At 40.8% G+C, this 57,671-nt stretch carries 39 protein-coding genes and 1 pseudogene (2 of these 40 cut by a window edge); 24 read left to right on the top strand and 16 right to left on the bottom strand.

What is annotated here, in order from left to right; genetic code table 11:
* On the top strand, nt 1-467 hold the 3' portion of the coding sequence (locus tag ACYRY3_RS37135; RefSeq protein ID WP_460206738.1) for a YdcF family protein. The gene continues 244 nt to the left of window position 1, outside the view; the window shows 467 of its 711 coding nt (coding positions 245-711); its start codon lies beyond the left edge, outside the window; it ends in the stop codon at nt 465-467.
* 85 nt (nt 468-552) lie between these two features.
* On the opposite strand, the gene ACYRY3_RS37130 is transcribed toward ACYRY3_RS37135, so the two are convergent.
* From ACYRY3_RS37130 to ACYRY3_RS37105, 6 genes are all read right to left on the bottom strand, one after another.
* Nucleotides 553-2,967, bottom strand: coding sequence for a single-stranded-DNA-specific exonuclease RecJ (locus ACYRY3_RS37130; RefSeq protein WP_460206737.1), 2,415 nt, complete (start codon nt 2,965-2,967; stop codon nt 553-555).
* Nucleotides 2,968-3,060: 93 nt separating this feature from the next.
* The gene (locus ACYRY3_RS37125) at nt 3,061-3,699 is read right to left on the bottom strand and encodes a GNAT family N-acetyltransferase (protein WP_460206736.1); all 639 of its coding nucleotides are present in this window, start codon (nt 3,697-3,699) and stop codon (nt 3,061-3,063) included.
* A gap of 34 nt (nt 3,700-3,733) precedes the next feature.
* Complete coding sequence (locus ACYRY3_RS37120) at nt 3,734-4,561, bottom strand: PD-(D/E)XK nuclease family protein (RefSeq protein WP_460206735.1); 828 nt, start codon at nt 4,559-4,561, stop codon at nt 3,734-3,736.
* A gap of 55 nt (nt 4,562-4,616) precedes the next feature.
* The gene (locus ACYRY3_RS37115) at nt 4,617-4,775 is read right to left on the bottom strand and encodes a hypothetical protein (protein WP_460206734.1); all 159 of its coding nucleotides are present in this window, start codon (nt 4,773-4,775) and stop codon (nt 4,617-4,619) included.
* Between the two features lie 339 nt (nt 4,776-5,114).
* Entirely contained in the window at nt 5,115-7,799 is a 2,685-nt protein-coding gene (locus tag ACYRY3_RS37110; protein ID WP_460206733.1) for a hypothetical protein, read from the bottom strand.
* A 429-nt stretch (nt 7,800-8,228) separates the two neighbouring features.
* On the bottom strand, nt 8,229-8,681 hold the full coding sequence (locus tag ACYRY3_RS37105; protein ID WP_460206732.1) for a hypothetical protein: 453 nt from the start codon (nt 8,679-8,681) through the stop codon (nt 8,229-8,231).
* Between the two features lie 541 nt (nt 8,682-9,222).
* Between ACYRY3_RS37105 and ACYRY3_RS37100 the strand changes: the two genes are divergently transcribed.
* Nucleotides 9,223-10,197 (top strand): 2-hydroxyacid dehydrogenase, encoded by a 975-nt coding sequence (locus ACYRY3_RS37100; RefSeq protein ID WP_460206731.1) that lies wholly within the window; start codon nt 9,223-9,225, stop codon nt 10,195-10,197.
* Between the two features lie 76 nt (nt 10,198-10,273).
* On the opposite strand, the gene ACYRY3_RS37095 is transcribed toward ACYRY3_RS37100, so the two are convergent.
* Nucleotides 10,274-10,672: a DUF433 domain-containing protein gene (locus ACYRY3_RS37095; protein WP_460206730.1), complete on the bottom strand. Its 399-nt coding sequence runs from the start codon at nt 10,670-10,672 to the stop codon at nt 10,274-10,276.
* A gap of 154 nt (nt 10,673-10,826) precedes the next feature.
* Nucleotides 10,827-12,305, bottom strand: coding sequence for a glycogen synthase GlgA (glgA, locus tag ACYRY3_RS37090; RefSeq protein WP_460206729.1), 1,479 nt, complete (start codon nt 12,303-12,305; stop codon nt 10,827-10,829).
* 241 nt (nt 12,306-12,546) lie between these two features.
* Here glgA and ACYRY3_RS37085 point away from each other — a divergent pair, with 241 nt between their 5' ends.
* The 3 genes from ACYRY3_RS37085 (at nt 12,547) to dcm (ending at nt 15,672) form a co-directional block, all read left to right on the top strand.
* Nucleotides 12,547-12,834: a DUF6679 family protein gene (locus ACYRY3_RS37085; protein ID WP_460206728.1), complete on the top strand. Its 288-nt coding sequence runs from the start codon at nt 12,547-12,549 to the stop codon at nt 12,832-12,834.
* 461 nt (nt 12,835-13,295) lie between these two features.
* Complete coding sequence (locus ACYRY3_RS37080; RefSeq protein ID WP_460206727.1) at nt 13,296-14,579, top strand: hypothetical protein; 1,284 nt, start codon at nt 13,296-13,298, stop codon at nt 14,577-14,579.
* Complete coding sequence (dcm, locus tag ACYRY3_RS37075; RefSeq protein WP_460206726.1) at nt 14,548-15,672, top strand: DNA (cytosine-5-)-methyltransferase; 1,125 nt, start codon at nt 14,548-14,550, stop codon at nt 15,670-15,672. The genes ACYRY3_RS37080 and dcm overlap by 32 nt, the downstream gene beginning before the upstream one ends.
* Nucleotides 15,673-16,330: 658 nt before the next feature.
* Here the strand turns inward: dcm and ACYRY3_RS37070 are convergent.
* The 7 genes from ACYRY3_RS37070 to ACYRY3_RS37040 form a co-directional block, all read right to left on the bottom strand.
* Nucleotides 16,331-17,041 (bottom strand): dual OB domain-containing protein, encoded by a 711-nt coding sequence (locus tag ACYRY3_RS37070; protein ID WP_460206725.1) that lies wholly within the window; start codon nt 17,039-17,041, stop codon nt 16,331-16,333.
* 24 nt (nt 17,042-17,065) lie between these two features.
* Nucleotides 17,066-17,512: a DUF488 domain-containing protein gene (locus ACYRY3_RS37065; protein WP_460206724.1), complete on the bottom strand. Its 447-nt coding sequence runs from the start codon at nt 17,510-17,512 to the stop codon at nt 17,066-17,068.
* A 4-nt stretch (nt 17,513-17,516) separates the two neighbouring features.
* Entirely contained in the window at nt 17,517-18,170 is a 654-nt protein-coding gene (locus ACYRY3_RS37060) for a DUF488 domain-containing protein (RefSeq protein ID WP_460206723.1), read from the bottom strand.
* Between the two features lie 477 nt (nt 18,171-18,647).
* Nucleotides 18,648-21,791 carry a tetratricopeptide repeat protein gene (locus ACYRY3_RS37055; protein ID WP_460206722.1) on the bottom strand — a complete coding sequence of 1,048 codons (3,144 nt, stop codon included), beginning with the start codon at nt 21,789-21,791 and terminating at the stop codon, nt 18,648-18,650.
* Between the two features lie 3 nt (nt 21,792-21,794).
* Entirely contained in the window at nt 21,795-22,958 is a 1,164-nt protein-coding gene (locus ACYRY3_RS37050; RefSeq protein ID WP_460206720.1) for an AAA family ATPase, read from the bottom strand.
* Between the two features lie 179 nt (nt 22,959-23,137).
* Nucleotides 23,138-23,776, bottom strand: a complete 639-nt coding sequence (locus ACYRY3_RS37045; protein WP_460206719.1) for a Uma2 family endonuclease — start codon at nt 23,774-23,776, stop codon at nt 23,138-23,140.
* Nucleotides 23,777-23,979: 203 nt separating this feature from the next.
* Entirely contained in the window at nt 23,980-25,884 is a 1,905-nt protein-coding gene (locus tag ACYRY3_RS37040; RefSeq protein WP_460206717.1) for a tetratricopeptide repeat protein, read from the bottom strand.
* 22 nt (nt 25,885-25,906) lie between these two features.
* Between ACYRY3_RS37040 and ACYRY3_RS37035 the strand changes: the two genes are divergently transcribed.
* The 19 genes and pseudogenes from ACYRY3_RS37035 to ACYRY3_RS36945 all read left to right on the top strand — a co-directional run bounded on the left by ACYRY3_RS37035 (nt 25,907) and on the right by ACYRY3_RS36945 (nt 57,551).
* Entirely contained in the window at nt 25,907-26,317 is a 411-nt protein-coding gene (locus ACYRY3_RS37035; RefSeq protein ID WP_460206716.1) for a TauD/TfdA dioxygenase family protein, read from the top strand.
* A 116-nt stretch (nt 26,318-26,433) separates the two neighbouring features.
* Nucleotides 26,434-27,027, top strand: coding sequence for an FcoT family thioesterase (locus tag ACYRY3_RS37030; RefSeq protein ID WP_460206715.1), 594 nt, complete (start codon nt 26,434-26,436; stop codon nt 27,025-27,027).
* 150 nt (nt 27,028-27,177) lie between these two features.
* The gene (locus ACYRY3_RS37025; RefSeq protein WP_460206714.1) at nt 27,178-27,636 is read left to right on the top strand and encodes an acyl carrier protein; all 459 of its coding nucleotides are present in this window, start codon (nt 27,178-27,180) and stop codon (nt 27,634-27,636) included.
* On the top strand, nt 27,633-33,722 hold the full coding sequence (locus tag ACYRY3_RS37020) for an aminotransferase class III-fold pyridoxal phosphate-dependent enzyme (protein ID WP_460206713.1): 6,090 nt from the start codon (nt 27,633-27,635) through the stop codon (nt 33,720-33,722). Before ACYRY3_RS37025 ends, ACYRY3_RS37020 begins: the two co-directional genes overlap by 4 nt.
* Nucleotides 33,723-33,813: 91 nt before the next feature.
* Complete coding sequence (locus ACYRY3_RS37015; RefSeq protein ID WP_460206712.1) at nt 33,814-35,394, top strand: fatty acid--CoA ligase; 1,581 nt, start codon at nt 33,814-33,816, stop codon at nt 35,392-35,394.
* Nucleotides 35,395-35,660: 266 nt separating this feature from the next.
* A complete protein-coding gene (locus tag ACYRY3_RS37010) occupies nt 35,661-38,777 on the top strand; it encodes a type I polyketide synthase (RefSeq protein ID WP_460206710.1) in 3,117 nt (1,038 codons plus the stop codon).
* A 24-nt stretch (nt 38,778-38,801) separates the two neighbouring features.
* Nucleotides 38,802-43,913 (top strand): SDR family NAD(P)-dependent oxidoreductase, encoded by a 5,112-nt coding sequence (locus ACYRY3_RS37005; protein ID WP_460206709.1) that lies wholly within the window; start codon nt 38,802-38,804, stop codon nt 43,911-43,913.
* A 176-nt stretch (nt 43,914-44,089) separates the two neighbouring features.
* On the top strand, nt 44,090-45,898 hold the full coding sequence (locus ACYRY3_RS37000) for an NAD(P)/FAD-dependent oxidoreductase (RefSeq protein WP_460206708.1): 1,809 nt from the start codon (nt 44,090-44,092) through the stop codon (nt 45,896-45,898).
* A gap of 91 nt (nt 45,899-45,989) precedes the next feature.
* Nucleotides 45,990-47,927, top strand: a complete 1,938-nt coding sequence (gene asnB, locus ACYRY3_RS36995) for an asparagine synthase (glutamine-hydrolyzing) (protein ID WP_460206707.1) — start codon at nt 45,990-45,992, stop codon at nt 47,925-47,927.
* A 136-nt stretch (nt 47,928-48,063) separates the two neighbouring features.
* Nucleotides 48,064-49,005, top strand: coding sequence for an acetyl-CoA carboxylase, carboxyltransferase subunit beta (accD, locus tag ACYRY3_RS36990; RefSeq protein ID WP_460206706.1), 942 nt, complete (start codon nt 48,064-48,066; stop codon nt 49,003-49,005).
* A gap of 44 nt (nt 49,006-49,049) precedes the next feature.
* Nucleotides 49,050-49,241: an NblA/ycf18 family protein gene (locus tag ACYRY3_RS36985; RefSeq protein WP_460206705.1), complete on the top strand. Its 192-nt coding sequence runs from the start codon at nt 49,050-49,052 to the stop codon at nt 49,239-49,241.
* A gap of 185 nt (nt 49,242-49,426) precedes the next feature.
* Nucleotides 49,427-49,591: pseudogene (locus ACYRY3_RS36980) on the top strand (phosphoketolase family protein); the annotation flags it as partial.
* A 114-nt stretch (nt 49,592-49,705) separates the two neighbouring features.
* On the top strand, nt 49,706-50,152 hold the full coding sequence (locus ACYRY3_RS36975; protein WP_460206885.1) for a cation:proton antiporter: 447 nt from the start codon (nt 49,706-49,708) through the stop codon (nt 50,150-50,152).
* Nucleotides 50,153-50,285: 133 nt separating this feature from the next.
* The gene (accA, locus tag ACYRY3_RS36970; RefSeq protein ID WP_460206703.1) at nt 50,286-51,260 is read left to right on the top strand and encodes an acetyl-CoA carboxylase carboxyl transferase subunit alpha; all 975 of its coding nucleotides are present in this window, start codon (nt 50,286-50,288) and stop codon (nt 51,258-51,260) included.
* Nucleotides 51,261-52,337: 1,077 nt separating this feature from the next.
* Nucleotides 52,338-53,360, top strand: a complete 1,023-nt coding sequence (locus ACYRY3_RS36965; protein WP_460206702.1) for a diiron oxygenase — start codon at nt 52,338-52,340, stop codon at nt 53,358-53,360.
* Between the two features lie 757 nt (nt 53,361-54,117).
* Entirely contained in the window at nt 54,118-55,776 is a 1,659-nt protein-coding gene (locus ACYRY3_RS36960) for a phytoene desaturase family protein (protein ID WP_460206701.1), read from the top strand.
* Nucleotides 55,777-55,782: 6 nt separating this feature from the next.
* Nucleotides 55,783-56,334 (top strand): VWA domain-containing protein, encoded by a 552-nt coding sequence (locus ACYRY3_RS36955; protein ID WP_460206700.1) that lies wholly within the window; start codon nt 55,783-55,785, stop codon nt 56,332-56,334.
* Nucleotides 56,335-56,400: 66 nt separating this feature from the next.
* Entirely contained in the window at nt 56,401-57,006 is a 606-nt protein-coding gene (locus ACYRY3_RS36950; protein WP_460206884.1) for a vWA domain-containing protein, read from the top strand.
* Between the two features lie 155 nt (nt 57,007-57,161).
* Nucleotides 57,162-57,551: a salt stress protein, Slr1339 family gene (locus ACYRY3_RS36945; protein ID WP_460206699.1), complete on the top strand. Its 390-nt coding sequence runs from the start codon at nt 57,162-57,164 to the stop codon at nt 57,549-57,551.
* A 13-nt stretch (nt 57,552-57,564) separates the two neighbouring features.
* Here the strand turns inward: ACYRY3_RS36945 and ACYRY3_RS36940 are convergent, their stop codons facing one another.
* Nucleotides 57,565-57,671: the 3' portion of a winged helix-turn-helix transcriptional regulator gene (locus ACYRY3_RS36940; RefSeq protein ID WP_460206698.1), read on the bottom strand. It continues 283 nt past the right edge of the window; only the last 107 of its 390 coding nucleotides appear in the window; its start codon lies off the right edge, out of view; the stop codon is at nt 57,565-57,567.

The raw sequence follows: 57,671 nt of genomic DNA, 5'->3' as shown, positions 1-57,671 counted from the left end.
TTCTCATCTCTCGTGGCTCCCCAGAACCTTGTCTTTGGCTAATTTTTGAACAACAGGCAGTAGATAGAATGCAAAACGTTTGGTTGGAAGAATGTGCGGGTTCTACGTTTGAGAATCTTTACTATGGTATTCCTATTTTGCGGGGTTGGGGAGTACACAAGGTAAAACTGATTACTTCACCCACCCACTTGCCGCGAGCCAAATGGATGGCACAAATTCTCTTTGGCGCTCAAGGCATTTGGGTCGAAACAGAAATTGTTCAAGAACAAGGTGTTCCCGGCAATCGTGAGTCTCGTCTGAAAACTGCATTGGATGTAACACGCTGCTTGCTATGGGCTGGGTTAAGCCCGATTATTCAGCCACAATGCTCTTCTCTCAAAAAATTGGTAGAGGTCAATATTACTGATTGGCAGCGTCAGGGTTTTAAGTGCGAACATCAGGGGAAGTTGGGGAGAGGGAGGGAGTGAGGGAGTGAGGGAGTGAGGGAGTGAAAAAACTAATGACTAAGGACTAATAACTAATGACTAAGGACTAATGACTAAGGACTAATGACTAAGGACTAATTGCGATTTGATATCCAATCGCTTGAATTGTGGATAAAGGTACGTCAGCAAAATACTGTTGCTGAAATTGTTCTTCTCTGACAGCAGCTAAAAATTGGGTAATGGCTCCTTCTGCAAGGGCGGATTCATTGCTGGAACGTTGAGTGAAAATCAAAGCACGGTCTTGGCGTGTGATTTTGAAACCCAAGTATTTTAAGCATTTTAACCCTAAAAGTAAGGGTTGATCTCCTATATCAAGTTTTTCCAGCAACTGCACTCTAGTGACTGGTTGATGTGTTCGTGCTAGGTATTTGGCAAGCCCCACTAGAGTTAACCAAATTTGTTCTGGTGGTTTGTGATTGGGTATACTCCAAGCAAGTGCTAGTGGTTGTTTGTTGTAAAGGGCACGTTTTAACCAAACGCGTAAATCGTCCCAACTCGTTGGGCACTTCTCTAGGAGAAGGGGATTGCCCAAGGGGGGATGGTGGGTGCTTGCGTCTGGAGTGAGAGGATGGGAGGTATTGCGCCAGTCAAGTATCAGTGCTGATGGCTGATGATTGAAAGTTGATTGCTGCAGGGAACGTACTGCTACGAGGCGGATTTCGTAACGTTTTTTAAAGGTGTTGTAGTCAAGTTCTGCTATGCAATCACACCTTCCTAGGGGTAATTCATCTTTGTAATGTCCCCACCAAACACCGGGAAAAGGGCTTTTTGTCGAATCATCCCGAATATCAAACTCGGCTTTAATGTACTGTATCTTTTTTCCTTGAGAATCCTGCTGATTTCGGTGCCAAGCATTCTCAAACCAACAATTTTGAATCAGCAGTTTTGGCACAGGGTTTCCCATTCCGCAAGGTTCTAGGAGTTTCAGTTCTAGAAATAACTCTTTCCCCAAATCTGCCACTGTTACTGTTAGGTCGGCTTCTATGGTTGGTGTTAGGTTTGCCCCTGCCAAAGATCGCCGTAACTGTTGGTTAATGGCCTCTGTAAATAAAGGAATATTCTCTACTGGAAGACTTAATCCTGCTGCATAGGGATGTCCGCCAAAGCGGTGTAAAAGATGTGCTTGCTCTTTAACTAATTGATACAAATCAATTGAGTTGACCGAACGAGCAGAACCACGAGCAACAAGAGGAGGGAAAGGGGGGACAATGGGTTGGGTGGACATTGCCTCCCTCTCTCCCTCTCTCCCTCTCTCTCCTTCACCTGCTATCTCTGTACTTAGAAGGATAGTCGGACGCCCTGTATCTTGTGCGACTTGTCCGGCAACTAATCCCAAGACACCCGCAGCCCATTGGGAATCTTCGAGCACAATAACGCTGGTGGTTGATAAGTCCATTCGGGCAAGCTTTTGCGCTACCTGCTGGGCAACATCTTTTTGTAAAGATTTGCGACGGGCGTTAGCTAATTCTGTCATTTCTGCTAGTTCGCTGACATATTTTTGGTCTCGGCTTGTCAGCAATTCCACACAAAAACTAGCATCTCCTTGAATGCGGCTGACAGCATTAATTCGCGGTCCTAAACCAAAGGAAATATCTGTGGGGCGATCGCCACTTTTTTGGCACAATTCTAACAACCGCCCTACTCCCGGACGGCGTCTTGTTTCGGGTGTTTTTTTAAAATCTGCTTGCAGTCGCTGAATTCCCATCTGTGCCAAGTAGCGACAATCTCCACTCAACTGCACCAAGTCAGCAATCAGCCCAACCGCTACCAAATCTAATAAATCTTCTAATAGAGAGGTTTTTGGGACATTTGGCAGAGTTAGGTAAAGGGCTTCCACCAGTTTATAAGCCACAGCCACCCCAGAAAGATGAAACAGCGGATGAGTATTGGGTAAATAGCGGGGGTTAATAATCGCCGTGACTGGTGGACGTTCTACGGGTAAAGTGTGATGATCTGTAACAATAATATCTATGCCTAACTGTTGTGCATAGTCAATTTCTTTGATATTTGTACTGCCTGTATCGCAAGTCACAATTAGCTGAACACCTTGCTCGGCAAGTCGATCGATCCCTTGACAGTTAAGCCCGTGGGATTCTGTGAGACGGTTGGGAATGTAGTAACTTAACTGTATATGGTGAGCAAAAAACTGCCCCAAACCATCCCATAGGACAGCAGTAGACGTAATGCCGTCGGCGTCAAAGTCACCCCAAATAGCAACTTTCTCTCCATCTTCCCATGCTTGCTGCAACCGTTTCACAGCCCAATGCATTTCTTGACCGAACTCAAATGGGCTGGTTGATTGATAAGCTTGAGGACTGACAAAAGCAGCTAATGTTTTTTCATCTTGTATTCCCCGTTGCCATAACAACTGGGCTGCAAAAAGTCCTCTCAATGCAGGTAAATATTGCTTCACCGCTTGAATAAACCATTCTGGCGGTTGTTCAGTTTGTGCAAGAATCCACTGCTGCTGTGGTGTTGGCATAACAGATAACAATCTTAAGGAGAGTGGGTAGTGAGTGCTCACCACGAATTGATTGGTGGGCACTGCCCACCAACCAATTAAAACTACACCTCGTTAAACAGGTGCTTCCTCGTCAGTAGTCTGAGATTCAGGGGTTATGGTATTGAGGGCAATTTCACTAATAACTCCATCAGACTTGCGGGGACGCATTGTCGGACGAGAACGTTTATAACCTGCCCTTTCAGCTTTTTGATGTTCGTAATCAATGAGCCTGCCATAGTACTCGTGCTTGCTGAGATTCATGGATAGGAATATGTGTTGGCGAACATTGCCGAAACCTTTGCGAGTAAAAAACTTTACCGCTGAAACATTAGCAGGGTCTGTGTCCACCAGCATGAATCGTGCCCCATCTTCAATCATGCGTGAAACAACTTTATCAACTAACTTGTCTCCCACGCTGCGACGTTGAAACTTGGGGCTGACTCCCAACCACAAAATATATCCGTAAGTCCAAGTTGCTTTGGTAATAATGGTTCCTAAAATAAAGCCCGCAAGCTGCCCATCAACTTCGGCAACCAAGCAATATTCAGGATCGGTGTTGTAAAGACCAATCACCTCCCACTCATCCCAACAACGATAGAGATACGGGTATAAATCGCTGGTAAATAACTCTTCTCCTAAGTGGTAAACAGGAGCAATGTCATCTATGCCTAGTTCGCGGACATAAACCGCATCAGTATCATCAAACTGCATAAAGTAATATAATCAAAAAGTTATCTGCAATCATTTACAGACTCACCTCTTGAATGCTATCTAAATTTAGTAGGTTTGTGGCTGCTACTTCAGAAGATATCATTGCAGATTTCTGCTCCGAAGTAGCTTGGGAGCGATTGCACCGCGTTGTGTACTGACAATAGTCGCAAGCTTTGCTACCGACAGGTTCTTGGGGAAATTGCTCTCCTTGGTTATAACGCTCTAACCAATATCTTAACCGATTTAGGAGTTGATTTAGTCTGTTAGCGGTCTGCTGGTGTTGAAAGGTATTGTAAATAAACTTAATACTTTGTGGTTTGCCTTCTGATTGGACAAACCAGTAAGTCATAGAAATATTTTCTGGAATATAATCGCTGGTTTCAGCCAATACATACATATAAAGGCGTGTTTGCCAATTTTGCTCTAACCTCTGTTTATTTGGTGGTTTTGGATAAGTTTTCCAGTCCAAAATTTGTGCTTGGCGGTCGTCGGCAATCAGTAGATCGTAGATAACCGCAAGCAGATAGTCTTGAAATTGTAGTGTCCTGTAATGTTCGCTTTCACGAAAGATCTGGATATTAGGCGCAGGTGTGAGAATTTCTGGTGCAGCATCAGCAAAGGCTGTCATCCAGCTTTGCAATTGGGCATCCTCTTTCAACAAAGAATCAATAGGCAACCCCATTTCTCGCTGTTGCATAAGCAGGTGAAAGCGGCTACCCAAAGTTTGCCGTTGCTCGTGCTCTGGGTTAGAGGGAGAATGAAGTTGTTCTAAGTAAGTGTGTTGAAATTGTCGGGGACAACGTTCAAGTAGGTTGAGTTGTCCTTGGGAAAGTCGTAATAGTTGAGATGATGTTGACAGCATTCTTTTAGGATAGCTGCTTTAAGGAATCTCTGTAAAAACTGTATTAATAAATAAATCACAAAAGCTCCCAAAGCCGTTGTTCGTATTCTCCTTGTTCGCTTCTTATAAGTGGTTCCCCTTCCCACTTTCCAGCCGTTCTCTCAAAAAAATCAGGGCTCCAACCCAATTCTTCTGGTGTTTTAGGATCTAGGTCTTGGATAATAACTTCAGCCATTGCTTTCATCTTAAAGTTTGCATGGTTTTAACGTATTTTAGCTGTTTTATAAAGTGGATTTTTGGAAGTCAGAAGTTTGGAGCGATAGCCATCTTCAGTAGTAATAATACCAGTTTTTTATGAATATGCGCTAAATATTTAAAATGAACCGCCAAGACGAGGCAGTGCGTTGCGGGGGTTCCCCCCGTTGTAGCAACTGCCGTGCCAATAGCGCCAAGAGGAGAAATTTAATCAGAAGAGTGCAAGTTTATAGAGAGTTGGTATAAGTGCTGAGTGTTGATTTTGAGAAAAGCCTTATGAATAGAGATTGGAGATTGTATTAAACTCCAACTGTGGATATCAGAACCTTAGCCCTCCTTGCAATCGGGCATCTAGTCCCTTTTCTCCCGTACCGATTTGAGCCTCTAAAAAACTATTATTTTTGGTAAAATTTTGTTTTAATATAATACCATAGTTTATATTAGTAATTCGATTGTCAAGACCAAGGTTAATTTGACTAAAATTTTTAATATAAGCTCCAACAGATATATTGGTGTTAATTTTTTGCAATACGTATAAATCAAAAAAAAGCTCTTTAGCAAGTTCTATTATTGCGTGACATTCTAACCCTGTTTTTAGACTCATCTGTGCGGTTAAAAATTTTGTTAATTCATTGCGATCGCGACTTCCAACAAAAGCTATGCCTGGAGTTAGAGAAAATCCAAGTTGTGGATTTTGGTAAGAGTATGAATAACTGAGGTTTGCAGAAAACGGGTTATTTATATTAATCGCGCTATTCCAATTTATACCTAAAAAGGAGGCATGAGTTTCAATGGCTTTCGGGTCATTTTTTATATTTTTTTGCACGTTGATTTTCTGAAAATTCAGCAAAATATTGGTATATATTCCTAGTGCTGCTTCTTGCAAATCTATATTATGACTGATGCCAGGTGCAGAGTTAGAATCGAGATTAAACCAATAACCTGTTGTAGCGCTATAGTTAAAATCACCAGAAGAACCAGCAAACACAAGTTCTATTGCTGGTAAATCCAAATAGCCGTTAAAAGTTTTGAGGTGGATATTTTGACGATCTATTCTAGTTAGTTCAATGCGATCGAAGGCTAAATCAGATGATTTAATACCAACAGGTATTACTGTATTATCTCCCGAACTAAATCGTTGAACAAAACTTTTTCCATTTGGTTGAGTTAAAATAACCTCAGCAGCTGAAGCTTCATTGTTATTTGGGGTAACTGAGGTTTCTAGCAACGGAAGTGATGTACTGATAAAACTGAGGTTCCCAAAATTTTTATTTGATAATTTTAGATTTGAAAAAAATGTATTTCCTTCTATAATTTGACCAACATCTTCTTGTAAAAATTGTAATCGTCTTCGGTATAAGCCTGTTCTCAATTGGATAATATTAGAATTATTGGTTGTAATTTTACTGGGAAAAGTTATAGTTCCGGAGACTGGTTTTAAACCACTAACTCGATTAGCGTAGGATAAGGTTTGATTGAGCCTGTAGTTGATTTGCCTCCTTTGAAGAGACGTTGCTTTAGTCTCGAGTGCAGAAAATACTTCTTGATTTTTAAATTTTTGTTTGGCAGTGTCAAGATGATACTGTATGCGATTGATATCAACACCTTGAAAAATAAATCCCAATACCATTCCCGCAGTCGAGTTTGCACTCTGTATCTCATTAATCCTAGCATCCTCAAAATTAATTATCAGTGATACACCGGGATTAGTAAAAATATTGGCATAAGAAACACTAATATCTGTTGGGCTGTATTCAATAATGGCACGGTTATGAGCGTTGCTAAAATATAACTTGTGCCAATTATCCTCATCTTGATTTTCAATATTAACTTCTAATTTAGGTTGTCTTTGACCAAAGGATACCCAAAATAAGGAATTAAGATAGTGTAAATCTCTTTCGACATCTGTTTGAAAGGGATTGACTAATTTATTTAATAAATTAACATTATCAAACTTTCCTAATTGTCCAATTTTAATTCCAGGTAAAGAAGAGATTGGTGCTGTAAACTGAGATGGTTTTCCCGTGACGTAATCTCCCCAGACAATACCAGCTGCTTCCAAAACCTCTTTGGGAATCATTTCCTTTTCTGCTAATTTTATATTACCGCCATTGAGTAAGGGTTTTAAATCAACTGTAGGGAAACCTTGTAGAATTAAGGGTGAATTAGAGACATCTAAGAACTCAAATAACGAACCGCCACCATTTGAACTGCGAGTAGAACCGCTACCAAGATTGGACAAAGGATTTGTCAAAGTAGTGACATTGGAATTTGTTAATTCAATACCACTGTTAATAATAACTTTATCTGTAGGAATTCCGGAAGGGTTAGTTATTTGTCCTGCAATAGAGATAATGGAAAAATTTTTAGTTTCTATTTTTCCAATTAAGTCATCAAAACTACCTGGAATCACCGAAACTGCTTGAACTCCTCCCAAAGCTTGTTTTAATGTAATGGTTTGAATTATCTTGGTGTCTGTAGATCTACCTTGGTAAAAAACCCCTCCTTGCCATGCTTTAGTCTCGAACACTACTTTATTATTTGGAAGTACCCAATAAAATTGCTCTTTTTTAGGAACAAATGCAAAGATAAATTTATTAATATTTGGATTGTCTTTAGAAAAATTTATATCAAAAGAGGAATAGTTATCGGTATTTGGTTTGAAGACTTCAGGAGAAAAGATTAAATTATCAGTTGGATTAATAAGCCAAGGATATTTAGTAGCGCTAACGGCTAAAGCATCTAGAAGAATTTCTTGTTGATTTCTGTTTTGATTCTTTTCTGCTTGTCCTAGAGGTTCTAATTTTGGTTCTCTAGAATTGAAATCTGACTGAGATACAAGAGAGTCTCCAATTTTGTCTGTGGTATCTAGATGAATTTGGGAAGTATAAATTTGAGCAATTTGGGATTTGTGTATAGTATGCTTGTTAGTAGCTTTTACTGGTTTTATTATGTAATACTTTTGGAATAATATAATTATTAAAAATAAAATTATTGCTTTCATGCAAGGAAAAAAATTATATGTAAAATAGTCGAGCCGTAGGTTGGGTTGAGGAACGAAACCCAACTAATCAAGGATGAAGTCTAAAGGATAAAGGATGAAAAATAGTTTTCGTAGTTAGCTTGAGGAACGAAACCCAACTAATCAAGGATGAAGTCTAAAGGATAAAGGATGGAAAAGAATTCTCGTAGGCTGGATTGAGAAACGAAACCCAATATTATCCGAATTCTGATAAAACACCCTGTAGTCCTCTCAAGATATTGGCTATGGTAGACATACAATGAAATAGATTGCAGACGAAGGTTGTAGTGACAGTTTTACCTCACCCTAACCCTCCCCTTATAAAGGGGAGAGAATTGGATTGCTTGTTTTCCCTCTTTATACGGGAGGATTAAGGGGGGTAAATCCATCTCTTGTTATGAAATCTCTTTTTTATTCCAGACCACCTAAACCATTAACACCCGCGCCTGATTTGATAATTGCTGATTGAGCAGCAACATCATTAGCTGTTGTAGCAGCTTTTAGAGCAGCTGCAGCTTCTTGAAGAAAGGGATTCGCACTTACTGAATTAGTAACTGCAGTTGCTGTCCCAGGATCGATGGCTAAACCATTAATAGTTTCGTCATTTCCCCCTGGAGTTTTTCCTGCAGTTATTCCCGGTTTAATATTTAAAGGACCTTGAAAGTAAAATCCAGCAGGAAGAACAATTTCTCCACTAACACTGATAGAACCACCAGAAGGTCTTACTAGTACAACAGAACCACTAGCAGAAGCAGCCGTTTGAGCAGCAACTGGTGCTGGCAAAAGTGTAGCTGTACCTAGGACTCCAATCAAAGAAAAACCTGCCTTGAATGTAGCTACTTTTGATTTCGTGCCTAAATTCATTTTGCACTCCTAATATTATCTGTTGTGTTTTACTCAAAACTCAAACTGCTTTTCAATAAAATCGTCGATTCTATCTTCAAAAAAGAAGATAGAATCACCTGCTGTTTATTTGCTCTGTTATTTCTTCTAAGTCTTTTTCAGTTTTTTGTAAATTAGTGTTCTTACAGAGTTAATTTTTGAGATTTTCTTTAAATCAGTCAAGTGCAAGTATTTATATCAAAGCCTAAAGATTCAAATAATCCTTCCTTAAGTTGTACCAGAACTAATGTAATATTGAAAAAATATGTAATATAGACAAGTATTATCACTGTCTTTATTAAATGCATTAGCAAAGCTTTTTTTATAGACGGATAAAAACATGATTTTTCAAAAATAAGGAAATTCAGTACCAATCGCGTATATTGATAAAATGCAATAACGGCAATCTGTTCGCTCTTACCAGGAAGAATACAGTGTTAATAATGTATAAATAAATTCAATAACTAACTATGTACTGGCGATCGCTCCTATCCCAAATCTGAAAAAGTTGCAAACCTCAACCATGAGCCAAGCTAAAGTCTTTATCACCCGCCGCCTCCCCACTAACTTATACCAACTGCATCAAGTCGCAACTGTTGAAGTTTGGGAAGACCGCCAACCACCGCCTTATGAAGTTTTATTAAACAAGATAAAGACGATTGATGGCATACTGTGTTTGCTGACCGACCGGATTGATAGGGAATTGATAGAAACCGGAACCTCTCTTAAGGTCATTAGCCAAATGGCAGTTGGGTACGACAACATTGACATTCCAGCAGCTACCGCAAAAAAAATTCCAGTCGGTCACACTCCCGGTGTACTCACTGATGCAACTGCTGATTTTGCCTGGGCATTATTGATGGCGGCTGCACGGCGAGTGGTTGAGGCAAATAGATTTACTCGTGCAGGTCAATGGCAAACGTGGGAACCAGACTTGTTACTAGGGCCAAATATTACAGGTGCTACCTTGGGGATCGTTGGCTTTGGACGTATCGGTCAAGCGGTTGCTCGTCGTGCTAAAGGATTTGAAATGCGAATTTTGTATACCAGTAAGCGCCGATGTCAAACGGAACTCGAACAATCTTTAGGTGTAGAGTTTGTACCCTTTGAACGGTTGCTGCAAGAGTCAGATTTTGTCACTATTCATACTCCTTTGTCTGAGGAGACCAATCATCTTTTCAGCTACCGAGAGTTTGAACTGATGAAGCAGTCTGCCATTCTCATCAACACAGCACGCGGAGGGGTTGTAAACCAAGATGCCCTTTACCGAGCACTTTTACAGGGTTACATTGCAGGTGCTGCTATAGATGTCACCGATCCAGAACCAATTCCTATCGATAGTCCATTACTTACTCTTGAAAATCTGATTATTGCACCTCATATTGGGAGTGCCAGTCGCCAAACACGGGAAAAAATGGCAAATATGGCGATCGCAAATCTTATTGCTGGGCTAACTGGTGAGCGTTTACCCTATTGTGTTAATCCTGAAGTTTATTAGCAGTGTTTTTAAGTGTTTAACATTCTCTTATTGCTCTTCCTGAAGTCTAATTTGAAAGCCCACTTGCAGCAGAGGTTTAGACATGATGTGTTTCCAACGCTTGCTCAGATGCTATCGCGTTATCTATCTCTTGACTGTGTGCAGCGTAGAAAGCTAAAGCTTCATGCACTTGAGTGTCACTCAAATTATGTTCACTTGCAATCTCTGGAACTGACAATCCCCATTGTTGTCTGGCAATCACTAACGTCTGAACTCGCAGCCCGGTTCCTCGCAGTATAGGTACTCTTATACCGCTAGCACCAATACGATATGTAATCCCAGGATATGCGGGGTCGTCAACTGGCTGATTAAGAACACCGACTTTCTCCGCTACAGCCCAAATAATAAATTGCTCCAGTGAAATCCCTTGGCTGTTAGCATATCTTTCTGCTTCTTGTTGTAGTTGAAGTGGTAAATTTAAAGAGTAAGGTGCCATTAGTTTTCTAAAGTCATTAACCTACAGCTTTACTTACATCGTAGCTAAGCTTGAGGATTGTCTGTTAATCGCAAAACACAACAAGAAAAATGAATCCCTCGCCCGTGTAAAAGAGCAAGGGATTGACCAAGAGTATAAATGATTAACTAAACGACTACCACTTGTACCGAATATGGTCGTAAATCTTCACGTATTCTTCTGCTGGGTGCTTCCAGGAGTAGTCATACGCCATACCCTGGAGGGCAAGTTTGCGGAATTCCTCTGGATTGTTGTACCACAACTTCATAGCCCGTTCCAGCGCCGACTCAAGAGCTGGATAATCTGACTGGTAGAACACGTAGCCATTTCGTTCTTCTGGGGGCTTGTTTTGGTCGTGATCCCTGTCAAACACTGTGTTGACAAGCCCACCGACTCCGCGAACGATTGGTACAGTGCCGTACTTTAGACCAATCATCTGGGTTAGCCCACAGGGTTCATAATTGCTGGGGACTATAATCATGTCTGCCCCTGCATAAATTAGGTGGGATAGCTCTTCATTAAAGCCAAGTTCTAGATGAATATCAGGATTCTCGTTTAAGAAACGTTTTTCGTGTTGGAAATGAGCGTTGATCCCTGATTCTGTCGCCGAACCTAACAGGACAAATTGTGCTCCATTGTGAAGGGCGTAGTAAATGGCGTGGTGGACAAGATGCACGCCTTTTTGGTCATCCAAACGACCAATGTAGGCAATTACTGGCTTATCAACATCCTGTAGCAGCAGCCGGTCTCGTAAAGCTTTTTTGTTCTTAGCTTTCTCTTCAAAATTTTCTTGATTGTAGTGATATGGAATGTAACGGTCTGTTTCAGGGCTCCAAAAATCACGATCGATACCGTTGAGCACGCCAGTAAATTTGCCCTGGTGCAAGTGCAAGGTGTGACCCAATCCGTAGCCAATGTTAGTAAAACGAGCTTCCCAAGCATGGTGCGGTGAAACTGTTGTCACAGCATTGGAGTAAACGATCCCCCCTTTCATACAGTTGATGGCAAAGGGATTGAAGTTATCTTGCAGGCGATCGTAATGGTAGTAGTATTCTGGTCGGTTTAAATTTGTTGCCGTAAGAGTATCAACACCAGCAAATCCTTGATGCTTGAAGTTGTGGATGGTGTAGCACACCCGCTGATAAGGCATTCCGTGATACTGATAAATTTCATAGAGCATCACTGGAACTAAGCCTGTTTGCCAGTCATGACAATGGATAACATCAGGTCGTTTATTGCTCTGGAGCAAAAATTCTAAAGCGGCTTTGCTGAAGAAAGCAAATCGCATATTGTCATCGCTGCAACCGTAATAGCAGCCCCGATTAAAGAAATTGTCTTCTGAGTGGGGTTCAATAAAGAAACAGACTCGCCCGTGTACCCAACCACAGTAGACCGAGCAGTGAATTGCCGCACCATACCAGGGTACCCATAAGTTTATGTAGGCGTTATGCAAACCCCATATGTGGTCGTAGCGCATACAGTCGTACTTCGGCAGAATAAGTTCGACGCAATGTCCCTGGATTTCCAATTCTCTGCTGAGTCCATAAACGACATCGCCTAAGCCTCCGGCTTTAATAACAGGAGCGCATTCCGAGGCAATCTGAACGATGTACATGCCTATCCTCGCTTAATAAAAATTTACTTTTATTATGTTTTCTATGATTACAGAAAACATGTATCGTTTGGCAAGTAACTAACCTACTCATTAGGCACAAAATTACCTAGTGACTTGATAACTGCCATCTATCCGTAAATATATCCTTTTCAATATTTAGAGCCCGTGGCAGAATACGTCTTAAGCTATATTGACAGAGTGTGTTAATATCTTTACAATTACAATTCTAAATATTATCGGTATGGAGAGTAAACTCAAAGAACTTATTGGTCAGCCTAATGTTTGGCTTTTTGTCAAGAGTAGTAATGGCTGGTTAAAGAACGTAGAAATTTTAGATGTCAGTGCGGACACTCTAACATTTCGATACGAGCACGAATCCGAGACAGAAAAGAGAATTTGGGAGAAAACCACTCGAATTGACAATATCGCAGAGATAGAAGTTCGTCTCTTAACACTACCAAAGAACGACAAGCAAGTACAAGATATCAAGAATAGGCTTTCTAAGCTGCTAGAGCAGGAAGAAAAATAGTCAGCAAGTAGGGACAATTAAATATAGCTAGTAAGTGGTCGTCATTAGTCCTTTGTCAATAGTCCTTGTGCTTCACAAATGACTGGGGGCGACCCTTATGAGTTAAATTCGTTTCTACCTTAGGCGTTATTTAGAGCATTGGCTTAGTGACCTTATGCAGCTTTTTTTATAGAACCGCAAAGGCGCAAAGAGCGCGAAGAGAAGATAGAGAATTTTTCAGGTAAAAGAAGCACATAAGTAGGGGCGTATGTCCTGCGGACAGGCTGCGCCAACGTGGAGCGTGCCGACGAAGGAGGCATATGGTTGTTCGCCCTCACAACAATCTATACCTCACTTAATTGCAATTTGCTGTATGTGGATAAGTTAGCGCGTGAGAGTATGACAGTAGTGATTGCGGCGAGTCAGGTTCATTCGTAGGTACTATTATGCTATATTGATACATTCTTATTGTGAGAGATTGCTTGAATACAAGTGACAGTAATCAGCCTGAGGCGGCTAAGGACGATTGGATAGAAAACCTTCTGAAAGAAGCTAGAGCTTTTGAAGCAAATACCTATGAAGAAGTATTAGCCAAGGTTCTTGTTGAACAAGCTTTTGAGAATGCCAGAAGAACTGCTACGGCTCCTGGTCTTTCACTTGCAGCTGCTTTTGACCTCATTGTAGCTGCTGAGTATTATACAAAATTGGCGAATACAGGATGGCTTTATTGCCCAGTAAATGATTCTCCTCTTTTAATTTATCCATACACTAACACTTGTCCAAGATGTGTTTTGCAAGGTAATTTTTCTTTTCATCACGCAAACAAACCTCCTTCTGGAACCATTGGTGGAACAACAAGGCGTTTGCTCTGTATATTCCTCAAGCACTTATTCACTATTAATTCACGGGATTTAAAAATTTATTACGGTGCAGAACCCGTTGACGTAATAATTCATGATGAAACACAGCGTGTAGTTTTATTAGCAGAAGTGAAAGCTGCACCACTAACAACACTTCCCTTAGCAGTAAAAGTCGAGGTACAAACTGAAGTTGACGATGACGGAGAGCCTATATCTCGTTCACACTCCGCGACGGATAATTCGTTTCTTGCATCATCTAATATAAATATTGTTCTTCCTAGATTAGAAAACGATCGCTGGCATTATGAACTTGTGCCTTTGGGTGTAAGAGGAAGTGGTAGTTCTACAAAATGGGCATACGAGCAAATTGGAAAAGTTTTTAGCAAGGAAGACGAACTGTTTTATCGATATTTCCAGTTTTGGAATATTGCTTACTCTGCCTATAACAAAGCTGTGCGAGGAAGAGGAACTTTACCAGAGCCTGTCTATTGGTTAACAAATGCCTGTGGACAACCTATTCCCAGACCCGAAAATTGGCCTATAAGAAGAAAGGGTGAGGGATACGAATCTATTTCTGATAGTAAATCAAGTGTGGGAATGGATAGAACCGATGATATAAAAAAAGGAATTTATCAAGTCCTAAAAATTGCTGCATCTGGTAAGCCAAAAGCCAGTCACTTCGACGTTAAAACTGCTTTGCTGTCTAATATTCATGCTGTACGTCATTACAAGGATTACTTGCTTGAGCTTCAGGATATTGTGTGGACTTTAGATGAAACAGGAAAAGCTAAAAAAGTTGGTGATTTGCCATTAAGCAAAGAAATATACAATTTATTTGATGGTATTATTACTTTCACACAAAGTCATGTAAGAGATGAGTGGATTCAACAAAATTTCCAATTCTAGCAGTTCATATAAAATTATTGAAAATCATATTGCTAGAAAAGTAGGTTCTGATGTTCAAAAACGCATTAATGCTCTAAAAATAGGGCAAAAGATGCAGGATTTACCGGAAGAACTTTGGCATGATAGCTTTAAATACTACGTCAAGCACGATCCAAATCGACAAGGTGGACCAAATCTGAGAATGATTAGGCTCGATCCGAATAAACCTTCCTTAACAGTGACAGGTTATATATTTAACAAATTTGTTCATCCCTACGAAAACAGGTTTATTACTGTACGAGAGGCAGCACGTTTGCAAGGTTTTCCCGATAGCGTGAAGTTTGAGGGAACCCTAACTAGTACTCAGCTTCAGGTTGGTAATGCAGTACCTGTACCACTTGCAAAGGCTGTGTTTGAACACTTAGTTCACCAAGCGCATATGCTTGGATTTAACAATCGTTCTTTAAAAGCTTTCAGTTTATTTAGTGGTGCAGGGGGTATGGATATTGGTGCTCATCTTACAAATTGCATAGACATTTGTGTAACACTCGATAATTGGTCAGATGCTTGTGCAACGCTACGTGGTTTTTTTGGTAACGGTGTTTCTGTTTTAGAAAAAGATATTTCCACCCTAGAAGATCCATTAAATCTGTGGCAAAATGCCTCAGGTGAACTTGATAAGCCCGATCTTGTCTTTGGAGGTCCCCCTTGTCAAGCATTCAGTCAAGCAGGTAAACAAAAAGGGTTGCAGGATGACCGAGGTAGAATGATTTACGAGTTTTTACGCTTTGTAGAACATTTACATCCTCCCTTTTTTGTAATGGAAAATGTGCCTAATCTCAAAGGAATTGCAGGAAGTAAGCTATATCAGGAGATTTTGCAGAAGATGGCGAATTTAGGCTATCAAGTTTCGGTTGGGACACTTCTTGCTGCTGATTTTGGCACTCCTCAATTACGGCGACGATTGTTCTTTGTCGGTTGCTTAAAAGAAATTGGCAGTGTTAGCTTACCTTTACCAACTCATACGCCAGAACCTGAATTATTTGGTCTGTTGCCATATTTAACAGTTGGTAAAGCTTTTGCCGATCTACCAGAAGCAGAGTTTAGCCGTTGACTACTCCCTTCCCGCTTGAAGATTACCGAAAATGTATTATGTAAATACAATTATAAGACTATAAGACAAAAAACTCTCGTTTCTAGGATTAATTGAAACGAGATGAATGCGTAGTAGTTGATAAAGTTCTTTAGACAAAGCCAATATTCTGAAGGGGTGACAACAAAGGCTAGGAGACAGATAAAATAAGCTTCATGGCTCTTAGACCTTAACTCCTTGTAAAAAGAAAGAAATTCCTGGTGATAAACCTAACTCATTTAATTCCAACCAAATTTCATTTTTAAATTCAATAAATTCATTATTCAACAAGAAAGTTGTAACAACGTAAAATGCTTACTCTGTCTGTTTTGTAGACGCTATAAACGACATAATTAATCTTTTCACAACCTCTTTACCATAAAATGCAAAAGCATTGCGATAGCGCACCTAACGACTAAAGCAGTATCGCTCAATCGCGCTTGTAGTACCCGGCTTATCGCACAGCTAACGGAAGATAACCGGATCGCAATGCTTATTCCACGAAATGGAGGTTTGGTTTCTAGTAAAAGCACCTTTACACTATTTTAGAGATAACCCCTGATTAACCGGATTCATGTAAAAAAAGTGCAAAAGAATTTCGCATTGGTTTATATTCCTATGAATCCGGGTCTTTACTCCTCTAGTTGGAGTTTATATCTAAATTAAATAAGTTAAGTTCAATAATTCCTGCTACAAGCTTATAACAATCACCGTTAAATGGTTCACCTAAACTTACTGTAAATAGTAGTTGTTCTGGCTCAAATTCATCTAAATGAACGGATCTGGCAGGATGTAAACCTGGTGGAAGAACTGCAAGAATATCCTCCCATTCCGGATCTGTTATTACTAAATCATACTTCGTATTTCCCAAAGAAAATACAGCTCTGGTTTGGCGTTTACCTGTAATGCCTGATTGTATTTTCCAATGCAAATTTTGAGGTCTTAATAACGTTAGAGATTCTTTAGATGGCTCAGCAATTAAAACATTATAGTTTATTCTATCAGAATAATTACCTAATAAGGTTCCTCTTTTATTAAGGCTGTTAGTAATTAACTGTTTTATAGTTTCAATTGGAGCTGGACGAGATATTAAATTCCATGTTTTATCGCTAATAAGCCAGTTTTCCGGTTGATTCAATAATGGGCAATGCTCTTCAAATTCAATCCTTATAATGTCAAAAATTTTTGGAACATTTAGACAATCAAGCCTATAATTACCCAGAGACAAAGTGGCACCTGTTTTAGATGAAACAGGTCTTATCCATCCATGTCCATCTGTCCTGAGTCCAGCAATACATCTTCCACTATTTTTTCGAGAGTTTGCCAAACATAAAACTTCAAAGATAGGCATATTTACTTATACTTAGAATAAAGGTTATAGATGCTTTATCCTTAGATTGCCCAATTTTTGTTGAAAATATTCAGCTACCAAACGACGATGGCAATAGTGAGGTTTAGCTTCACTACATAAAAAGCATCCTCCATCCAATTGTTCTTTAGAAAACTTATTTTCAATTCTTCTATCCACCATTAATTGAACAAATTTTTGTTCGTATGTTTCCCAATCAATTTTTTTCTTTTTATAACTATCTAAAATATCTTTTGTAGGAGCTAAATCCTGAATATGGATATAATCAATATCAGCAATTGTTTTAAGAAAATACTTTAAATCTGTTTTTTTTGTAAATCCTGCCAACTGTGAGACATTATTTAATCTAGTATCTATAACTAGCTTTACACCTGATTTGGCTAGAGTAGTAAAAAATAATTCTGCACTTTTTTGAGTAAAACCAATGGTAAATATTTGAAATTCCTTATTCATAATTTTATTCCTTGTTCTCAACGTAAGCAATTTCATTGCCTTGTAGTATGTAAGCTTCGTTTAAGCATTCTTCTTTTGATTTACTATTTAATTTCTTTAGAGGATTTATATCTTCAAAAAGAGATAATTGTTTGGCAGTTTCTAGTTCGAGTTGGGACTCAAACAGATGTAGAAAACCAAATTTCTTCAGGAGTCTATCTTCTAGTTCATTATGTAATTCTAAAGAGCCATCACTTTTGATATGACTAATGTTTAAATTGCAATTTTTAATATATTGACAAACTAAAATAGCACGATGACAAGCAATTGGGTCTTTTTCTGCACACATAAGGGCAATTCTATAAGTTCGTAATCCTTTGAGCAAATTTTTAATACCTTGTGCGAATAATTCAGTATTAGCAATTTTTTCATAAACGGCTTTTCCTTCTACGTAGCAACCAGGATTGTCAGGTCTAGCACCTAATTTTCTTCCTAAAAATACATATTTAATTTTTTCTTCTTCTAAAGATTTTATAATTTCAAGTTTGGAAAAATGTGGCAAATAACGACTATATGGATGTGAACGAACATCAGCAATTGCATCAATTTTATGTTGTTTTAAAAGTTCTACAAATGTCTTGATATTATGATTTGAGTGTCCTATAGTAAATAATTCCATAAGTCTAAGCTTGTTAGTGCGTAAGTTACTTGCAAAAATAGATCATAAGAATGTCCATCGTAACCTACAACAAGAGCGTATGCAAATGCAGTTGTGAGAAGGAATGCAGCTAAACAAGCAACAGTAATGGGGGGAATGAATTTTTTTATACTTTTACCTCATACTTTTTTAGTTTCGCTAAGATGCGATCGCCCCGAGTCGAGTGAGAAGACGTTGAACGGCGGCTAGAGTAAGCGGCTCTCCCCTTTCACCAACGAAAACGTAGGTATTTTGTGGATCGCAAAGTTGTTTGAGTTTTGATAAAGCTTGAATTTCGTTTGGTGACAGCGGGTGGACTCCGTCATCACTACCTTTTTTACGGGTACTTGTTTTTCATATAATACATTTTCGATAATCTTCTAGCGGGAAGGGAGTAATCCGCACTTTCGTCCACACGTAACGTTACTCCTATCGGTTTAGATAGTTTGCTGGGGGATCTTATGGATTTGGCTTAATGTTCTGAGTTAATGATTCTTCGATCCCGAGCACCTCTTGTAAAAGTTTACGTTCTTCGATAGGCAGTTCTAGTAACACACGCCTATCCCCTTTTGTTTCCCGATAGCGGACAGCAGCATTTAAAAGACGAAGAGAAATTTGGAACTCAGGGCGGCTTCCCACCACTTCCCACCATACCTCCAGCCACGATTGTGCTGCTTTGTTGCTTACCATTTCTGACATCAGCGCTCGAATGCTCTGTTGTCGCACAAGTCCTTGTGCCAAGATTGAAGCCAGTTCATACCTGTCATAAAGTTCTATCAGGGTTTGGATACGAGTTTTCCACACTGCTACATCATTTGTGCTGTTGAATAAATTGTGGAAAATTAACTCAGCATCTCTTACGTCTACATCGTCTATAGACTCTATACGCTCAAATGCGTACTCTAATGCAGTAATACCGTCCTCCCAGTGGTTCAGTCCCAGAATAGCGATCGCTCGGTTCAAGAAAACACTTGAATATTCATTGTCTAGTTCAATTGCTCGATCGCAAGACGCTAAAGCTTCCTCATGATGCCCAAGTATATTCATCAACCAGCTACGCAAGCCCCAAGCCGAGTTATAACTGGGATCGAGTTCAATCGCTTTGTCAAGAGATGCTAACGCTTCTTCATAGCGTTGCAGTTTGTCCAGCATATTGCCACGCAAAGTCCAAACCCACTTATCATGGAGATCCAGTTCTATCGCTTTGTCATAAGATGCTAATGCTTCTTCATAGCATTGCAGTTTGCTCAGCACATTACCACGCTCACTCCAAACCCATTCAAAACTGGGGTCAAGTTCAATCGCTTTGTCAAGAGACGCTAATGCTTCTTCATAGCGTTGCAGTTTGTCCAGCATACAACCACGCAAAGTCCAAACCCACTTATCATGGAGATCCAGTTCTATCGCCTTGTTATAGGACGCTAACGCTTCTTCATAGCGTTGAAGTTTGACTAGCACATTACCACGCTGATTCCAAGCCCATTCATTATTAAGCTCAAGTTCTATGGCTTTGTCATAGGATGCCAATGCTTCTTCATAGCGTTGCAGTTTGTCCAGCATATTGCCACGCTGAGTCCAAGCCCATTTATCACTGGGGTCAAGTTCAATCGCTTTGTCATAAGATGCTAATGCTTCATCGTCGCGTTGCAGTTTGACCAGCGCATTGCCACGCAGAACCCAAGCCCATTTATCACTGGGGTCAAGTTTAATCGCTTTGTCATAAGATGCTAATGCTTCGTCGTCGCGTTGCAGTTTGCTCAGCACATTGCCACGCAGACCCCAAGTCCATTTATCACTGGAGTCAAGTTCAATCGCTTTGTCATAAGATGCTAATGCTTCGTCGTCGCGTTGCAGGTTGTCCAGCACAACGCCACGTAGAGCCCAAACCCACTGATAACTGAGGTCAAGCTCTATCGCTTTGTCAACAGATGGCAAAGCTTCATCGTCGCGTTGCAGTTTTTTCAGCGACAAACCTCGCTTAACCCACGCCCACTTACAATTTGGGTCAAGTTCTATGGCTTTGTCATAAGATGCTAATGCTTCTTCATCACGTTGAAGTAGAACCAACACATTGCCACGATCATCCCAAGCTGCTGCAGACATGGAGTCAAGTCCAATTCGTTTATCTGCTACCTGTAAAGCAGAAACATAGTCTTGCTTGTCATAGTAATTTTTATATTCCTGGCAATAAGCTCCTATGCGAGGATCTTCATCACCGTCTTCCATTGTTTGGAGTGCATAAAGTATATATTCTCTCTCCAGAGCAGCATCTGGTGGAAGTGATTTTAGACGTTGTTGATACTTGGAATGATTTTGTGCATAAGGAAAACCATCAATTCGCGCCTCATTAAACTGTTTTCCTAATTCATCAGTCCATCTATCATTCCCGATTTCATCAATACCCTCTCTCAATCGCTGTTTCAATTCTATCCGCGTATACCAAATCCGTAAAAAGTCTACAAACAATCGTATCGGCTCATCCCGTTGCTTCTTCACTTCTAGGGAAAACCGCATCAGTGGTTCTCGTAACTCATAAAAAGACTCACGCCCAATAGATTCAGAATAAACGTAGCCTTTTTCCCGCAAATCTTTTAATTGACTTGATGCTGTCTGATGGGTAATAAAACAGCGTTGGGCAATTTCTTTAACAGTAACAGCACGGCGGCGGTCAATAAGAAATTCAATTATCTTTCGTTGCTGCTGTGACAGCCATGACATTCGCGCTTGATAGTAAGGAGTCAAATCATCCAGCATTCGCATGAAAGGTTCTACCAGTTCATCTAGGGATTTGCGCGTGAGAAACTGGGAGAAAATGACATAAACACGAGGATTTCCACCTGCTAGATGATGGACTGCTTTGATGCGATCGCGTCCTGTTGGCGTTATGATAAAGTCTTTGAGTTCGCTATCCTCTTCTAATTCAGCAATATGCTTCAATAAATCTACGGCTTCATCTAAGCTTAACTCCTCTAGTTGGTGAGGACAAAAAAAGTTATAAAAGGGATCGACTTTCCGTATAACACCATCAAATAAACTTTGTGCTGTTGCCAGAATTGTCAAAAATGAGTAATTTTGTATGTAAGCACGGAGTTGCTTTTGACCAATATCACCTAACCCATTAAACACATCATCTAGGTTTTCCATTAATAGCAGCAGTGTGCGGTTACCTACAAATTCTCTAAGCAATCTAGCTGCTTGGTATTCAGCTTCTTCTGCTGATAACTGATAGAGAGCTTCAACTTGCTGATTTAACTTAACATCATATTCTGCTGGATACTCTTTCTGGAGGGCTCGAAATATCCGTAACAGCAAATCTAAAAAAGATGTAACGCCCCACTCTTCCTCTCGAAGCCATGCGATAAGTAATTTATTACCTAAGTCTTCCATCTTGGAGACGCGGTGATAAATTAGCGCTATCAGGTGGGTTTTTCCTATACCTCGCATTCCCACTAACAAGCGGAAATGTTTGTTTGCAGTGAGGGTACTTTCACGTATCAATTCAACTAAATAATCTGCCAAATGATGGCGCTGGACAAAAATAGCTTCCAAGATTTCTGGAGCCATTAGACTGGGGGTAAAGCGAGAGAGGAAGGTACTTTTCATTTTTCAACCTCTCAATAGCTTCCAGTAAAGTTGAATCAAAGGGTAGCGAAAGCAAAACACTTCACTACCTCGAATAATATAGTAATCGCGCTCTAAAAGTTTTAAGACAGTCCTTGCCATTTCTTTATTTTTTGTTTCTGGCTCTTGTTGAAGATGGTGAAACAATTCATCAAATAACAAAGGCTGGCTTGAAAGTGCTAATGTATCCAATAAATTTAGAGCGTAAAAACGTTGCTCGTCACTGTAGTAATTATCGATTCGCTCTCGATAGTGATCCATTTTCCAAGGATTGAGCGGATCTACCAAGCAATCTTCAATAGTTTTCGCTATCGTGTTTGGATTCACAGTACCACCTTGCATTTTAAGTTTGATAATCAGGTGGTGAATGTAGAAAGGGATGCCATTTACTGCATAAGCTATTGTAGCTGCTGTTCCCTGTAAATCATTTGTAGGAATATTCTCGCCTAAAAGTAACTTGTACGCTAAATCAGTGGAATCATTGTGAGACAGTGAGGGAATATCAGCTGGGTACATATCATTTGTCGGCTCATTGGTATATCCTTCTTTTTTCAAGGAAGCAATGACATGATGCAAGCCAATGGAACCCGTAAACACCATCCTTACTTCTAAATGCATTTGACGGATGGAACGCAATGTGTCTAAAACTTTCATTGCTGCTGGTTTACCGATATTATGCAGCATATACGGTACTTCATCCCAAAAGAGAATAACTTGGCGGTCTTGATTTTCAACCAAATCTGCAATTGTTTCGGCTAGCAGTCTTTTCCAATGAGCAGCAGCAAATTCAGGCAACTTGACACCCATCAATTCTGTCCCACCTATTTGTGTCAGTAACTGGCGTGTCCGTCTTGCTGTTCGCCGCAAACCACTTAGATATTCTTCTACGTCTTGTAATACCGTCTCCACAAACTCTAAAGGAGAGCGTACTTTTTCTAAATCGTGGTAAATAGGCAGCTTGTCTTTTGGTGCCTCTGCTTGCATCTTCTTAATAACGCAAGTTTTACCCATACGCCGTTCTGCATTTAGCATTAGGCTTTGTCGCTCTAAAATATCCCAAAACTGCTCAATAAGCTTGTCTCGTCCAATAACCTCATTTGGGGAGATTTGCCCTCCAGGGTTAGCCCTCAATCTAAACGTCACTGTCATAACTATGACCTTAGTAATGTACGTCAAATCTAACATACGTTAAATTTAACGTGTATAATTGCAATACGGAATTTAATGGTAAAATAAATGTAATAAAATATACATATTTAGCCATACCAATTTTGTATGAAGGTGCGTCTTATAAAACCCCCCCTATCACTCTTGGTAAGGGGAGACGTTTACATAGCAGCGATCGCCTGCTTCACCCAATTACGAAAAGCGCGAGTTGTTGACATTTCCCCATTTGTTTTGGTTTCTCGGATAAAGCGAGGAATCTCTTTGACTGGTACAGGCGCAAAGGTCGGACTAAGCTCTACTTCTGAGTAGTCTCCGGAGCTAAGTACGTAGAATCGAAGTACGTTTCCGTCGTATCTCCAAAATTCAGGTATACCCATTGCGGCATAAAGTTTTAGCTTATCTACTTTTGGTCTGGAATATTCGACTTCTAGTACTAAATCTGGTGGTGGATCGGTTGCTAAATCTATATTTTCTTTGTCTCGAATCAAAGACTCATTCTGAATGTAGTAGCTACTATCTGGCTCACTACCTCGTTCCAAGTCATCGCGTGTTAAAGTCAGCGAACCAGTACGTTTAATTTCCAACGCCAGTTCCTCACACAACACCCCAATAAAACCTTCAATTAAGCGATTGGAGTTTTCATGTGCCATGAGCGGAGACATGATTTCTAAGATTCCATTGTCGTAAGCGAGTCTAGTGTTGCGTTGGTTACTCATTTCAGCTAGCATAGTTTTGAAGGTTTGCCAACTGATGTTTTCAAGTACGGTTCTAGTTTCTGCGGGTGCTGTTATTGCTACCATATTCAATCTCCGTAATTCATGGTTCAGCCTTTTGGAAAATTTGATGTCGCAATCTTATCGTAGCCAAACAAAACCATCTGAGTCCTTGGTGTAGCAATAGGTGCGATTGTATCTGGAGCAATCTTGCAACAAATTAGCTATATCAACAAACCTTGCTGAAAAATTAGATTACGATAATTACTCCCTTCCCAGTACAGAATTACTTATCTTACACCTTGGCGTCTATGCGCTAGCACGCACGCTTCCTCATGGTACCCAAGTATATCCATTAACCAGCCATGCAAACTCCAAGCCCAGCCATAACTGGAATCGAGTTCAATCGCTTTGTCAACAGATAACAAAGCTTCGTCGTAGCGTTGCAGTGCTTTCAAGGACCAACCTCGGTTAGCCCAAGCCCATTGATCGTTGGGGTTAAGCTCTATGGCTTTGTCGTAAGACGCTAATGCTTCTTCATAGCGTTGCAGTTTGTCCAGCGCATCGCCACGCTCACCCCAAGCCCAATAAAATCTAGGGTCAAGTTCAATCACTTTGTCAAGAGATAACAAAGCTTCATCGTAACGTTGCAGTGCTTTCAACAACCAACCTCGGTTAGCCCAAGCCCATTGCTGATTGGGGTTAAGCTCTATGGCTTTATCGTAAGACGCTAATGCTTCTTCATAGCGTTGCAATTTGCCTAGCACGTCGCCACGCTCACTCCAAGCCCATTGATCTTTGGGATTAAGCTCTATGGCTTTGTCATAAGATACTAATGCTTCTTCATAGTTTTGCAGTTTGCCTAGCACGTCACCACGCTTACCCCAAGCCCAATCAAAACTGGGGTCAAGTTCAATCACTTTGTCAAGAGATAACAAAGCTTCGTCGTCGCGTTGCAGTTTTGTCAACAATTGACTACGGAAAGCCCAAGCCCACTTATTACTGGAGTCAAGTTCAATCGCTTTGTCAAGAGATGCTAATGCTTCGTCGTCATGTTGCAGTTGCTCCAGCACAAGACCACGGTCAGTCCAAGCCAAATCATCATTGGGGTTAAGTTCAAGCGCTTTGTCATAAGATGCTAACGCTTCTTCATAACGTTGCAGTTTACTTAGCATATCGCCAAGCTGACCCCAAACCCATTCATTATTGGGCTCAAGCTCTATGGCTTTGTCATAGGAGGAAATCGCTTCTTCATAGCGTCCTAAATAAGCTAGTGCAACCCCACGATGGTACCAAGTTAGGTGGTCATCAGGTTTAATTTCCAGCGCTCTATCATAGGAGGAAATCGCTTCTTCATAGTGCCCTATTTCCCCTAGGGCATACCCCAAGTTGTACCAAGCTTGGTAGTCATTAGGTTTAATTTCTGCTGCTTTGTTATAGGAAGCGATCGCTTCTCTATAATCTTGGTATTCTTTTCCGGCGGACTGTAATTTTCCCAGGTTAGTTAGTAAATCATATTGACGAGCAGGTGTTTGGCGATTTTCTGCTATTAATTCTTGAATTGCTATTATTTCTTGAGTTCTTTCTTCTCTTGTTAAGCTGAGATATTTTTCATAATCTGCATCCTTGATAATACGTAATGATTCTTTTTCTAAAGTTTCTGAATCTATAGGAAATTCAAATAATCCAGAACGCCAGTCAAAAAAATCTGGAGCACGTTGAATAAAATATTTAATTGCAAATAACGGTAGCAAGAACACAAAACAGATATTAAATTTATCCTTAAATCGTTCTCGCTGTTGGTTGAGGTTAATTAAAACAGGTGGTACACCCTTCCAACTATATGAATAAATATCTCTACTATTCCACCCCATTAATTTTTTACATTCTTCATATTTATAAAAAGAATGCTCTAATCCTGTGACAAATAAAATATTTATTTTTTCTTTATTTTCTAAATTATCAACTATTTCATATAAATTAGTGACAGCTTGCTCCAGCCGTATAACTTCGATATTTTTATTGGTAATATTTTCTTTTACTTTAGTAATTAACTGTGTTCCCTCAGCCGGAGAGCAACGGACAAATAATAAATCAAATCCTTCTGTAAAATTCAGTGTGCGGACTAAGGCTTGATATTCTTCATTTCTTTCTGATGGTAAATCCTTATCCCAATCAGTCAGTTCTAGGGTCATAATCTTAGCTGTGTAATACAAAGTGCAAGAGTGTGATATTGACCGGGCACTCATAGATATTTTGAAAGAATGGGAAGAAAAAACACCGGCTGTTAAGCATCCAGCTGTCATCACACATCCGGTTACTCAAGAAAAAATTTTGTACATGAGCCAGGGATTTACTACAGGCATCGTAGGTTTAAAACATGAAGAGAATCAAGAAATTCTGCAAGCCTTGTTTTCATTTATAGAACGTCCCGAACATATCCATACACATACATGGCAAGAAGGCGACATTCTTTTATGGGATAACAGAACACTAATTCATAAAGCATCTACAGTTCCAAAAGGTGAGAAAAGTGAAAGCTACCGTATTGGTATTTATGACGGCTTGCCATTCTATGTTTCTAATTCATTTAATGACAATGCCAATAAAGTAGCTGTAAAGCTGTAGATAATCACCTTGCCAAAGTTGATAATAATAAACTCTTGGCAACTAAAGTCTGTAATTTTTTAGTGAGTCATTCACTTTTTTGATTGAATTAGTAATGTATTTCAAGGAGAAAAATCATGGATATAAACCAACGATTCATTAAAGAAGATGATGTAGATATTGATTTGTTAAATAGTATTCTCCTACCGTATAAGGATGATTGCAAATATTTGAAAAAAGCAAAGTTTCAATATCTCGAACCAAAGAAATTGGTTAGTATTTCCGAAAGAAACCATCAAGGTTTATGGTTTACAAAAGGTTATTTTTCTATTCCAGAATCTTGTTATATAGCAGATACCGGACACTTTAATGCGGTTGAATACAATATTTGTTACAACCAATTAGGGTATACAATGGTTGCTCATTTACTGGAAAATAAATTGTTGAAAGGAATGGAAAGCTGGAATATAGCAACCTATAAAGAACGCCAGCTTCCAGACTTTCTAATTGTTAAATTTTCCAGTACCTTCAAAAAACCAATAAATTCCAGTCTTTTTCAGGGAACTTTTTCAATCTACAAGTACTCCGTTCGTGACAAGTTGATTATGCTTAAGACCGAATGCGCCTTTTACGATAACAATGGTGGTTGGGCTGAAGGTGATGCTACCGTAGCAATATTGAATAATTATGGAAAGAAAGCTACCGAGCCTCTCCAATTAGTATCTGCCTAGGATACATAGTTGATTTTTAGTTTTCTCACATCTTGTACCTTGTTAATAAGGGTAGGGTGGGTACTACCCGCCCCCACTCTTTTGCGTACATGGTTTGAAAAGTCATTGTTTGCTCTGATTGATAGGCTTAAAAATAGTAACACTACAACTATGAATACACAATTTCAAGAAAAATTACTTTTAGAATCTTCTCTAGCTCAGCAAAAGCAGATTCTTTTAATTCATGTACAGGAACAGTTAGCAGAAACTTTAAATCTTCCATCGCTAACAGATTTAGATTCTCAGCAGAGTTTGATAGAATTGGTAAATGATTCATTAAAAGCTGTTGATTTTAAAATTTCGTTAGAAACTTCTTTAGGTTGTAAATTACGCAGTACTTTGTTATTTGACTATCCCAGGTTAAATGTATTGGTTGACTATTTGTTCAATGAAGTTCTGCAGTTAAACAGTCATTTTGAGAACGAAGACAGTCAACAAGATGAGGACGATAAAAGTAATAAAGAGGAAGTAAATTTTGCTAAAGAACAGTTATTAAAATTGTCAGCAAATGAAATTGCAGAGATGCTAGATAAAGAATTAAAAGATTTGTCCCTAGAGGAAAGATTATGACTTCTTCTGTTGAAGACGCAAATTATAAAGAGTTAATGGCTAACTCTCTTCTTTTACTAAAAAACACTCAGAAAAAATTAGCCTTGCTTGAGCAAAAGAAGAGCGAACCCATTGCTATCATTGGTATGGGTTGTCGTTTCCCAGGCAATGTCAATAATCCTGCAACTCTTTGGGATTTATTAATAAACGGTTGTGATGCAACGACTGAAATTCCTCCTGAACGCTGGAATGTCAAGGAATATTACGACCCTGATGAGAATAAGGCAGGTAAAATGATTACCTGTCGTGGGGGATTCTTATCGGGTATAGACTCTTTCGACGCACAGTTTTTTAACATATCACCCCGCGAAGCCGTTTTTCTCGATCCACAACAACGCTTGCTTTTGGAAGTTGCTTGGGAGGCGTTAGAAAATGCCAATATCTCTGCAGATTCAATCAAAGGCTCTAAAACAGGGGTTTTTATTGGTATTAATAGCCAAGATTATCTCCTTGCAATCAACGAGCTTTTACCTAAACAAGATATTTCCGGGTACATAGGCACTGGCACTTCACACAGTTCGGCTGCGGGTCGGCTATCTTATATCTTAGATTTAACAGGACCTTCGTTAAGTATCGATACAGCGTGTTCATCTTCTTTGGTTGCAGTACACAATGCCGTTGAGAGTTTGCGGCGGGGCGAGTGCGATTTGGCGCTGGTCGGTGGAGTCAATCTCATACTGTCACCGATTAGTAATATTGTTTGCTCTAAAGCACGGATGCTATCCCCTGATGGGCGATGTAAGCCTTTTGCAGATACTGCTAATGGTTATGGGCGGAGTGAAGGTGTGGGGGTTGTTGTGCTCAAGCGCTTGAACGATGCAATTGCAGACAATGACAACATTATGGCGCAAATTCGAGGTTCTGCAATTAATAGTGACGGTGCTAGTGGTGGTCTAACTGTACCCAATGGACTGAGCCAACAGGCTGTAATTCGACAAGCTCTTCAAAACGCTCACGTTACTCCTACAGACATCGCTTATATAGAAGCTCATGGTACGGGGACTCCTTTAGGCGATCCAATTGAAATAGGCGCTTTAGATGCTGTTTTTGGTGATACACACAGTCAAAATGAACCTTTAATTGTTGGGTCATTCAAGTCCAATGTGGGACACATGGAAGCGGCTGCCGGTATTGGTAGTTTAATTAAGTTAGTTTTGCAGTTACAGCATAAAGAAATTCCACCGTTACTGCATATGGAACAACCCAACCCTCATATTGCTTGGGATGAATTATCTATTCATATTCCAACACAACGAGTATTTTGGAATTCGAGAAATAATCGACGTATTGCCGGAGTTAGTTCCTTTGGATTCAGTGGAACTAATGCTCATGTAGTGGTCGAAGAAGCACCTATTCAACAACCACTACAAAAGACGGTCAAACATTCACCACATCTGCTGACGCTCTCAGCGAAAACGGAAGAAGCGTTAAAGCGTTTAACCGAGCGTTATGAAAATTGCTTAGCTGCAAATCCAGCTTTAGATTTGGAAGACGTATGCTCTACTGCTAATACAAGTAGAGTACACTTTAACCATCGATTAAGCGTGCTGGCTTCATCATCAGCAGAAATGCGTGAAAAACTAACTGCTTTCAAGATTGGGCGGGAAGTAACAGGAGTTAGGAAGGCGCAGGTACGAGGTACAAGTCAGCCTAAGATAGCCTTTCTCTTTACTGGTCAAGGTTCTCAATACGCTGGTATGGGGCGTCAGCTCTACGAAACCCAATCAACTTTCCGGAAAGTTCTTGAGGACTGCAATGAAATTCTGCTTCCTTATTTAGAAAAGCCCTTGCTCAAGGTCATGTACCCAGAGACTGGAGAAAATGTTCTCCTCAACGAAACCGTCTATGCCCAACCAGCTTTGTTTGCTCTGGAATATGCCCTGGCTCAGTTATGGAAATCTTGGGGTATTGAACCATCCGCAGTTATGGGTCATAGTGCGGGAGAGTATGCTGCAGCATGCGTGGCGGGGGTATTCAGTTTAGAAGACGGGCTTAAACTTATCGCCCTCCGTGGTCAGTTGATGCAATCTTTACCACAGCTTGGTGAGATGGCAGTGGTGTTTGCAGGTAAAGAACAGGTGAATAATGTTCTTACTCAGTATGGCTCGCAATTGGCGATCGCAGCTGTTAATGGACCTGAAAACACCGTAATTTCAGGAGAGCGAATGGCTGTGCGGTCTGCGTTGAAGGAGTTTCAGTCACAAGGAATTGCTACACGGGCTTTGAAGGTTTCTCACGCCTTCCATTCGCCGCTCATGGAACCAATTCTTTCAGAATTTGAGCGTTTAGCAAATCAGGTGCAGTTCAAAGCCCCACGTATTGCCCTGGTTTCAAATTTAACTGGGAAAATGTTAAAACCCGGAGAATCTTTAAATTGCAATTATTGGGTTCACCAACTTCGAGAATCCGTGCAATTTGCCCAAGGTATGAACACGCTTAACCAACTGGGTTATGAAATATTTCTAGAACTTGGTCCTAGCAATATTCTGTTGGAGATGGGTAAGAAGTGCTTGCTAAAAGAAACGGGTTTTTGGCTGTCTTCTTTACAGCGAAGGCAAGATGACTGGTGGATGTTGCTAAACAGTTTAAGCATACTGGAAACTCAAGGTGTGGACGTGAATTGGAAGGGGGTTCACCCGGACTACCAGCATCGCCGCATACTTTTACCTACTTACCCGTTCGAGGGCAAATGCTATTGGCTAAAGTCTGATAAACAAAGAGATGTAGAAGTTATGAATTTCAAGACATTAGATACTCCACTTTCTCACTTACAGGTAAACACAAAACCAGAAATTATCAAAGAGGATAAAATACGGGCAGAACTGCGTATTATTGTTGCTCGATTACTGCAAACAGATTCAGAGCAAATAGACGTTCAAGCTCCATTTCTAGAAATGGGAGCAGATTCGATTATTCTCCTAGAGGCTGTCCAAGCTATTGAAAATACTTTTGGAATTAAAATAGCAGTTCATCAACTGTTTAAAGATCTGACAACAATTAATGCTTTAGCTCTATATATTGCTCAAAATTCAACCCCAGAAACCAAACCATTTCTCAGCAACAAATCCGAACTAAATGTGCCATCCCTACCACCAGTCGAGCTTGCTAAACCTACATCTGCAAGTATTCAGAAGACACAAGATACGCAGAAGAGGATGGGAGTACCTGAAACTACCTTAGAACGAATCATGGCACAGCAGTTAGAGATGTTCAAGCAATTAACATCTCAACAATTAGAGACTTTGCAAAATTACCATTCAATACCACCTACTAACCATCCTACCTTTGTATCTTCCCAGGAATTAAATAAAGCTATTGTTGCCAATCCTGTCATTTCAAACCAATCTATAGAAACGAAAGGAGTTTTAAATTCCCGCCAGCAAAAGCATCTAGAGGCATTGATTGCACGTTATACCAAACGCACTCAAAAATCTAAGCAACAAAAACAAAATTCTCACCCAATTCTTGCTGACAGTAGAGCTTGTGCAGGCTTCCGTCTTTCTATAAAGGAAATGCTTTACCCAATTGTTGGACAGCGAGCCTCAGGCTCCAAAATTTGGGACTTAGACGGCAATGAATATGTAGATATCACAATGGGGTTTGGGGTGCATCTTTTTGGTCATGCGCCATCGTTTCTCAATCAAGTACTAGAAGAACAAATTAAACAAGGTATTTCCATTGGTCCCCAGTCCAATGCAGTGGCAGAGGTAGCCGAGTTACTCTGTGAACTGACAGGTATGGAACGAGTATCCTTTTGCAACTCAGGTACAGAAGCAGTAATGACCGCCCTGCGTCTAGCACGTACAGCAACAGGTCGTACCAAAATTGCTCTATTTGCTAATTCTTACCACGGTCATGTTGATGGAGTTTTAGCCTCCATGTCGAACAATCAGAACTGCGCTGTGCCGATGGCTACAGGAATACCTCAGTCAGCAGTTGAAGATGTTTTGGTACTGAATTACGGGAATCCTGAATCCCTCGAAATTTTACACGCCCATGCTCATGAGTTAGCTGCCGTGTTAGTTGAGCCCGTACAGAGTCGCCGACCCGATTTGCAACCCAAAGAGTTTTTGCAGCAGTTGAGGCAATTAACAACAGCAGCTGGAATAGCACTTATCTTTGATGAAGTCCTCTTAGGTTTCCGCATTCACTCTGGAGGAGCACAAGCGTGGTTTGGAATCGAAGCAGACCTTGCGACTTATGGCAAGATAATTGGCGGCGGTCTGCCGATTGGGGTTGTAGCCGGTAAAGCAACCTACATGAATGGAATTGATGGTGGTCTGTGGAACTACGGTGATATTTCCTATCCTCAGGCAGAAAAGACGTTTTTTGCCGGAACTTTCAATAAAAATCATTTTGGAATGGTCGCAGCCAGAGCTGTACTTCAACACCTTAAGAAAGAAGGTTGCGCCCTACAACAGCGGTTGAATCAGAAGACAGCATACTTAGCAGAAACACTAAATACTTTCTTTGAAGAGGAGGATGTGCCAATCCGAATCGTACATTGTGGGTCGCTGTTTCGCTTTGCTTTTTCAGGCAATTTAGATTTGCTATTTTACCATTTGATTGACAAGGGTGTATATATTTGGGAAGGGCGCAACTGTTTTCTATCTACAGCACACACAGATGATGACATTAATTATGTGATTCGAGCGGTTAAAGATAGTGTAAAAGAACTTCGCTCTGGAGGTTTTTTGAGCGAAAAGCAGTCTAGTTCATTAAAGAAAAATAACCAGTCAGGTAGTGTAAAGACAGCCCCCCTTACTGGAGAGCAAAAGTACCTTTGGGATTTAGCTCAGTTGGGACATGAAGCATCCATTATGTACGATAATATCATCATTCTGCGACTACGAGGTGTGTTGGATGTAGGCGCTATCCGTAAGGCTATTCAGACAGTTGTGGATCGTCATGAAGCACTACGAACAAACATCAGCAGCCAGGGGGATGTTCAGTACGTTCTACCAAATCTGACCATAGAGGTTCCTGTCATTGACTTTTCAACAATAGATGCTGCTATGCGTGAAACAAAAGTAGCTCAGCAGTTAGAAAAGGAGTACCGACAAGGTTTTGATTTAACAACTGAACCATTATTACGTGTGAAATTGCTGAAGTTAGAGGAACAACATCATCTGCTCGTGTTTGCTGCCAGCCACATGATTACTGATGGTTGGTCATTTGCTGTCTTAATACAAGAAATTAGTGCATTTTACTCAAGTGAGTGTCAGGGCATTGCTCACCAGGAGAATTTGCCACTGCAATTCCGAGAATATATACAATGGCAAGCGCAACAAAGTCACAGCGCAGACACGGCGAAACATGAGGCTTATTGGCTAAGTCAATTTGCCGACTCCATTCCTGCATTGGAATTACCTTGCGATCGCCCGCGTCCATTAGTAAAAACTTATAAAGCAGCTGCAGAGAGTCTAAAGTTGGAAGCAGAGCTTTATGACAGGCTGAGAACATTGAGCAGGCAAAAAGACTGCACGCTGTTTATGACGCTGGTTGCAGCTTATATGGCTTTAATGCATCAATGGACAAATCAGGATGATATTGTGGTGGCTACTAGAATAGCCAACAGACCCCTTAAAGATAGTGCAAAGACAGTTGGTTACTGTGTCAACATACTACCAATACGTAGTTCTTTAGCTGAATGTCCTACGTTTGCAAGCTATTTAAACAAGATGAAGCATATTTTGCTGGATGCTTATGCAAACCAGGATTACCCCTACGCCGAGTTGCTAAACCGACTTCAGATACACAGAGACCCTAAATGTCCTCCCATAGGGGTCACATTTAATCTAGATAAACCTATGTCCTTACCACAGATGTTTGGTTTGGAGATCGAGTTCGTCCCGTCTCCCGTTTTTTACGGAGAAGACGACATTTTCTTCAATCTCATTGAGTTAGACCGTGAATTACTGTTAGAGGTTAGATACAGCACTGACTTGTTTGATGCTACCACAATTAAGCAACTACTAAAGCGTTATCAAGCTTTATTGGAAGGTATTGCTGTTAACCCAGAGCAACGTTTTTTCACCTCAAACTAAGTACGTTTTTCATAGATTTTACCCCTATGGAACGAGCGCGATCGCTTTTGCACTTAGGTTTGAAATTTGTACAATTTGTTAAGGAACACCAATGACATACTTTGATAAAATTATAACACTGGCAGAACTTGCGCGAGTACAGGCACGTCGATTTTCAGATGTCAAAGCACTGAGATTTAGAGATAAGACGCTCACATATTCACAACTACATACGCAAAGTAATTGTGTAGCTAATGCACTTTTAGCACAAGGAATTAAGGCTCAGTCGAGAGTTGCACTATTGGCGAAAGATTCACTTAAGAGCTTTGAAATACTGTTCGCCTGCTCTAAAATCAATGCTGTTATGGTGCCTATTAACTGGCGTTTAGCTGCTCCGGAAGTGTGCCATATTCTGACAGATGCTAATGTTGAAGTTCTTTTTGTTGGACCTGAATTTTACAAATTGGTCAAATCAATTGAAAACCAGCTAGATGGTATTAAATGCATTATTGCTTTAGAAAAAAATGAACAAGAGTGGTTGAATTATGACAATCTGTGTCAGCATTATAATGATGTTGACCCTAACATTCCCGTTGAATCAAATGATGTCGCTGTACAAATATATACCAGCGGAACTACTGGAAAACCTAAGGGTGTTCAACTGGCACATAAAAGTTTCTTTGCTATTTTCAAAGAAATAGCCAAGCAAGGGGAAACTTGGATAAATTGGAACGAACGTGATAGAAGTCTGTTGACTTTACCTTTATTCCATGTAGGTGGATTGTGGTGGGGTATCTATGGTTTGATATTTGGTGCGGAAAATATTTTACTGGCAAGTTTTATTGCATCTGATGTTCTTGAAACCATTGAAAAGTACAAAATCACAAAAGTTTCTATGGTACCTGCAATGATGCAGATTCTACTAGCTGAACCTGGATGTGACCAAACGGATTTTTCATCACTTCAATATATTGTTTATGGAGGAGCACCGATTTCTCAATCATTATTGAAAGAAGCAAGGGATACATTTTCCTGTAACTTTGTGCAAGTTTATGGCTTAACTGAAACTGGGGCTATAGCTGTAACTTTATCTGCGGATGACCATAATTGTGCAAGTTTACACAAATTGAAATCCGCAGGCAAACCTTTCCCCGGTGTATCACTGGCAATTGTGAATCATGAGGGTGAGACCTTACCTTCTGGTCAAGTGGGTGAAATTTGCATCAAATCATTAACAAATATGATTGGTTATTGGAAATTACCTGAGACCACAGCAAAGACATTAATTGATGGCTGGGTTCATACTGGGGATGCAGGTTATCTTGATGAAGAAGGTTATCTTTACCTCTGCGATCGCGTTAAAGATATGGTTTGCTATGCAGGTGAGAATGTTTATCCTGCTGAGATTGAGAATATTTTATACGAACATCCAGCCGTTGCTGAGGTAGCAGTCATTGGTGTTCCAGATCCTCGTTGGGGAGAAGCCGTTAAAGCTGTTATCGTTCCAAAACCAGGGATGAGTCTAACAGCGCGAGATGCAATCGATTTTACACGAGGTAAACTTGCTGATTTCAAAATACCTAAAAGTGTTGAGTTTGCCGAATCTTTACCAAGAACACCGAGTGGTAAGGTGCAAAAAGACAAGCTTCGGGAGAAATACTGCCAAAGTAATAAAATGTTGGTAAAAGCTTGACCGAAGTCCTTTGTGGGGAATGAAAAATTCGGGAACCCCTAAAAGTTTTTTAGCCGTACAGGAGTAGTCTTGTTTTCCAAGGCTACTTTAATGTTTAGGTTACCTAGTTTTGAAAAAAATTGTCTAAATAATATCCATATCTTCTTCCTAAGTACTCCTTTACAATCAATATTATCAAAAATAACTGAGAGTAAAATATCTCTGTTAATCCCTAACAAAGTTTTTGCTACTAGAAACTTTAGTAAAAGCTTGGAGAAAATCAAGAAATGAATGTGAAAAATTTAGCAGAAAACAAAAATTCAACTGCAAGGATTGCAGTTATTGGTATGGGTTGTCACTATGCTGGCGCTAGTGATTTAAAACAATTGTGGGAGAACATATTGGCAAAGCGGCGTCAGTTTAGGCAGCTACCAGATAAAAGATTACCACTTTCTGAATATTATGATTCAGATCCGGCAGCACCAGATAAAACCTATGGTAACCGTGCTGGTGTGATTGATGGCTTTGAATTTGATTGGATGAATAAACGAATTCCTAAAAAAACTTACGAGTGTACTGACATTGTCCATTGGTTGGCATTAGAGGTAGCTAATAAAGCTTTAGAAGATGCTGGATATACACGTAATAGTGTTCCAACGGAACGCACAGGAGTTATTTTAGGAAATACCTTGACAGGAGAGCAATCACGAGCTAGTGCAATGCGGTTGCGTTGGCCTTACGTCCAGAAAACTCTGCAAGCGGCTGCAAAAGTCAAGGGTTTGCCGCAACCGATAGTAGAAGAATTAATAGAGACTTTGGAACCAATTTATAAGTCTGTGTTTCCACAAGTTACTGAAGATGCACTAGCTGCTGGTCTTTCTAATACTATTGCCGGTCGGGTTTGTAATTTTTTTAACTTTGATGGGGGTGGATATACAGTAGATGGAGCCTGTGCTTCTTCATTGATTGCAATAGCTACTGCTGCTAAAGCTTTAGTTGATGGCGACTTTGATTTAGCGCTGGCTGGAGGTGTAGATGTCAGCCTCGACACTTTTGAACTGATTGGATTTGCTAAAGCAGGTGCCCTTGCCAGCCAAGACATGAATGTCTACGATCGCCGCGCTAATGGCTTTATTCCGGGAGAAGGTTGTGGTTTTGTTGTCCTAAAACGTTTGGAAGATGCGCTTGCAGATGGGAACTACATATACGCGGTGCTAAATAGTTGGGCAATTTCTTCTGACGGGAAAGGGGGAATTACAGCGCCTTCTAAGACAGGTCAGGCTAAAGCATTGCGGCGTGCTTATGACCAAGCAGGTTACGATCTGCATACTATTGATTTTGTTGAAGGACATGGTACGGGTACCCCCGTAGGCGATCGTGCGGAACTAGAAGCGATCGCATTAGCAATGACTGCTGGCAATTCAGTAAAGCCTCGCTCTGTTGGTGTGACTTCTTTTAAATCCTTAGTCGGACATACCAAAGCAGCATCGGGCGTTGGCGGTTTCATCAAGGCGGTAATGGGTGTCAATCAGCGAATTTTACCTCCAACTGCAGGTTGCCAAGAACCTAATCCTTTGTTTGAGAAAACTGCTCAATGTCTCTATCCTATCCTTCAGGGAGAAGTTCGCAGCCAGACAGACACACTGCGTGCAGGTATTTCTGGTATGGGATTTGGGGGTATTAACTGCCACGTCACTATTGAGTCTAAGGATGCTCCTGCATCTCATCTTAAACCGTCTATCGAAGCGCGAGCGTTATTGGTTTCCAACCAAGAAACAGAACTATTTGTTCTAAGTGCAGTATCGATTCCAGCCTTACTTGAACGGGCTCAAGTTATTAAGGAATTAGCACAAGGAATCAGTGTGGCTGAGCTTCTTGATTTAGCTGCACAACTTGCCAGTGAAATGCAGCCTCAACTACCAGTTCGAGCTGCTATCATTGCTGGTACGCCAAAAGAGCTACTAAATCATCTCACACAACTTGAGCAAATACTTAATGAGACAAATATAGCCGAAGGGGAAATCATCGTTTCTCCCCAGAAAGAAATCTGGATCTCGAATAAAGTCAAGCGCAACCGAGTCGCTTTTCTGTTTCCAGGTCAAGGATCTCAGAAAGTAAATATGTCTCGCGTCCTTGTAGAGCGTTATTCCTGGGCACGCGAACTTGTAACCCAAGCTGATAACTGGTTGCGTGAGTTAGGAGTTGAACCAGTTAGCAAATTTATTTATCGTTTGTCAGATCGCGCAGCCAATGAGGAGCAGGTACAAGAATGGTCAAACCAACTAGCTGTTACTGAAATAGCTCAACCAGCTATTTGTCTTGCTTCTTTATTGTGGAAACGGTATCTTGAGAATCTTGGAATCAAGCCAGAGGTCGTAGCAGGGCACAGTCTCGGAGAACTGGCTGCCTTTCAAGGAGCAGGAGCATTTGATGAAAGAACGTTACTTTATGTAGCTGCAATTAGAGGGCAAGTGATGTCTGCATCTGCAGAAGACGCGGGAACAATGGCAAGTTTAAATTGTTCCCAAGACGTGGCTGAAAAACTTGTGCAACAAGTGGATAATTATGTGGTGGTTGCCAATATTAACAGCCCAACACAGACTGTGGTTTCCGGTCAGCGCTCTGCTGTAGAAGCGGTTGTTAAACTTGCTGCGGCTCAGAATATCCAGACTCGTCTGCTTCCTGTAGCTAACGCCTTTCACTCTCAAATGGTATCAAAGGCAGCCGAGGATTTACGCACAAGAAATCTCATACCAGAAACTTTTACTGCAACATCTACACATCTATTTTCCAGTGTCAACGGGCAATTAATTCAGTCTGGGTTAAATTTGCGGGAACATTTTGCTAACCAAATTATTTCAAAAGTGGATTTTATCTCACTAGTGAAAGAGATCTCATCAAAATGCGATTTGATAGTTGAAGTAGGTCCTGGCAAAGTACTTTCTGGGTTGGTCAACACTATCGTCGGGCAGGATGGAGTTCAGTGTTATCCTTTAGAATCAAAACCAGGGCGCGATAGAGATTTAAACACTTTCTTGGCCAGCTTCTGTGTAAATGGAGGCGAAGTTAATTGGAAAGCACTGTACGAGAATCGCCTTGTACGTCCTTTTATCCCAGCCTCACAACGTATTTTCATTGAGAATCCCTGTGAAAGACCTTTGCAAATACCTGCAGCAGAAGAGGTTTCTAACTTTGTTGTTTCTAAGAATTTGCTTGAAACTCAACAGACAAGCATTGTTGAGCAGCAGAAATCAGAAGCGCTATTGAACTCTCAGCTTCCCCAACATACAGACGAAGAATTAGAAATTAGGCTAACTAATTACTTTGTCCAGCGCAGTTCATTTTTGGCTCAGTTAATTCAAGCAGATTTAGAAAGTTTACCACTTTTACCTTCTGACAGCTAAGTAAAATGGAGCATCGCAAAAGCCGTGACTAATTCCAACAAATTCTCAAACTCTTTACCGAGAGAAGAAATCATTAAGTTTATGTCGGATTACTTCTCTCAACGGGGTCCGTTTTTAGCAAAAGTAATTCGAGCCGACTTCCAAAGCTTATCCCATCTTACTAATTTCTCTGGCACAACTATCTATCAAGACAACAGCAAGAACAAACGTAAAAAGGACTTTACTACTACAGTTGTTAACAAGAGCAGTAGTAAAGCTAAAGTCGCTGATAGCACAGTTATCCCCAAAACTGGTAATGCTAGGAATGAAAGCATAGCTCCCCATAACGGTACAATTACTAATCAAAGCAATCGTCAAACTGAGGTGGGTGAAACTGCTAACACTCGCGTTATTCAGACATCCAGTCTTGCCCAGACAACCCCAGATATTTATGCGATTTTAGTAGATTTAGTGATTCAGCAAACTGGGTATCCGAAAGAAAGCATTGTTCCGGAAGCGCGGTTGCTCGACGATCTAAATTTAGATTCCATTAAAGCTAGCGAACTGATTGCTACTGTTGCCAAAAAATGTAATGTAGCAGGTAAAATCGATCCCTCTACTTTGAATAACGCTACATTAAAGGAAATAGCTACGGTCATTGAGTCTAGTATTCTTGTAGAGAAAGAGACACAACCAACATTGGTACCAACTCAAAGTCTTTCGGTAGTTTCTCCCCAAGGGTTAACGTCTCCACAAGAATCAATTAACTTACCCGAGTTGCTATTCAAGCTTGTTGAAGAACAAACAGGATTTTCCAGAGAAACCCTATCGTTGAATCTCCGTCTGCTTGATGACTTGAATCTGGATTCTATCAAAGCATCTGAATTGGTAGCTAATGCGGCTAGGCAATTTGGTATAGGAGGTCAGTTAGACCCGTCTAAGTTGGCAAACGCGACCTTGAGTGAGATAATAACAGCACTCGAGCAAGTTAAAGCTCCGCAATCACAAAAGACAACTCAGAATCCTACTTCAACCAAACCCTTTAAAGCTTCTACGGCAAAATCTCAGGACATCTTAAACTGGGTAAGAAATTTTGCTGTTGAGTATGTACCTCAAGAAGCTCCTCCAAGGAATGCAGAAAATTGGTCTGAAGCCAAAATTTTGATTGTTTCAGATTTCTTAGAAAACTCAATAGTTTCTGTTTTAGAAGAGCGTTTTCTCTCCAATGGAGCGCAAGTTGCAAAGACGACTTACCAGCAGATTCAGAGCAATAATAGTTTTTTATCAACCAATTTCTCTCACTATTTAGCGCTCTTACCCCAAACAAGTTCCCAGTTAGAACAGCAATCTTTACCACTAACTGCAATGGTAGAGCGCTTGAAGAGCATTGCCACTCCTCCTAAAAGGGATACTAATACTTGCGTTGCTTATGTGCAATTTGGTGGTGGTTACTTTGGCAGTGGAGTTCAAGCAATCAGCCCAGAAGTATCCTGTGGGGCAGCTTTTGCTAGAAGCTTACATCTTGAGCGACCAGACCTACGAGTTCGAGTTGTAGATCTGGCGCAGGAAATTGACCCAGCCCGTGCTGCAGACTTAGTCCTTAGCGAGCTATCAAGTACCGAAGCTATAGTTACCGTTGGTTACAATGCTTCTCTAGTACGCCTTGTTCCCCAACACCGCCTGCAACAGCCCAATCATTACCAAAAGCGATCGCTTTCTTGGTCAGAAGATGATGTCATTTTAATCACCGGAGGAGCTAAAGGCATTACCGCTGAATGTGCCTTGGCTCTTGCTCAGTCCACAGGTGTAAAAATGGCTTTAGTTGGTAGTTCTCCTGTTCCCACTAATAACGAAAGTGAAATATCACGCACCTTAGAACGATTGACTCAACAAAACTTAACCTGCCGCTATTACTCTTGTGACATTACCAATCCCGATGCTGTTTTTCAACTAGTTGAGACAATCAAAGCTGAATTAGGAACCATTACAGGAGTTATTCATGGTGCGGGTTTGAATAAACCACGTCGAGTAGAGCAAGTGAGTCTTGACGATGCTGTTATCGAAGTGTCGCCGAAACTTAAAGGCGCTTATAACCTGCTACAAGCTTTAAGCTCAACTCCTCCAAAACTTGCGATCGCTTTTAGCTCCATTATTGGAGTCACGGGGATGCCAGGAAACGCATGGTATGCCTTTGCTAACGAATCCTTAGCAATTCTGCTTGACAGTTTTACAAACAAGCATCCAGAAACAAGCGTTCTTTCTCTAGCTTACAGCGTTTGGGGTGAAGTTGGCATGGGGGCTCGCATGGGTAGCGTGAAAAACTTAGAGCGCATGGGCATTGGTGCTATTTCTACCCATGAAGGAGTCACTCGCTTCCTCAAGCTCTTTGAGTGCGACCCAGGAGTGCAGCAAGTGGTAATAGCGGCAAAATTAGGTGAACTTGATACTTGGTCTCCTCCCGCTTTGCCACAATCCCAGGGGCTTCGTTTCGTCGAGCGAGTCCTTTATGTAGAACCGGGTGTGGAATTGATCGCTAGAACCCACCTGAGCTTAGAACGAGACCTTTACGTGCAAGACCACGTTTGGCGTGGTTCATACCTCTTCCCCACAGTCTTTGGATTGGAAGCTATGGCACAAGCTACTGCTTATGTCACTGGCAATCGACAACTTTCTATTGTACGCCTCGAAAATATTTCCCTAAGACGTCCGGTAGTAGTCCATCCCACTGAGGGAACAGAAATTGAACTCCGTGCTGAGGTTATGGAGGCTGATGCTAACGGAGAAAAACGGGTAAAAGTAGGTATCCGTACTGAGCAAAGCGGTTTTGCAACCGATCATTTCGCCGCGACATTAGTACTAGGTGAGTTAAAGTTAGAACAAACAACAGCACCACAATTAGAGCAACCGCTGACAATAGACCCACAAACCGATCTCTACGGAAACTTACTCTTCCAAGGTCAGCGTTTCCAACGCATGGGTTCTATTTTCTCTCTCAATGAAAAGAGCAGTGTTTTCCGTTCTTACACCCTCTGTGAAGCTGACCTGATCAAAAACAGCTTTGGCGAAGATGGGGACAGCTGTATTTTGTTGGGTGACCCGTACTTTAGGGATGTTTTACTTCAGTCCGTACAGCTAACTATTCCAAAGCACATTTGCTTACCTGTTCAAATTGACAAGATTGAATTGTTCCAAAACCCTAATTTGGATAACCTCTCAAGAGTCGTTACTGTCAATCTACAGACGCGGGAGGAAAATGAATACATCAGCGAAGTTGTAACTACTGATGAGCAAGGATGTGTTTTAGAAAGAATTACTGGCTATCGATTGCGTATTTTAGAAGAACATCCAGAAAACCCAACAGCGGTTGAGCTAGCTTGTCCTAATGAGCGAGATCGGAGCCACTTCTTACAGGTCATAGATGAGACTTTTAAAAAGTTCAATCTACAAAAACCAGCAGTAGTTATTGAATATACCCCCGGCTTACATACCAAACTTAAAGAACAGCGACATCAGCAAGAAAAACCAATTATTATTCGTGCCCTGAAAGCAAAATTGGGATTGACACAGAAAGAAGAAGTCACTGTGGAAATTGAAACCCTCTCTTCAGGAAAACCAAGGTTTACAGGAACTAGTACGGCGGGGCTCGACTTATCTATATCCCATTGCGATCGCTACTGCCTGTGTGTAGTAGGGGAGGCTTCGCAAGGATGCGATATTGAAGCAATTCCCCATAAATCTGAAGAAGATTGGATAGCACTTTTGAGCTTCTCTCGCTTTTCAATAGTCAATGAACTCGTGCAATCGGGGGACACGCAGGACCAAGCAGCAACTCGTGTCTGGTCTGCATCAGAAGCTATTTGCAAAGCTTTTAATGGAATTACCCCAGAATTTTCAGTGGTAAAACGACTTGGAAATGGAGTTCTGCTAAAAACCCCAACCCCAGATGGTGACTACTATATCGTTACAGTACCCATCAAACTGACCCGTCCCCCGGAGAGAATGATTGCCATTGTTGTTCCGCCGCCGCAAGAAAAAGCAAATGTTCTCTTAGAGCGATCGTTGGCTTTGACAACTACACAACCCAATAGCCAAGGGATAGTGTATTCCAAAAACAATCTACAAGGACAACCAGTTCTCGAACAGCATTTTCAAGTTAGCCTGAAAGAAAGCGCCAGTATCAGCCACCACGTGTACTTCTCGCAATACTTCAATTGGATAGGGAAAATCCGCGAACTACCTATGAAAAGTATTGCCTCGCAGATGCTATCAGACTTTTTGGACGGGCAGTGGAGCCTAATGACCAAAGTTGTTAGCCTTCGAGTTGTGGGAGAAGCAACTTCCTACGATGCAATCCAAGCGCGATGCTGGCTGGGTAATGTAATCGGTTCCTCCTTTGATACCTACATGGAATTCTGCAAAGTGCTGCCAAATAAATCTTTAGAGCGATTGGCAATCGCTGAGGTGAAAGCAACTTGGGTGTACCGAATGACTGACGGAATTCCTCCCTCTAGTACTTTTCCGTGGTATTTTAAAGAATACTTGCAACAATTTGGTGCCGAAAAACCAGTCACTCTCGATCTCAAACAACCATCCATTCCATCCCTCCCAGCACTACCCGCAAGTCTTTCTCAATTAAATTCTGGCAGAATTATCTACAGTGCTTCTCAAGAATCTAACCGTTGTGGTAAACTACTAAAATCTGAGGTATTCCAAACAACACTTGAAGACTCGAACGTAGTTGGTAACGTCTATTACAGCAATTACTTCGTCTGGCAAGGGCGGATTCTAGACCTCTTCCTTTACTCGGTTGCTCCTGAGTACTTGCAAGCTTCTAATCCTAATGGCGAAATGATTTGCCTCTACAGCCACATAAACTACTTGCGAGAGGCGATGCCTTTTGATAAGATTCGCGTTCTTCTTTATGTGGAATCTGTTTCAGAATGTGGAGCTAAGTTCAACTTTGAGTTTTTCCGAGAACAAGGAGATAACAACGTAGAAAAACTGCATATAGGACAGCAAGAAGTTATTTGGGTCAAACGCTTGAGCGATGGAACCCCTGTAGCTACCCCGTGGCCTACCTCAATGCTGCACGCTCTTACTGAAGCACGATCTCTAAACCAAGTCTCTGTACTTGTATCTAGTTCTAGAGCAAATTAATAGGCTCTAAAACATCAATTCAGTCATTCCAAAAACCAACCAACACCATATAACGAAATGTAAAATCTCATTCTGCTCGTAGTTGCGCTAAAGCGCCACAGCGCAACTACAAATCAATGAAAATTATTTGCACCGAGTTACTTAAATAAAACAGAAATGTAAGGACAGGAGTTTCAATGTACGATCCTCAATCACCGGAATATGACGTCGTAATTATGGGTGCGAGTTTTGCTGGTTTGTGTCAAGCTCGTCATTTAATGCTCAACATTCCTAACATCAAAGTTGCTTTAATTGATTGCCGCCCAGAAGACCAAATAGAACCCAACCAGGCAATTAATGAGTCAACAGTCGAAATTGCAGATTTATTTCTTTGCAAAGAACTAGGGCTTCATGATTACCTGATTGAAAATCACACTCCTAGATCCACTATCAGCTTTCATTGGCCAAAAAATTCCTCGCAGACTAAAACCCTAGACGATTACTATCACATTTGGTGTAACCGACAACTTTCCATTGCTTCGTTTCAAATTAACCGCCCCAAATTTGAGCAGGATCTGCTGCAAATGAATCAAGCAATGGGAGTTGATTTTTACAAAGCAGCTGTCGTTGATGTAGAATTAACAAAAGGTGATGCACCTAACTGTGTGACAATCCAAATTGATGAGTGGGAGATGCTGCTGACATGCCGACATGTAGTTGATGCTGCAGGTCGCCAGTTTCTAATTGGAAGTAAGAAAGATAATCTTCTGTTTGGATCGGAAAACCTTTGCGGGCTTGATAACGGTGTAGCATCGCTGAGAGTGAAAAACGTAGATCGTACCATTTTCCACAATGGATATGCTCCAACTGAGACATCGACGAGTTGTTACTACTCGACGAATTATTATTTCGGTTACGGTCATTGGCTGTGGATGACTCCTACTGATATGGAATCAAAGGAGCTTTCTATTGGCATTGTCCAATATAATGATGTGTTTCCAAATGAATGGGTCAACACTCCAGATAAATTCCTTAGCTTTTTAGAGGCTAATCACAATCTTGTTTATCAACTTATTAACAGTGGTAACATTGTCGAATTCCATAACCAGCCAAAAATTGCTCATAAAAGTAAAAAATTGTTTTCTGAAGATAATTGGTATGTCATCGGCGATGCTTCTTGTTTTTTTGGTGCTTTTTATAACACGGAAACGACTTTAGTCGCCTTTGCAGTGGAAAGCGTCACAGAAATTATCCGATCTCAAAAAGCAAATCAGGTAGATGTCGAGCAGAAGCGATCTGCTTACAACGACTTTAATCTTTACTATCAGAACATGATCAACCACATCTACCACGACCACGGTCAACAATTGGGTCATGCAAGTGTCATGAGCTGGCGCATATATCTTGATTGGATGTGGTGGTTCGGCATTCACGTACCAATGTATTTAGGCAAATGGCACTTAAGCCTGAAGTTTATTCCCAGGTTTTTAGAAAGTAGTTACAAAAATATGGAAGGCTTCTGGATGGATTTATTCCAACAGTGCAACCAATTGGTGAAGCGAGGGGCAAATATTGGGCTAATGGATTGTTATAGAGCAGACCAGTTGCCGTTTGGATACTTTACGCCGAAGTATTTTGATAATTTCTTAGAAAATACCAAATTTGAGCCCCTGCGATGCAATGTTTTTACTGGCATGAAATACAACTTCTTCTATGCTGCTATTTGGTATGCATTATTCCAGTTGAAGGGGTTTGGTATTGCTGGTTTATTAAATCCAAGCCGTTTACGCTACTTTTTCCGATTCTTGACTTTGTCAGTTCAAGGAGCAATAGCTGAGTTCATTTATCAACGCAATATTAGGAAAGGATTGCCTGATAATACTCAGGTAGAGAATATGCGTCAAGAGTTTAAAGGATATCAGTATCTGCCTCAACTCCAAACCTGGATGACTCAACCATCTACCCCGACCAAGTTACTTTCAAAAGAAGTCACTAGTGTTAGATGACGAAAATTTTTCGACAGTTTTAGTTACCTGTAGACGTTAGATGTAACGTGTCTACCAACGGATTAATTATGTTTACGCAGAGGTATAATTTATGTGTGGAATTCTAGGGTTGCTCTCAAAACAGGAAGAGATTTCAGATGCAACGATGAAACAAGCTCTTGCTAGCTTACACCATCGAGGACCAAACGGGCAGAAATATTGGATTGCTCCCGACCAACGAGTAGCCTTAGGTCACACTCGGCTCAGTCTGATTGATTTGCCAACAGGACAACAACCGATAAAGAATGTAGATGAGAGCTTGCATATTGTGGCTAATGGAGAGTTTTATGATTATGAGCGGATACAGGATGATTTAAAACGATGGGGATACCAGTTGCAAACTAAATCTGATAGTGAAATTGCCCTCCATCTATATGACCAGTTTGGAACCCAATGTCTGCATCATTTACGGGGCGAATTTGCCTTTATTATTTGGGATCAACGTAACGAAGTGTTATTTGCTGCACGCGATCGCTTTGGCATTAAACCTTTGTACTACACTACTTACGGTGATACCCTTTATCTCGCCTCTGAAGTCAAAGCTTTGTTTGCTGCAGGTGTCCCTGCTCGCTGGAATAGCGAATATTTATGGCAATCTAGCTGCGGTATCTTAATGCCCGACCAGAGTCTGTATGCTGGTGTGTATCAGGTGCCACCCGGTCATTATATGATAGCGTCCCGTTCTGGTATCCAATTATATTCTTACTGGGACTTTGATTACCCCCTCATTAATAATGCTTCAACCGAATGTACCTCTGAGGATTACATTGAAAAGCTTCGCTACACCTTAGATGAAGCTGTCAGGCTGCGTTTAAAGGCGGATGTGCCAGTGGGCTGTTATTTAAGTGGTGGTCTTGATTCTTCTGCTGTATTGGGAATGGCAGCAAAGCACAGCTCTGAACCCATTCAAGCGTTTACTCTCTCTCTCGATCTTGAAGGTTATAACGAAGAAGCGATCGCTCGTGAAACGGCAGCACATACTGGAGCTAATATCCAGGTCATCCCTATTTCTCAAACTGACATAGCAGAAAATTTTGCTAATACAGTTATCCACGGGGAAACACTTAGTGTAAACGCTAACACAACTGCCAAGTATGTTTTAAATCGCACTGCACGAAATGCAGGTTACAGAGCAGTACTTACAGGTGAAGGCGCAGACGAAATATTTGCCGGCTACGTTCATTTCCGCCAAGATATGTTGCTTCACAACCAACAAGGGCAAGACGAGGAAACTGTAAAGCGTTTGTTAGAAGAATTGAAGTCGAAAACAAATCGAATTTCCGACGGCGGTGGTTTGTTATTAAATGAGAACAAACCGAATCCAGCGTTAAATAGTGTTCAACAACTATTAGGTTTTGTTCCTGCTTGGTTGCAAGCTTTGGCTGCAGGACATTTAAGCTCACTTTCTCTTTATTCGCCAGACTTTGTTTCACGATTTGCCAATCAAGATGTCTATCGTATGTTCTTCAATCGTATAGATGTAGAAGGGCAACTCAAAGGAAGAGAACCTTTACACCAATCACTTTACTTATGGGCTAAAACCCTCTTTCCCAGCTATCTTTTGAGAATTTTAGGTGATGGTGTTGAAATGGCAAATTCTATGGAAGGACGGATGCCCTTTTTGGATCATAAGGTTGTTGAATTAGTTCGCAATATGCCGGTTGCACTCAAAATTCAAGGTCTTACTGAAAAATATGTGTTGAGAAAAGCAGCGCAGCCATTCCTTACTGAGACAGTATACAATCGCCAAAAACATCCACTTCTGGTTCCACCTTCCTCTTTTAAGCAGAATGAAGGATTAAATCAATTAATCCAAGACACACTGCGAAGTTCAGCCATGTCACGCGTGCCATTCTATAACCAAGCAGCAATAATTCAGTTGCTTGAACAGTTACCCGCAATGAATGTGAATCAACGAGCTTCCATAAATCCAGTTTTGCTAAAAATGGTAAGTACGTGCATTCTCCAAGAAAGTTTTGGACTTGCTTAAATTCGATATAAAGGGCATCTGTTTTCTTTCTTTCTGAAAGACATTTCTGAAAATCATGCTAGGGCGGCTAAAGTCGCGTCGCCCCCCCAAAGCAAATATTTGTACACAATTAAGTTGGGCAAGGATAGAAACCACAATGGCTCATAACACTGAACCAAAAAGTTTGATATCTGTGTTTGATTGGCTTACGAATCAACGGAAATCTGAACCTATTACTCTAAGTCAAGAGTGCTTGGAGAAAGCTCTTGCCAATGGGTTATGGAGTAAGTGCAGTGTTTGTGGAGTTTTGAGCTACACAAAAGAGCTACAAGCAAATCATATGGTTTGCTCTGTATGCGGACATCATGAACGAGTCAATAGCAATCAGCGCATTGCTCAACTCATTGATGCTAACACGTGGGTACCCCTGGATGAAGAACTACATCCAACCGATCCACTAGAATTTTGCGATCTTAAACCCTATAGCGATCGCATCACCCAAACCCAGAAGAAAACCGGTTTAGTAGATGCCGTGCAAACAGGTCTCGGTCAACTCCAAGGCTTTCCAGTTGCTCTTGGTGTTATGGATTTCGGATTTATGGGTGGTAGTATGGGTTCCGTAGTGGGAGAAAAACTCACTCGTCTGATCGAACGAGCAACGCAAAGACGGTACCCTGTAGTTATCATCTGCGCGTCTGGGGGTGCCAGAATGCAAGAAGGAATGCTTAGCTTAATGCAGATGGCAAAGATTTCTGGTGCTTTAGAACAGCATCGTGAAGCAGGTCTACTCTACATTCCTGTTCTAACAGATCCAACTACAGGAGGCGTTACTGCCAGCTTTGCCATGTTGGGTGACATTATCCTAGCAGAACCAAAGGCAATGATTGGTTTTGCCGGTCGCCGAGTCATAGAGCAAACACTGCGAGAAAAGCTACCCGATGATTTTCAGACTGCTGAAGATCTCTTGCGTCATGGATTTGTGGATGTCATTGTCAAGCGCACCCAACTCAAGCAAACCTTAGGGCAACTGATTTCTTTGCACCGACCCCTGCCGACCGTACCTCATCTGGTGCCCAGGGAGGAAATGGTTTTGTTTTGAGTTAGTATCCCGCTCAACTTACTTCTTAGTTTCTGGAGTTAACAATGAACCAACCAATTAAACTTAGTCTCGAACAAGAATTCAGTATTCATTCGTTTGAAGCCAAAGTTAAGAAAATGAATTTAGAACAAGCACAAAACTTTTTGGTGAAAATGTACAGCCAAATGTTAATGCGCGAAACAACTTATAAAGAGTTACTCAAGCATCGTTGGGGGCTAGACGAATTTGATGGGTAATTAACGTTAAAACATCCCTGCCTTCATAGATTCTTTTGAGTGAAATACACAAGTACAATCATAAGATGGTGATGAATAGGTAAGTCTTGAAAAAGCAGTAAAAACTGAAAGAATCATTGGCCGACTAAATCTTGGTAAAATTGAAAGATTTAAATAGGGTTGTTGCCATCAATCCCCAAGTTCAAATTTCCGTTCAAACTCCCTTGAAAAAAGGTTATTTGAATGCGGAAGAAGTCCGCAAAATAAATGCTTACTGGCGTGCAACTAATTATCTTTCTGTTGGTCAAATTTATCTTCTCGATAATCCCCTGCTGAAAAAACCTTTGGAGCTAAAACATATTAAGCCAAGGCCTTATTTTGTTGAAGGTTCATACCCTGTTGAAGATATTCATCAATTCCAGCAATGGTTGTTCCCAAAAACCGCGATACTTATTGATGCTACAACGAAAATTCCCAACCCATCAATGTCAATTTTGTTTGCTATTAGCCAAATTGGGTTGGTAATTTATATGTTTTTGATTGGATTGGAGTTTAATACTGAACTGTTAACACATCAGATCAAGAGTACAAGATTGCTATCAGCAGCAGGTATTATAACCCCATTTTCATTAGGTGCGCTCGCATCTGTTCTATTGTACAAACATGGTGGCTTTTTCCAAACCGAAGTTACACCTTGGGCAGCCGCTTTGTATTTAGGTGCATCTATGACAATTACAGCATTTCCCATGCTAGCACGCATCACATACGAACGTGGTCTTACTAAAACCCTTTTTGGAACTTTAACGGTGGGGGCAGCAGCTGTTGATGATGGAATTGCTTGGTGTTTGCTAGCAATTATATTAGCCAGTCAAAAAGGTTCATTACTGATTGTAGCCTTTGATTTCCTTGTTGTTAAATGGCACAACTTCTGAACAGTCTAGTAAGAAATCCTTAAATTTGAGGAATACAAGCAGTATAAGTTAATTCGGTTCTTGCAGCATTCTGAATTGGGGAATTTTTTTAGCTAGTGAAAAATTGTTAATTGCCAATTATTAAGGACTAATTATGACAACTACTGAACGCAAAACACCACTTTTAGACTTTGAAAAACCTTTGGTCGAACTAGAAACGCGGATTGAACAGCTTTGCGAACTTGCGACAAAAAATGGGGTTGATATTTTTGAGCAAGCTCGTCAGTTGAAATCCCGTTCTATACAACTGTATCGAGAGATTTTTACTCATCTCTCACCATCCCAAAAACTGCAATTGGCTCGTCACCTCCGCCGTCCTAGTACTCTTGATTACATTCAAGCAATCAGTGATGAATGGATAGAACTGCATGGAGACCGCCGGAGTTTAGACGATTTAGCTCTAGTTGGAGGTGTAGCTAGGCTAGCTGGAAAACCAGTAGTCATATTAGGTCATCAAAAAGGTAAGGATACAAAGGATAACGTTGCTCGTAATTTTGGCATGGCTTCTCCTAGCGGCTACCGTAAAGCAATGCGGTTGATGGAACATGCCAATCGCTTCGGTATGCCAATCCTAACTTTTATTGATACACCAGGAGCTTGGGCGGGGATAGCTGCAGAGCATAACGGTCAAGGGGAAGCAATCGCCTATAATCTCCGCGAAATGTTTCGTTTGGATGTTCCTATTATTTGCACCGTGATTGGAGAAGGAGGTTCTGGAGGTGCTTTGGGTATCGGTGTAGGCGATCGTCTGTTAATGCTTGAACACGCTGTTTATACTGTTGCTTCACCCGAAGCCTGCGCTGCTATTCTTTGGAAAGATGCCGGTCAGGCTTCCCAAGCAGCAATGGCTCTCAAAATCACTGCCCCTGACCTCAAAAAGCTAGGAATTCTAGACCAAATTGTGCCAGAACCGGAAGGTGGTGCTCATTCAAATCCTCTTGAAGCAGCGAAAATGCTCAAGCAAATACTCTTACAGAACTTAGAGGAGTTAAGTCAACTGACTAACCAGCAACGTCGCCAAATGCGGTATCAAAAATTCCGCCAGATTGGTGTTTTTACTACAAAATAAATTTCCTACCCTACTGTAGTATGCTTCTTACAAAGGAGGGTAATTAACTAGCTGCTGAAACGCTCACAATCCCTCCCAATCCTTCAGTTTCTTTAACAGGGAGCGAATATACTCCCGCAACACATCGGTTGATAAAACCACCCTCCAAATCCGCACCGTTCGTCGGAAGAAGTTAGAGCAAAAAATTGTCCATTGAAACTCTGTTGCACAACCCTTAATATTATGAAAAGCGTAGTTAATAGCTTTAAGTAACAAAAAATCTTCCGACAATAACTTAAAGCAAAGCTGTTTACCTATAACTGATAAGAGAAATCATTTACAAAAGAAGGGGCGCATTTCATACCATTCACATAAATGGCTGCTATTCGCCTCATCCACTGTAGAAAAGTTTTGCAACAACAATTTAAAACGGCTCACGCGCTAGTTCGTACCAATAAAAAGGTTTTTGTACAAGAAGATTTAAACTGATGGCGAGCCAATTTTCAGTACCTGAGATTGCGTACCTTTCTAACTTCTATACTCTTCGCGCTCATGTCAGCACTGGCAGTCGTATAAAACGGGGTTTTAGCCCAGAAACGATTACGTCAATACTACGGTGACTTAAATTTATTGGTGGTCGTTCGTGAGATTTTAAAGTACGTGTGGCGGAATACAACAAAATACATACATACAGTACTTTCATTGCCCAGAGATATCTTTATTACCTGGAACAATGATTGGGTCAAGAAGGCAATCCAACCCTTAAAAGGAGTTAATTTTGGACAAAACACTACTACGAATTAAAAGGAATTTATTAATACTAGTCTACTTATAGTCTGTAGCAGTCAAATACACCCAATTTTAGGGAGACCAAACAACAGCGTCCCTATACCTGTATTGCAAGCAACCAAGAAGTACTAGAGTTAGTTCATGAAGAAAAAATATCGAAATAATATCCAGATTTTATAAATTGTACTTTGATAAACTAGTTTTTGAGAAGGAGCAATTGGAAACGGAATTCTTATCTTCGATTCCTAACAAAGTTGATGATACTAATAACCATTAGTCCTTTGGTAAAAATTTGGAGAAGGCTAAGCAATGAATGCAAAAATGGCTCAGACAAAAATTAAAGCTTCTACTGCTTCTAGGGCAGTTAGCGGGGATAAAGATATCTCCCACTGTCGCTCCCTACTGCAGAAGATGGCTGGCAATTGGCATGAGCGCTCGCAAGTAGCACAAGCAAAGCAAAAAGCGAAAGAAAACAGCCATCTAGAGTTGACATTTGACAAAACTAAAGATGACTTTCGTATAGACTTGTTACCGTTCAAGGATCACCCTGATTTTTTAGAAGCCCCAATAGAGATACAGAAAAAGATTCTGTCATGTGGTTGGCTAGCTTACAACGAGAAGACATTAGATATTGAGTCTAAAATAATTTCTCCTGCCTGCAACCATATCATCTATAGGGAAGTTCCTGGAGTAGAAGATGGAACAAGCCAAGAGATTGCCAGCGATGTTCTAACCGACGAAGCTTACCACATATTACTTGCCGTTTCTGGCTGTCGAATTACTCGCGAACAGCGGGGCTTGGAATTCCTAAAGCTGCCCAGCTTTAGTTTAGTGAAAAATATGCTTTATGAACAAGAGCGCTATCCCGAGCCCTGGCAAAAGATGCTCATTCAAATAGTAACAGCGACAGTCTCTGAAATTTTTGTAAGCGACTACCTAGAATTGCTAGCTTATGATAGGACTATTCAACCCTTTAACCGTTTCACAGTTGATACACACCGACGAGATGAAATGAATCACAGCAGTATTTTCAGAAATTTGGCAAAGTGCATGTACACTCAGCTTAACCACCAGCAGCAGGAATTTTACATGGATATTCTGCCTAAACCTGTTTCTTGGTTTGCCAGTTCAGAACTCCATGTCTGGAAAACGATGTTAGAGCAAATTGGGTTCCGCAAAACGGAACGAATGATTGCAGACTGTGCTGCCGTTGCCGAGACTAACTTAATGACAATTGACTACTCAGGTATAATCAAACTAGCAGGAGAACTGGGTATTCTCAATTCCTCACGGGGTATTGACAGCTTCGGGCAAGCAGGTCTTCTTGATTAAAGATTTATGATGGAATTGTTAAGGTCATGCAGCAAAAATTGACTCTTATAGGCTAATATTCTTAGTCAAAATCTGGTAAATAATTTGACAATCAGTATTTAGTCTTGTAGCCAACACCAATTTTTTCATTGCAAAATGTAATAAATCTCACAAAACCTTTGGTATTGATAATTAGGTTGCTTTATATTGTAGTAGCAGCTTGATATCCTTAATAGTATTTTTGCATTTAAATATTGAGGTTGTTAAAATTTGAGACTAACATAGTGTTGTGAAATTATTTAGTCACGTAAAGTCGCAAAAAAATCGAACAAAGACCAAAAAGTAGAGACAACGCGTAATTCTTACGAATTTTCAAATAAGCGGAAGAATTACAAATGATTGTGTGCCTGGATTTTCTAATCTTAGAAGAAGGTGGTAACTTATGGCACTTAAAAAGACAAAGAGCTTCAAAATTGATACTAAAGACGTAAAAACCTAAACCTTATTATAGCATGGGTTGTTATAAAGGAATGTAAATTCCTGGAAATAATGCATAGGTTCTGCATCATTCTCAATCTTACAGTCAAACAATAAGGGAGTAGTTACAGATCTAGCCAGATATTTTGTAGAAGGGCATTTTACTTGCGTCACTAGCAAGAGTTTGAGATGGGAAAAAATTGCCAGAAATCATATTTCTTCCAAGTTAGTGACTGCTTGCTGTAAAAATTTGGCTTCCAACTCAAATTGATATCTCGTTCGATTTTAGGAGAAATTAATAATGAACACCTCACGGTCTTTAAACCATTACGATCTCATTGTGATTGGCTCGGGTATGGGAGCCTTAACAGTTGCCAGTTTAATGGCACAACTTCGAGGTAAGCGAGTTTTAGTACTTGAACGGCATTTCAAAGCAGGCGGGTTTACTCACTCCTTTAAGCGGAAAAAATTTCAGTGGGATCCTGGCATTCACTACATTGGTCAGATGAGTGAGGGAAGCCCAATCCGCAGTTTGTTTGATATGGTGACTGGTAAGGGTGTGCAGTGGTCAAAGATGGCTGAACCCTTTGACAAATTCGTTTATCCTGACCTAACTTTTGATGTTTATGGTGACCAAGAGCGTTATACGGCTGATTTAATTCAGCGTTTTCCTAAAGAAGAAAAGGGAATTCGGCAATACTTCAAGGATATCTCCAGAGCCTCAACAGCATTCTTTCTTCATGCTATGGAGCAAAATGGCACTCCTCTTTTCAAAGTGATAGGATGGCTGGGAAAGTTGTGGACTCAAATCAGTCTCAATCTCACAACTAAGGAGTATTTAGACCGCCATTTCAAGAATCCCCAGCTCAAAGCCTTACTGACATCCCAATGGGGAACCTACGGCGTGCCCCCCAGCCAGAGTCCCTTTGCCCTGCATGCCACAATTGTCAACCACTATCTAACGGGCGGTTACTACCCTGTAGGTGGGTCGGGCACGATTGCCGAGAGTGTCAATGCGATTGTTGAGGAGCACGGCGGCAAAATTCTGCTCAATCGAGAAGTCACTGAGATATTAATTGATGGTAGAAAAGCTGTAGGGGTAAAAGCTCGGAAAGTGAACGCAGAAGGCTTTTCGGGTTTTGAGGAATATTATGCTCCTGTAGTGATTTCTAATGCAGGAGCAATTAATACCTACTTGAAATTGATTCCACAGGACTATCCCATTTCTTTCCGAAAATCTTTACGGCAATTTGTTCAGGATCATCCCCCTGCAACAAATATCGCGCTGTACCTCGGCTTATCGGACGATCCTCGTAAATTGGGATTTCAGGGCGAAAATCACTGGCTCTACGAACTGTTTGACCATGATGCAATCTACGAACAGCGCTTCACGTGGCTCAAGCATAACAAGCCTTTGCAAGCTTATTTATCTTTTCCCTCTTTGAAAGATCCTGAAGCTAAAGCGCATACTGCAGAAATCATAACATTTGTTGATTACGACAGTTTTGCTCAGTGGAACGATCGACCTTGGCGTCATCGAAACGAAGATTACTACGCTTTTAAGGAGCGCTTGAGTCAGGCAATTATTGACCTAGTAAATCGATATTATCCAGGTTTTTCTAATCTGGTAGAATATTGCGAAATCTCAACTCCCATTACAAACGAACACTTTAGTAACCATCCTAAAGGTGGTATTTACGGATTTCCTTTTGGGAGCGAGCGCTTCCAATCGCAAAATCAAGCTTGGACTCAAGTTAAAACACCCATAAATGGACTGTACTTAACGGGGGTAGATTTGTTTATGCCTGGTCTTGTCCCTGCCATGATGACCGGTCTTCTCACCTTAGGGCATCTACCAGATGGGATTTCTATGCCTCAAGCCTTCTCGACTGCTGCACGCGCTAGCACTCCCACAACTAGTGTTAAAGATGCTCCAGCAGGATTGACTGCGGTTCACTAAAAACGGGTGTGGTCAAAAGTCGTTGGTAAGCAAGCGAACGCTCGCGCTCAAGAGTCTACTCTCGCTTTGGCAAGAAAATGTGAGCAATTTGACCCTGACGGCATCACTGTTTACGTATTTTCTGGTAAATTCAAACGTTACGAAGATGTCACCTCAGCTAAAGTTGCTCAGGTATTTATGGAAAACGATCCAGCCGGTACAACTAACTTAGCTGGAGTGCTACTGCATGCAACTGAAAATTACTTTCAACGGAAAGCCGGTGGGAAAACAAAGCTAAATGGAGAAACAATTTTAGTTATTACTGATGGCGAACCGGACGACCGCAAAGCAGTGTTTGAAGTCATCATCAATGCTTCACGTAAAATGGAGCGCGACGAAGAGTTGGCAATTTCCATCGTGCAAGTAGGTTCTGATGCTCAAGCAACCAAGTTTCTTAAAGCTTTGGATGACCAATTACAAAGCGTTGGTGCTAAATTTGACATTTGCGACACCATTACCCTAGAAGATTTGGAAGACATGAGCCTAACCGATGTATTAATGAATGCAATTACTGATTAGTTATTCGTCCTTGGTCATCAGTCATTAGTGATGAATTAATCAAAAACAATCTATATGAGTGAAGAAATGTTACAAAATCGGGACTACACCTTGATTATCGACAAAAGTGGTAGTATGGCAACTCCAGACCAAAAAGGAGGAAGAAGTCGATGGTCATCCGCACAGGAATCCACCTTCGCTTTGGCAAGTAAATGCGAGCAATTCGATCCAGACGGGATCACCGTGTATGTCTTTTCTGGAAGATTTAAGCGCTATGAAAATGTGACATCAAGCAAGGTTGTGCAAATTTTTCAAGAAAACGATCCCTCTGGTAGCACAGACTTAGCAAGTGTTTTACAACACGCACTTGATAACTATTTCCAACGCAAAGCTGTCGGTCAAACGAAAGAAAATGGAGAGACGATTTTAGTGGTTACAGACGGTGAGCCTGACGATCGCAAGGCTGTTATGAAGGTAATTATTGAAGCTTCTCGACGTATGGACCGCGATGAAGAACTTGCCATTTCTTTTATCCAAGTGGGAACAGATGCTCAAGCAACCCGCTTTCTTAAAGTCCTTGATGATGAGTTGCAAGGAGCAGGTGCAAAGTTTGACATCTGCGACACTATTACTATCGAGGATATGGAAGATTTGACTTTGGCAGAAGTCCTGCTCAATGCTATAAATGATTAAATCATTTACCGATAAACAGTGAAAGGCGATCGTTTAGATCGCTAATACTGGATAAATGAGTAAGTCAGTGGGTAAAAAACTTGACACCCTAACAAATGACCAATAACAAATGACGACCAAAACTTGTTAACTTTATTTATGTCGATCTACTTATTATGGATTCCATTGACAAATTACTAGCTGAAATAAAAGCTGAGTATGAAGAAATAAAACCCGAACAGTGCCAGCAAATTCCAGTACAGCCATTAAGCACACCCTCATCTAAATCAATATCATTAATTGATAGTCTTTTAGAGGATGTAAAGAGTGATTTTGAGCAAAAAGACTTAGCCCTTGAATTGCAAAAGCAGCAACAACTAGAAGAGGAACAAATTCGACAACAGCAACTCAAAGCTCAAAAACAAGAAATGCTGAAAAAGCAAGCCAATACCTGGCTAGCTAAACTAGATCCATTCTCGCCCGAAGGACTTTGGTTTGAACGATTTGCTGAAAACTACCCCTCAAAATCAGACGCAGCAATTGAATACCTGCAAAATAATGAATAAACGGAGTTATTTGTTAATCCATGCAGGAATGTTTGTGATTGAGAGACTGACTTTGCATATTTAATTTTTGATTTAATTGAGATAGATGCTTTAAGCCCCACTCGTGCATTGCATAGAGAA

The organism is Scytonema sp. NUACC21, assembly GCF_054684315.1.
The sequence above is the reverse complement of the archived record's forward strand: the minus strand, read 5'-3'. Positions and strand labels throughout refer to the sequence as shown.

Excerpts from the sequence above, each read along its gene's own strand:
- ACYRY3_RS37020 (WP_460206713.1), top strand. The coding sequence starts at position 27,633 with ATGACTTCTTCTGTTGAAGACGCAAATTATAAAGAGTTAATGGCTAAC.
- glgA (WP_460206729.1), bottom strand. The coding sequence starts at position 12,305 with ATGTACATCGTTCAGATTGCCTCGGAATGCGCTCCTGTTATTAAAGCC.
- ACYRY3_RS37115 (WP_460206734.1), bottom strand. The coding sequence starts at position 4,775 with ATGGCTGAAGTTATTATCCAAGACCTAGATCCTAAAACACCAGAAGAA.
- accA (WP_460206703.1), top strand. The coding sequence starts at position 50,286 with ATGACAACTACTGAACGCAAAACACCACTTTTAGACTTTGAAAAACCT.
- ACYRY3_RS37015 (WP_460206712.1), top strand. The coding sequence starts at position 33,814 with ATGACATACTTTGATAAAATTATAACACTGGCAGAACTTGCGCGAGTA.
- ACYRY3_RS37125 (WP_460206736.1), bottom strand. The coding sequence starts at position 3,699 with ATGCAGTTTGATGATACTGATGCGGTTTATGTCCGCGAACTAGGCATA.
- ACYRY3_RS37040 (WP_460206717.1), bottom strand. The coding sequence starts at position 25,884 with ATGACCCTAGAACTGACTGATTGGGATAAGGATTTACCATCAGAAAGA.
- ACYRY3_RS37085 (WP_460206728.1), top strand. The coding sequence starts at position 12,547 with ATGGAGAGTAAACTCAAAGAACTTATTGGTCAGCCTAATGTTTGGCTT.
- ACYRY3_RS37110 (WP_460206733.1), bottom strand. The coding sequence starts at position 7,799 with ATGAAAGCAATAATTTTATTTTTAATAATTATATTATTCCAAAAGTAT.
- ACYRY3_RS37105 (WP_460206732.1), bottom strand. The coding sequence starts at position 8,681 with ATGAATTTAGGCACGAAATCAAAAGTAGCTACATTCAAGGCAGGTTTT.
- ACYRY3_RS37095 (WP_460206730.1), bottom strand. The coding sequence starts at position 10,672 with ATGGCACCTTACTCTTTAAATTTACCACTTCAACTACAACAAGAAGCA.
- ACYRY3_RS37050 (WP_460206720.1), bottom strand. The coding sequence starts at position 22,958 with ATGACAGTGACGTTTAGATTGAGGGCTAACCCTGGAGGGCAAATCTCC.
- ACYRY3_RS36960 (WP_460206701.1), top strand. The coding sequence starts at position 54,118 with ATGAACACCTCACGGTCTTTAAACCATTACGATCTCATTGTGATTGGC.
- ACYRY3_RS36965 (WP_460206702.1), top strand. The coding sequence starts at position 52,338 with ATGAATGCAAAAATGGCTCAGACAAAAATTAAAGCTTCTACTGCTTCT.
- ACYRY3_RS37045 (WP_460206719.1), bottom strand. The coding sequence starts at position 23,776 with ATGGTAGCAATAACAGCACCCGCAGAAACTAGAACCGTACTTGAAAAC.
- ACYRY3_RS36985 (WP_460206705.1), top strand. The coding sequence starts at position 49,050 with ATGAACCAACCAATTAAACTTAGTCTCGAACAAGAATTCAGTATTCAT.
- ACYRY3_RS37070 (WP_460206725.1), bottom strand. The coding sequence starts at position 17,041 with ATGCCTATCTTTGAAGTTTTATGTTTGGCAAACTCTCGAAAAAATAGT.
- ACYRY3_RS36975 (WP_460206885.1), top strand. The coding sequence starts at position 49,706 with ATGTCAATTTTGTTTGCTATTAGCCAAATTGGGTTGGTAATTTATATG.
- dcm (WP_460206726.1), top strand. The coding sequence starts at position 14,548 with ATGAGTGGATTCAACAAAATTTCCAATTCTAGCAGTTCATATAAAATT.
- ACYRY3_RS37130 (WP_460206737.1), bottom strand. The coding sequence starts at position 2,967 with ATGCCAACACCACAGCAGCAGTGGATTCTTGCACAAACTGAACAACCG.
- ACYRY3_RS37100 (WP_460206731.1), top strand. The coding sequence starts at position 9,223 with ATGAGCCAAGCTAAAGTCTTTATCACCCGCCGCCTCCCCACTAACTTA.
- ACYRY3_RS37120 (WP_460206735.1), bottom strand. The coding sequence starts at position 4,561 with ATGCTGTCAACATCATCTCAACTATTACGACTTTCCCAAGGACAACTC.
- ACYRY3_RS36945 (WP_460206699.1), top strand. The coding sequence starts at position 57,162 with ATGGATTCCATTGACAAATTACTAGCTGAAATAAAAGCTGAGTATGAA.
- ACYRY3_RS37065 (WP_460206724.1), bottom strand. The coding sequence starts at position 17,512 with ATGAATAAGGAATTTCAAATATTTACCATTGGTTTTACTCAAAAAAGT.
- accD (WP_460206706.1), top strand. The coding sequence starts at position 48,064 with ATGGCTCATAACACTGAACCAAAAAGTTTGATATCTGTGTTTGATTGG.
- asnB (WP_460206707.1), top strand. The coding sequence starts at position 45,990 with ATGTGTGGAATTCTAGGGTTGCTCTCAAAACAGGAAGAGATTTCAGAT.
- ACYRY3_RS37060 (WP_460206723.1), bottom strand. The coding sequence starts at position 18,170 with ATGGAATTATTTACTATAGGACACTCAAATCATAATATCAAGACATTT.
- ACYRY3_RS37025 (WP_460206714.1), top strand. The coding sequence starts at position 27,178 with ATGAATACACAATTTCAAGAAAAATTACTTTTAGAATCTTCTCTAGCT.
- ACYRY3_RS36950 (WP_460206884.1), top strand. The coding sequence starts at position 56,401 with ATGTTACAAAATCGGGACTACACCTTGATTATCGACAAAAGTGGTAGT.
- ACYRY3_RS37055 (WP_460206722.1), bottom strand. The coding sequence starts at position 21,791 with ATGAAAAGTACCTTCCTCTCTCGCTTTACCCCCAGTCTAATGGCTCCA.
- ACYRY3_RS37000 (WP_460206708.1), top strand. The coding sequence starts at position 44,090 with ATGTACGATCCTCAATCACCGGAATATGACGTCGTAATTATGGGTGCG.
- ACYRY3_RS37030 (WP_460206715.1), top strand. The coding sequence starts at position 26,434 with ATGGATATAAACCAACGATTCATTAAAGAAGATGATGTAGATATTGAT.
- ACYRY3_RS37010 (WP_460206710.1), top strand. The coding sequence starts at position 35,661 with ATGAATGTGAAAAATTTAGCAGAAAACAAAAATTCAACTGCAAGGATT.